The organism is Streptomyces sp. NPDC036813, assembly GCF_055609245.1.
On the sequence record NZ_JBVJPV010000022.1, the window covers coordinates 57672 to 114221 of the forward strand.

50 protein-coding genes (2 of these 50 running past the window's edge) are annotated in these 56550 nt (G+C 72.7%); 35 read left to right on the forward strand and 15 right to left on the reverse strand.

The window, feature by feature from the left end; genetic code table 11:
* On the forward strand, positions 1-187 hold the final stretch of the coding sequence (locus ACZ67Q_RS34605; RefSeq protein WP_471190302.1) for an amino acid permease. The gene continues 1313 nt to the left of window position 1, outside the view; 187 of the gene's 1500 nt are visible here — the last part of the coding sequence; its start codon lies off the left edge, out of view; its stop codon occupies positions 185-187.
* A gap of 40 nt (positions 188-227) precedes the next feature.
* Complete coding sequence (locus ACZ67Q_RS34610; protein WP_471190304.1) at positions 228-1541, forward strand: FAD-binding oxidoreductase; 1314 nt, start codon at positions 228-230, stop codon at positions 1539-1541.
* Between the two features lie 135 nt (positions 1542-1676).
* On the opposite strand, the gene ACZ67Q_RS34615 is transcribed toward ACZ67Q_RS34610, so the two are convergent.
* Positions 1677-2261, reverse strand: a complete 585-nt coding sequence (locus ACZ67Q_RS34615) for a biotin transporter BioY (RefSeq protein WP_471190306.1) — start codon at positions 2259-2261, stop codon at positions 1677-1679.
* 272 nt (positions 2262-2533) lie between these two features.
* Between ACZ67Q_RS34615 and ACZ67Q_RS34620 the strand changes: the two genes are divergently transcribed.
* The 9 genes from ACZ67Q_RS34620 to ACZ67Q_RS34660 all read left to right on the forward strand — a co-directional run bounded on the left by ACZ67Q_RS34620 (position 2534) and on the right by ACZ67Q_RS34660 (position 11226).
* Positions 2534-2620 carry a putative leader peptide gene (locus tag ACZ67Q_RS34620; RefSeq protein ID WP_471190429.1) on the forward strand — a complete coding sequence of 29 codons (87 nt, stop codon included), beginning with the start codon at positions 2534-2536 and terminating at the stop codon, positions 2618-2620.
* A gap of 78 nt (positions 2621-2698) precedes the next feature.
* Complete coding sequence (locus tag ACZ67Q_RS34625; RefSeq protein ID WP_471190308.1) at positions 2699-3910, forward strand: ROK family protein; 1212 nt, start codon at positions 2699-2701, stop codon at positions 3908-3910.
* A gap of 197 nt (positions 3911-4107) precedes the next feature.
* Positions 4108-5151, forward strand: coding sequence for an ABC transporter substrate-binding protein (locus tag ACZ67Q_RS34630; RefSeq protein ID WP_471190310.1), 1044 nt, complete (start codon positions 4108-4110; stop codon positions 5149-5151).
* Entirely contained in the window at positions 5148-5990 is an 843-nt protein-coding gene (locus ACZ67Q_RS34635) for an ABC transporter permease (RefSeq protein WP_471190312.1), read from the forward strand. Before ACZ67Q_RS34630 ends, ACZ67Q_RS34635 begins: the two co-directional genes overlap by 4 nt.
* A complete protein-coding gene (locus ACZ67Q_RS34640; RefSeq protein WP_471190314.1) occupies positions 5966-6700 on the forward strand; it encodes an ABC transporter ATP-binding protein in 735 nt (244 codons plus the stop codon). The genes ACZ67Q_RS34635 and ACZ67Q_RS34640 overlap by 25 nt, the downstream gene beginning before the upstream one ends.
* Positions 6697-8046 (forward strand): LLM class flavin-dependent oxidoreductase, encoded by a 1350-nt coding sequence (locus ACZ67Q_RS34645; RefSeq protein ID WP_471190316.1) that lies wholly within the window; start codon positions 6697-6699, stop codon positions 8044-8046. The genes ACZ67Q_RS34640 and ACZ67Q_RS34645 overlap by 4 nt, the downstream gene beginning before the upstream one ends.
* A gap of 12 nt (positions 8047-8058) precedes the next feature.
* The gene (locus tag ACZ67Q_RS34650) at positions 8059-8949 is read left to right on the forward strand and encodes a TauD/TfdA dioxygenase family protein (protein WP_471190318.1); all 891 of its coding nucleotides are present in this window, start codon (positions 8059-8061) and stop codon (positions 8947-8949) included.
* 124 nt (positions 8950-9073) lie between these two features.
* Positions 9074-10462 (forward strand): amino acid permease, encoded by a 1389-nt coding sequence (locus tag ACZ67Q_RS34655; RefSeq protein WP_471190320.1) that lies wholly within the window; start codon positions 9074-9076, stop codon positions 10460-10462.
* Between the two features lie 116 nt (positions 10463-10578).
* On the forward strand, positions 10579-11226 hold the full coding sequence (locus ACZ67Q_RS34660; RefSeq protein ID WP_471190322.1) for a superoxide dismutase: 648 nt from the start codon (positions 10579-10581) through the stop codon (positions 11224-11226).
* 116 nt (positions 11227-11342) lie between these two features.
* Here the strand turns inward: ACZ67Q_RS34660 and ACZ67Q_RS34665 are convergent, their stop codons facing one another.
* A complete protein-coding gene (locus ACZ67Q_RS34665) occupies positions 11343-12119 on the reverse strand; it encodes an SAM-dependent methyltransferase (protein ID WP_471190324.1) in 777 nt (258 codons plus the stop codon).
* Positions 12120-12237: 118 nt separating this feature from the next.
* Between ACZ67Q_RS34665 and ACZ67Q_RS34670 the strand changes: the two genes are divergently transcribed.
* The gene (locus ACZ67Q_RS34670; protein WP_471190325.1) at positions 12238-12504 is read left to right on the forward strand and encodes a hypothetical protein; all 267 of its coding nucleotides are present in this window, start codon (positions 12238-12240) and stop codon (positions 12502-12504) included.
* On the opposite strand, the gene ACZ67Q_RS34675 is transcribed toward ACZ67Q_RS34670, so the two are convergent.
* Positions 12491-13135, reverse strand: a complete 645-nt coding sequence (locus tag ACZ67Q_RS34675; RefSeq protein WP_471190327.1) for a mycothiol-dependent nitroreductase Rv2466c family protein — start codon at positions 13133-13135, stop codon at positions 12491-12493. The genes ACZ67Q_RS34670 and ACZ67Q_RS34675 overlap by 14 nt on opposite strands.
* Before the next feature lie 156 nt (positions 13136-13291).
* On the opposite strand from ACZ67Q_RS34675, the gene pepN (ACZ67Q_RS34680) reads away from it, so the two are divergent.
* Complete coding sequence (gene pepN / locus ACZ67Q_RS34680; protein ID WP_471190329.1) at positions 13292-15871, forward strand: aminopeptidase N; 2580 nt, start codon at positions 13292-13294, stop codon at positions 15869-15871.
* A 435-nt stretch (positions 15872-16306) separates the two neighbouring features.
* On the forward strand, positions 16307-17374 hold the full coding sequence (locus tag ACZ67Q_RS34685) for a hypothetical protein (RefSeq protein ID WP_471190331.1): 1068 nt from the start codon (positions 16307-16309) through the stop codon (positions 17372-17374).
* 79 nt (positions 17375-17453) lie between these two features.
* Here the strand turns inward: ACZ67Q_RS34685 and ACZ67Q_RS34690 are convergent, their stop codons facing one another.
* Both ACZ67Q_RS34690 and ACZ67Q_RS34695 read right to left on the reverse strand, forming a co-directional pair.
* The gene (locus ACZ67Q_RS34690; RefSeq protein ID WP_471190333.1) at positions 17454-18596 is read right to left on the reverse strand and encodes a serine hydrolase domain-containing protein; all 1143 of its coding nucleotides are present in this window, start codon (positions 18594-18596) and stop codon (positions 17454-17456) included.
* Between the two features lie 108 nt (positions 18597-18704).
* A complete protein-coding gene (locus ACZ67Q_RS34695) occupies positions 18705-19175 on the reverse strand; it encodes an NUDIX hydrolase (protein ID WP_471190335.1) in 471 nt (156 codons plus the stop codon).
* Between the two features lie 181 nt (positions 19176-19356).
* On the opposite strand from ACZ67Q_RS34695, the gene ACZ67Q_RS34700 reads away from it, so the two are divergent.
* Entirely contained in the window at positions 19357-22647 is a 3291-nt protein-coding gene (locus ACZ67Q_RS34700) for a S8 family serine peptidase (protein ID WP_471190337.1), read from the forward strand.
* 71 nt (positions 22648-22718) lie between these two features.
* Here ACZ67Q_RS34700 and ACZ67Q_RS34705 read toward each other — a convergent pair whose 3' ends face one another.
* Positions 22719-23642 (reverse strand): hypothetical protein, encoded by a 924-nt coding sequence (locus tag ACZ67Q_RS34705; RefSeq protein ID WP_471190339.1) that lies wholly within the window; start codon positions 23640-23642, stop codon positions 22719-22721.
* A gap of 1 nt (position 23643) precedes the next feature.
* Positions 23644-24171, reverse strand: coding sequence for a sigma-70 family RNA polymerase sigma factor (locus ACZ67Q_RS34710; RefSeq protein ID WP_471190431.1), 528 nt, complete (start codon positions 24169-24171; stop codon positions 23644-23646).
* A gap of 331 nt (positions 24172-24502) precedes the next feature.
* Here ACZ67Q_RS34710 and ACZ67Q_RS34715 point away from each other — a divergent pair, with 331 nt between their 5' ends.
* A complete protein-coding gene (locus ACZ67Q_RS34715; RefSeq protein WP_471190341.1) occupies positions 24503-25519 on the forward strand; it encodes an aspartate-semialdehyde dehydrogenase in 1017 nt (338 codons plus the stop codon).
* Here the strand turns inward: ACZ67Q_RS34715 and ACZ67Q_RS34720 are convergent.
* Positions 25516-25989 carry a DUF1203 domain-containing protein gene (locus tag ACZ67Q_RS34720; RefSeq protein ID WP_471190343.1) on the reverse strand — a complete coding sequence of 158 codons (474 nt, stop codon included), beginning with the start codon at positions 25987-25989 and terminating at the stop codon, positions 25516-25518. The two genes, ACZ67Q_RS34715 and ACZ67Q_RS34720, sit on opposite strands and share 4 nt — an antisense overlap.
* 154 nt (positions 25990-26143) lie before the next feature.
* Here ACZ67Q_RS34720 and pepN (ACZ67Q_RS34725) point away from each other — a divergent pair, with 154 nt between their 5' ends.
* Positions 26144-28711, forward strand: coding sequence for an aminopeptidase N (gene pepN, locus ACZ67Q_RS34725; RefSeq protein WP_471190345.1), 2568 nt, complete (start codon positions 26144-26146; stop codon positions 28709-28711).
* A gap of 300 nt (positions 28712-29011) precedes the next feature.
* On the opposite strand, the gene ACZ67Q_RS34730 is transcribed toward pepN (ACZ67Q_RS34725), so the two are convergent.
* The 5 genes from ACZ67Q_RS34730 to ACZ67Q_RS34750 form a co-directional block, all read right to left on the reverse strand.
* On the reverse strand, positions 29012-29908 hold the full coding sequence (locus tag ACZ67Q_RS34730; RefSeq protein WP_471190347.1) for a LysR family transcriptional regulator: 897 nt from the start codon (positions 29906-29908) through the stop codon (positions 29012-29014).
* A 10-nt stretch (positions 29909-29918) separates the two neighbouring features.
* Complete coding sequence (locus tag ACZ67Q_RS34735) at positions 29919-30770, reverse strand: NAD(P)-dependent oxidoreductase (RefSeq protein ID WP_471190349.1); 852 nt, start codon at positions 30768-30770, stop codon at positions 29919-29921.
* Between the two features lie 83 nt (positions 30771-30853).
* On the reverse strand, positions 30854-31774 hold the full coding sequence (locus ACZ67Q_RS34740) for a DMT family transporter (RefSeq protein WP_471190351.1): 921 nt from the start codon (positions 31772-31774) through the stop codon (positions 30854-30856).
* Between the two features lie 25 nt (positions 31775-31799).
* Complete coding sequence (locus tag ACZ67Q_RS34745) at positions 31800-32738, reverse strand: EamA family transporter (RefSeq protein WP_471190353.1); 939 nt, start codon at positions 32736-32738, stop codon at positions 31800-31802.
* Between the two features lie 19 nt (positions 32739-32757).
* On the reverse strand, positions 32758-34026 hold the full coding sequence (locus tag ACZ67Q_RS34750) for an MFS transporter (RefSeq protein WP_471190355.1): 1269 nt from the start codon (positions 34024-34026) through the stop codon (positions 32758-32760).
* 123 nt (positions 34027-34149) lie between these two features.
* On the opposite strand from ACZ67Q_RS34750, the gene ACZ67Q_RS34755 reads away from it, so the two are divergent.
* Complete coding sequence (locus tag ACZ67Q_RS34755; protein ID WP_471190357.1) at positions 34150-34686, forward strand: MarR family winged helix-turn-helix transcriptional regulator; 537 nt, start codon at positions 34150-34152, stop codon at positions 34684-34686.
* A gap of 10 nt (positions 34687-34696) precedes the next feature.
* Here the strand turns inward: ACZ67Q_RS34755 and ACZ67Q_RS34760 are convergent, their stop codons facing one another.
* Positions 34697-36166, reverse strand: a complete 1470-nt coding sequence (locus ACZ67Q_RS34760; RefSeq protein ID WP_471190359.1) for an FAD-dependent monooxygenase — start codon at positions 36164-36166, stop codon at positions 34697-34699.
* Positions 36167-36308: 142 nt separating this feature from the next.
* Here ACZ67Q_RS34760 and ACZ67Q_RS34765 point away from each other — a divergent pair, with 142 nt between their 5' ends.
* From ACZ67Q_RS34765 to ACZ67Q_RS34795, 7 genes are all read left to right on the forward strand, one after another.
* On the forward strand, positions 36309-36941 hold the full coding sequence (locus tag ACZ67Q_RS34765) for a TetR/AcrR family transcriptional regulator (RefSeq protein ID WP_471190361.1): 633 nt from the start codon (positions 36309-36311) through the stop codon (positions 36939-36941).
* Positions 36942-37260: 319 nt separating this feature from the next.
* Complete coding sequence (locus ACZ67Q_RS34770; protein ID WP_471190363.1) at positions 37261-37533, forward strand: hypothetical protein; 273 nt, start codon at positions 37261-37263, stop codon at positions 37531-37533.
* On the forward strand, positions 37534-39615 hold the full coding sequence (gene malQ / locus ACZ67Q_RS34775) for a 4-alpha-glucanotransferase (protein ID WP_471190365.1): 2082 nt from the start codon (positions 37534-37536) through the stop codon (positions 39613-39615).
* A 56-nt stretch (positions 39616-39671) separates the two neighbouring features.
* Positions 39672-39923 carry a hypothetical protein gene (locus ACZ67Q_RS34780; RefSeq protein ID WP_471190367.1) on the forward strand — a complete coding sequence of 84 codons (252 nt, stop codon included), beginning with the start codon at positions 39672-39674 and terminating at the stop codon, positions 39921-39923.
* A 177-nt stretch (positions 39924-40100) separates the two neighbouring features.
* Positions 40101-40634 (forward strand): PadR family transcriptional regulator, encoded by a 534-nt coding sequence (locus tag ACZ67Q_RS34785; RefSeq protein WP_471190369.1) that lies wholly within the window; start codon positions 40101-40103, stop codon positions 40632-40634.
* Positions 40631-41329, forward strand: coding sequence for an ABC transporter ATP-binding protein (locus ACZ67Q_RS34790; RefSeq protein ID WP_471190371.1), 699 nt, complete (start codon positions 40631-40633; stop codon positions 41327-41329). Before ACZ67Q_RS34785 ends, ACZ67Q_RS34790 begins: the two co-directional genes overlap by 4 nt.
* A 161-nt stretch (positions 41330-41490) precedes the next feature.
* On the forward strand, positions 41491-42846 hold the full coding sequence (locus ACZ67Q_RS34795; protein WP_471190433.1) for an ABC transporter permease: 1356 nt from the start codon (positions 41491-41493) through the stop codon (positions 42844-42846).
* A gap of 536 nt (positions 42847-43382) precedes the next feature.
* Here ACZ67Q_RS34795 and ACZ67Q_RS34800 read toward each other — a convergent pair.
* Entirely contained in the window at positions 43383-43919 is a 537-nt protein-coding gene (locus ACZ67Q_RS34800; protein WP_361623206.1) for an HNH endonuclease, read from the reverse strand.
* A gap of 318 nt (positions 43920-44237) precedes the next feature.
* Here ACZ67Q_RS34800 and ACZ67Q_RS34805 point away from each other — a divergent pair, with 318 nt between their 5' ends.
* From ACZ67Q_RS34805 to ACZ67Q_RS34850, 10 genes are all read left to right on the forward strand, one after another.
* Entirely contained in the window at positions 44238-45332 is a 1095-nt protein-coding gene (locus ACZ67Q_RS34805; protein ID WP_471190373.1) for a mechanosensitive ion channel family protein, read from the forward strand.
* Between the two features lie 365 nt (positions 45333-45697).
* Positions 45698-46909 (forward strand): ROK family transcriptional regulator, encoded by a 1212-nt coding sequence (locus ACZ67Q_RS34810; RefSeq protein ID WP_471190374.1) that lies wholly within the window; start codon positions 45698-45700, stop codon positions 46907-46909.
* Between the two features lie 87 nt (positions 46910-46996).
* On the forward strand, positions 46997-48340 hold the full coding sequence (locus tag ACZ67Q_RS34815; RefSeq protein WP_471190376.1) for an ABC transporter substrate-binding protein: 1344 nt from the start codon (positions 46997-46999) through the stop codon (positions 48338-48340).
* A gap of 2 nt (positions 48341-48342) precedes the next feature.
* The gene (locus ACZ67Q_RS34820) at positions 48343-49284 is read left to right on the forward strand and encodes a carbohydrate ABC transporter permease (protein WP_471190378.1); all 942 of its coding nucleotides are present in this window, start codon (positions 48343-48345) and stop codon (positions 49282-49284) included.
* A 3-nt stretch (positions 49285-49287) separates the two neighbouring features.
* Positions 49288-50178: a carbohydrate ABC transporter permease gene (locus tag ACZ67Q_RS34825; RefSeq protein ID WP_471190380.1), complete on the forward strand. Its 891-nt coding sequence runs from the start codon at positions 49288-49290 to the stop codon at positions 50176-50178.
* A gap of 6 nt (positions 50179-50184) precedes the next feature.
* Entirely contained in the window at positions 50185-51450 is a 1266-nt protein-coding gene (locus ACZ67Q_RS34830) for a 6-phospho-beta-glucosidase (RefSeq protein WP_471190382.1), read from the forward strand.
* Complete coding sequence (locus ACZ67Q_RS34835; RefSeq protein ID WP_471190384.1) at positions 51441-52421, forward strand: N-acetylglucosamine kinase; 981 nt, start codon at positions 51441-51443, stop codon at positions 52419-52421. Before ACZ67Q_RS34830 ends, ACZ67Q_RS34835 begins: the two co-directional genes overlap by 10 nt.
* Positions 52422-52779: 358 nt before the next feature.
* Positions 52780-54174, forward strand: a complete 1395-nt coding sequence (locus ACZ67Q_RS34840) for a hypothetical protein (protein WP_471190435.1) — start codon at positions 52780-52782, stop codon at positions 54172-54174.
* A gap of 29 nt (positions 54175-54203) precedes the next feature.
* On the forward strand, positions 54204-55223 hold the full coding sequence (locus tag ACZ67Q_RS34845) for a glutamate ABC transporter substrate-binding protein (RefSeq protein ID WP_471190386.1): 1020 nt from the start codon (positions 54204-54206) through the stop codon (positions 55221-55223).
* A 52-nt stretch (positions 55224-55275) separates the two neighbouring features.
* A protein-coding gene (locus ACZ67Q_RS34850) for a hypothetical protein (RefSeq protein ID WP_471190388.1) crosses the window boundary here: on the forward strand, positions 55276-56550 show its 5' portion. 48 nt of this gene lie beyond the right edge of the window; 1275 of the gene's 1323 nt are visible here — the first part of the coding sequence; the start codon lies at positions 55276-55278; its stop codon lies beyond the right edge, outside the window.

Here is a 56550-nt window from a genome sequence, read left to right on the forward strand (position 1 = left end):
GGGCTACATGCTCACCGACACCGAGCACGACGGTCGCGAGACCGTGCTGCTGTCGCTGGGCGTCGCGGCGGTCGTCCTCGTCATCGCCTTCGTCAAGCAGAAGGTGGCGGGCGACCGGCGGAACGCCGTGACCGCGCCGGTCACGACCGAGGCGGCCGAGCCGGTCTCCTCCGACACGCACGGATAACCTGACGGCAGCTGTCAGGTTGTGCGGCCAGCATGGCCGCATGGACTTCACGGACCTCGACACCGATCCGACGCAGCTGCCCGTCCTCGAGCCCGGCGACCCCGCCTACGACGCGGAGGTCGCCGGGTTCCAGACCGGATTCAGCCAACGGCCGGACCTTGTCGTCGCCGCCTCGAGCGCCGACGACGTGGTCGCGGCCGTTCGGCATGCCACCGACCGGAACCTGCCGGTGCGGGTGCAGACGACCGGGCACGGGCTGCCCGGCGCCGTGGAGGGCGGGGTGCTTCTCACGACCTCGCGGATGGACCGGGTGGAGATCGACGCGGAAGCCCGCAGCGTGCGGGTGCATGCGGGGGTGCGGTGGGGGCAGGTCGTCGCGGCCGCCGCGCCGTACGGGCTGGCCCCGCTGAACGGCTCGGCCCCGTCCGTCGGCGTCGTCGGCTACACCCTGGGCGGTGGACTGGGCATCCTGGCCCGGCAGTTCGGGTACGCCGCCGACCATGTCCGCTCCCTCGACGTCGTCACCGGCGACGGCATCCCGCGGCACGTCACGTCCGGGGACGAGCTGTACTGGGCTCTGCTCGGCGGCGGGCACGGCCTGGGCGTCGTCACCGGGATGGAGATCGGCCTCGTCCCCGTACGCACCCTGTACGGCGGCGCGCTCGCCTTCGACGGGCGCCAGGTGGACCCGGCGGCGGTGCTGCGTGCGTACGAGGCGTGGACGCGGACCGTGCCCTCCACGCTGACCTCGTCCTTCGCCGCCGTACCGTATCCGGATCTGCCGGCGCTGCCGCCGCACATGCGCGGGCGGTACGTCGTGTCGGTGCGGGTGGCGTACACCGGCGACCACGGGGACCGGCTCGTCGCGCCGCTGCGGGAGATCGGGCCGGTGCTGTCCGACTCGCTGCGCGTGATGCCGTACGCCGACAGCCACACCATCCACAGCGATCCCGATTTTCCGCACGCCTACTACGGGGACAGCGCGGTGCTGCGCGAGCTGGACCTGACGGCGGCCGCCGAGGTGCTCGCGCGTACGGGTCCGGACGCCGGCGGGCCCATGAGCGTCGTGCAGATCAACCACCTCGGCGGCGCGCTCGCCGCGCCCGCGCCGAACGCCGTCCCGTGGCGCGAAGGGCGTTTCCTGCTACGGCTGTTGTCCGTCGGCGAGCGTGAGACCGCCCGCGCGGTGCTCGACCCGGCCTTCGCCCTGCTCGCACGGCACACCCTCGGCCGCTCGGCGAGCTTCGCCTTCGGCGCCGGGGACCGCACGCGCGGCCTGCACGACGCGGAGACGACGAAGAGGCTCGCCGTACTGCGGTCGGCGTACGACCCGGCGAGCCTCTTGCGGAGCTAGAAGAATGTGGCGCCCACTGCTGCGGACCCGGCGGGACCGGCGTCCGCTCGTGCGGAGCCGGCCGAACCGGTGCCCGCCGCTGTGGAGCCGGCGAACCGGCGCCCGCCGCTGTGGACCGGCCGAACCGGCGTCCGGTCAGTCGCGGTTGGCGAACTTCCAGGCGGTGGGCAGGACGCCCATTGCCAGGGCCGCCTTCAGGGCGTCGCCGAGCAGGAACGGGGTGAGACCCGCCGCGATCGCCTGGGTCAGGGACATGTGGACGGCCAGGGCCAGGTAGGGCACGCCGACGGCGTAGATGATCGCCTCGCCCAGGATCATCGTGCCGGCCGTGCGCCAGACGTTCCGGTCGGCGCCGCGGCGGGCCAGCGCACCGACCACGGTGGAGGCGAGCAGCATGCCGAGGACGTACCCGAAGGAGGGCATGCTCGCGCCCGAGGCGCCCCCGGCGAACCACGGCACGCCCGCCATGCCGGCCAGCGCGTACAGCGCGAGCGCGAGGAAGCCGCGGCCGGCGCCGAGCGCGGTGCCGACGAGCAGGGCGGCGAAGGTCTGGCCGGTCACGGGGACCGGGGAGCCGGGCACCGGGACGGAGAGCTGGGCCGCGAGGCCGGTGAGCGCGGCGCCACCGAGCACGAGGGCCGCGTCGCGGACGCGGGAGGCCGGCAGCAGGTCGGCGAGGACCTGCCCGGTACGGGCGGGAGTGGCGGCAGCGGTGCTCATGGGGACTCCGCGGAGGTCGGGACGGCTTGGGACACCGTGACGCTATCCCAGCGCGCTCGAGCCGATCACCATCAGCGCTCGACAAAGGCCGGGACGGCGGCTTGGTGGGCTTCGGACAACACACGGGCAGGACACCCCTGCTGACGTGACACCCATCACGCAGGCCGTGACGTCTTCCTCACCCCGGCCCGGCCGCACCCTCCTGTGGGATACCGCCAAACGCGGCCGGGCGCCCTGGCCGGAACGCGCCGTCAGGGCCTACCCTTCCAGCCATGGTTGCCCAGGCCCGGTACTTCTCCTCGCGTCGCCATGTCGACCTGCGGCGCGTGGGCACGGCCATGTGTCACCGCGCGGTGTGAGGCGGCGGGAGCGGTGGCTCCGGCGCGCCTCCTGACGAGGACACCCGACGGCCCCCTCCCCCGAGGAAGCGCATCGCCATGCCCCGTACCGCGGCACCTCCCTTCGCCCTGTCCACCTCGCCGGTCCCCCGGGTCGCCGACCGCGACCGGCGTCGCACGAACGCCAGCGTCGTCCTGCGGTCCGTGCTGGAGCACGGGCCGGTAGCCCGCAGCGCCATCGCCCGGCTGACCGGGCTGTCCCCGGCGTCGGTGACGGACCACTGCGCCCGGCTGGCCGGGGCGGGCCTGGTCCGGGAGGCGGCCGTGCCCCGGCGCTCCGGCGGGGTCGGGCGCCCGCACCTGCCGGTCGATCTGGACACCGAGCACCTCTTCGTGGCCGCAGTGCACATCGCGGTGCCGTACACGACGGTCGCGCTGCTGGATCTGCGCGGGCGGGTGGTGCTCCGGCGGGAGCTGAAGCACGAGGACACCGATCCGCACCGGGTGCTTCAGCGGGCCGCCGACGGGCTCGCGGCGCTGTGCGCGTCGGTGCCGGGGCGGCGTCCGCTGGGCGTCGGGGTGGCCGTCGGCGGCTGGGTGGACCGGGAGACGGGCACCGTCGTGGAGCACGAGCTGCTGGGCTGGCGGGAGGTTCCGGTGCGGGAACTGCTCGGCGCGCGGACGGGTCTGCCGGTCCGGGTGGACTCCCATGCGCGGGCGTTGGTCCACGGCGAGCGGCTGTTCGGGCGGGCCCGGGGGGCCGGCAGCGTGCTGCACCTGTTCGTGGGCAACGTGGTCGACGCGGCGTTCGCCTCGAACGACGAGGTGCTGCACGGTCCGCGCTCGGCGGCCGGCGCGATCGCCCATCTGCCGGTGCCGGGCGGCAGCGAGCTTTGCGGATGCGGCCGTACCGGCTGCCTGCAGGCCGAGTTGAGCGAGCGGACGCTGTGCCGGCGGGCGCGGGCGGCCGGGGTGACGGACTCGGCGAACCCGATGCACGTGGTGGCCGCGGCGGCGGACGGGGAGGCGGTGGCCCGGCGGCTGCTGGTGGAGCGGGCCCGGGCCACGGGACGGGCGGCCGCGCTGCTGCTGGACGTGCTGAACCCGGAGGCGGTCGTGGTGACCGAGGTGGGGGTCCTGCACTTCGAGGACTGCTTGACCGCGCTGCGTGAAGCCGTCGGTCCGGCCCGGGCGGCGGATGTGCTGCCGACGAGTTTCCCCATCGATTCCGTGTTGGCGGTGGCGGGTGGTTCGGTGGTGCTGGACGCGTTGTTCCGGGACCCTTTGGGCGTCTGGCCTGAGGTTATTTAATTCAGAAACTCCGAATGTTGACAGGGGTCGCGCATGACCGGGAACATCCTGGTCATGAGCCCTCTCACCAGCTGTCGCACCGTCTGTTGCTGACATATTGCCGCGCATGAAGCGCGTGTTTCCCGCTGTGTGAGTTCTTCTTTCCCGGGCCTTCTTTCCCGGAGATTCTGCTGTCATTTCTTCCTGGGAGTCCTCCCATGCACCGTCGTACCTTTCTCTCTTCCGTGCTGGGCGCGTCCGCCGCCGTGGCGGGCCTCAGCGGCTGCGCGGACGGGCAGGCCGCCGCCGACACCGCGAAGGCCGCCACCCGGCCGCTCGCCGACCGCGTCCCCGCCGGGACGAGCCTGAAGATCGCCTCCTATCTGGGCCAGCAGCAGCTCCAGTTCAAGCTGGCGAGGCTGCCGGCGCTGCCGTTCACCGTCTCGAACTGGCTGAACATCGGTGCGGGCCCCGATGTCATCAACGCCTTCCGTGCCAAGTCCCTCGACCTCGCCAACAACGCGGGCATCCCACCGATCCAGGCCCACTACCAGGGGTTCGCCGCGAAGATCGTGGCGATCGACATCACCCGCAAGCCCAACTACCTCTTCGCCACCAAGCCCGGCAGCGACATCCGTACGGTCGCGGACTTCAAGGGCAGGCAGCTCGCCTTCTCCCAGGGCCAGGCCCAGGGCGTCGTCCTGCTGCGGGCGCTGAAGAAGGCGGGCCTGTCCTACGACGACGTGAAGCTGGTGCCGCTGACCAGCAACCAGTTCCTGACCGCGCTGCAGTCCGGGCAGGTCGACATCGCCCCGCTCGGCATCAGCCAGGCGCCCGCCTATCTGAAGCAGTACGGAGCCAAGGGCGCCCGCACCATCGCCACCGACGTCGTCGACCTGCTCAACCTGCTGTGGGCGCCGCAGTCCGTGCTGAACGACCCGGCGAAGGCCGCCGCGATCGCCGCCTACATCCCGCACTGGGCCAAGGGCCAGGTCTGGGCGTACGAGCACCCGGACGTGTGGAACGAGGAGTTCTACGTCAAGACGCAGAACCTGAGCCTTCAGCAGGCGAGGTCCATCACCGCGCTCGCGAACAAGCCGCTGTTCCCGCCGAGCTGGGACGAGGCGATCCGGTGGGAGCAGGAGACCGCCGACCTGCTCGCCGAGGGCGGCTTCGTGAAGAAGTTCGACGTCTCCTCCCTCTTCGACCACCGCTTCGAGGCGATCGCCGCCCGGGCCGTACCCGAGGAGTACCGGAAATGACCACCCTCACGACGACCGCCGTCGTGGCGCCGGAGGCCGGGGAGCTCCCCCAGGTCCGCAGGCGCCGCCGCCTCTCCCCCGGCCGCCGGCTGCCCGCCGCCCGGCTGGCCGGCCCGCTGGCCGTGCTCGCGCTGTGGACGGCCGCCTCGGCCGCCGGAACCCTGGACCCCGGCGCGATCCCCGCGCCCTGGACGGTGCTGAGGACCGCCGGGCATCTGTGGACCGACGGCACCCTGCCCACGGACATCGTGACCTCCCTGAAGCGGGCCGGCTCCGGCTTCGCGATCGGTCTGACGGCCGGGGTGCTGCTCGCGCTCGCCGCCGGGCTCAGCCGGGCCGGGGAGGCGCTGATCGACGGGACCGTGCAGCTCAACCGGGCGATCCCGACCCTCGGGCTGATCCCGCTGTTCATCCTCTGGCTGGGCATCGGCGAGACCTTCAAGATCGCCATCATCGCGATCGTCGTCTACATCCCGATCTATCTGAACACGCACGCCGCGCTGTCCGGCATCGACAGCCGTTTCGTCGAACTGGCCGAGGTGCAGGGCCTGTCGCGACTCACCTTCGTACGGCAGGTCGTGATCCCCGGCGCGCTGCCCGGGTTCTTCGTCGGGCTGCGGCTCGGGGTCACCGGCTCCTGGCTGGGCCTGGTGGTGCTGGAACAGATCAACGCCACGTCCGGCCTCGGCTATCTGATGTTCCAGGCGCAGAACTACGGCCAGAGCGACGTCATCCTGGTCGGCCTGCTGATCTACGGCGTCTTCGGCCTGGTCTCCGACAGCGCGGTCCGGCTCGTCGAACGGAGGGTGCTGTCATGGCGCCGCACACTGAGCAACTGACCCGGCCGGCCGTGCGGTTGCGCGGCCTGACCCGGTCCTTCGCGGGCCGCACGGTCCTGGACGGCGTCGATCTCGAGCTGCCCGCCGGGCAGTTCACGGCCCTGCTCGGGCACAGCGGTTCGGGCAAGTCCACGCTGCTGCGGGCGATCGCCGGCCTGGACCACGGGGTAGGCGGCAGCGGGCAGCTGACCGCGCCGGAGCGGGTGTCGGTCGTCTTCCAGGACTCCCGGCTGCTGCCCTGGCGGCGGGTGCTGGAGAACGTCCTCCTCGGCCTGGACGGCAGGGACGCCGAGGAACGCGGCCGGGCCGCCCTGGCCGAGGTGGGGCTGACGCACCGCGAGCGGGCCTGGCCGGGCGAGCTGTCCGGCGGCGAGGCACAGCGCGCCGCGCTGGCCCGCTCCCTGGTCCGCGAGCCCGAACTGCTGCTGGCGGACGAGCCGTTCGGCGCACTGGACGCGCTGACCCGGATCAGGATGCACGCGCTCCTGCGGGACCTGTGGCAGCGCCACCGGCCGTCCGTGCTGCTGGTCACCCACGACGTGGACGAGGCGATCGTGCTCGCCGACCGGGTCCTCGTCCTCGACCAGGGCCGCATCGGCCTCGACCTGACCATCGACCGCCCCCACCCGCGCTCCTACCGCGAACCGGTACTCGGCGAGTACCGCGAGCGCCTGCTGACCGCGCTGGGTGTCACGGAGGACCATCAGTGACCCGCAGAGAGCTCCACCTCAACGCGTTCTTGATGAACACCGGCCACCACGAGGCCTCGTGGCGGCTCCCGGAGAGCGACCCGTACGCACACGTCGATCTCCAGCACTACGTCCGGCTCGCGCGGAGCGCCGAGCGCGGCACCTTCGACTCGCTGTTCCTCGCCGACGGCCCGCAGCTGTGGAGCAACCTCGCCCAGCGCCCGGCCGGGGCCCTGGAGCCGCTCACCCTGCTGACCGCGCTGGCGACGGCGACCGAGCACATCGGGCTGATCGCCACCGCGTCCACGTCGTACAACTCGCCCTACAACCTGGCCCGCAAGCTGGCCTCCCTGGACATCATCAGCGGCGGCCGGGCCGGCTGGAACGTCGTCACCACGGCCGGCGCCGAGGCCGCCCGCAACTTCGGACTGGACGCGGAGCCCGCGCACGCCGAGCGGTACGCCCGCGCCGCCGAGTTCCTGGACGTGGCGCTGAAGCTGTGGGACAGCTGGGAGGACGACGCGGTCGTCGCCGACAAGGCGGCCGGGGTGTGGGGCGACGACCACAAGATCCATCCCCCCCGCCACCAGGGGAGGTACTTCGGCGTCGCGGGCGCCCTGAACGTGCCGCGCACCCCGCAGGGCTACCCGCTGCTGGTGCAGGCGGGCTCCAGCGAGGACGGCAAGGCGTTCGCCGCCCGGTACGCGGAGGCGGTGTTCACCGCGCAGCAGACCCTCGCCGACGCGCAGTCCTTCTACGCCGACCTCAAGTCCCGCATCGCGCGGGCCGGACGGGACCCCGACCTGCTGAAGGTGCTGCCGGGCATCGTCCCCGTCCTCGGCTCGACCGAGGCCGAGGCGCGGGCGGCGGAGCGGCTGCTGGAGGACCACATCGTGCCGGGCCACGGGGCGGCCCGGCTGGAGAGCCTGCTGCACCTGTCGCCCGGCACGCTGGAACTGGACGCGCCGCTGCCCGCGGACCTGCCGCCGGAGGACGCCATCGAGGGCGCCAAGAGCCGCTACACGCTCGTGGTGGAGCTGGCCCGGCGCGAGAAGCTCACCGTGCGGCAGCTCATCGGGCGGCTCGGCGGCGGGCGCGGGCACTTCACCGTCGCCGGTACGCCGGAGCAGGTCGCCGACGTGATCGAGACCTGGTTCAGCCGGGGTGCCGCCGACGGCTTCAACGTCATGCCGCCCGTGCTGCCCTCGGGCCTCGACGCCTTCGTCGACCACGTGGTCCCCATCCTGCGGGCCCGCGGCCTGTTCCGCACCGCATACGGCCCGCGCCGCACGCTGCGCGAGCGCTACGGCCTGCCCCGCCCCGCCAACCAGTACCTGATTCCCGCGTCCGCGCCCGCCCTCGCCTGAGAGGACCCCGCCATGTCCCTGAAGATCACCAAGGTCACCGCCCGCATCGGCGCCCGCGTCACCGGCGTCGACATCACCGCCCCGCTCGCCCCCGAGGAGGTCGCCGCGGTCCGCGAGGCGCTGAACGTGCACAAGGCGCTCGTGTTCGACGCGGGCGACCTGGACGACGCCGGCCAGCAGGCCTTCCTGCGCCATTTCGGCGACCTGACCACCGCCCATCCCACGGTCGGCGCCGTGGAGGACGCCCCGAACGTGCTGCCGGTGGACAGCGAACGGGGCCGGGCCAACCACTGGCACACGGACGTCACCTTCGTGCTGAACCCGCCGCAGGCCACCAGCCTGCGCTCACTCACCGTCCCGGCGTACGGCGGCGAGACGCTGATCGCCAACGCGGCCGCCGCCTACCGCGACCTGCCCGAGCCGCTGCGCCGCTTCGCCGACGGTCTGTGGGCCGAACACACCAACGACTACGACTACGCCGTACCGGAGGAGGACGTGGACGAGGAGCAGGCCGCGCAGCGCGCCCGCTTCACGTCGATCAAGTACCGCACCGCGCACCCCGTGGTCCGCGTCCACCCGCTGACCGGGGAGCGCGGGCTGTTCATCGGCGGGTTCGCGCAGCGGATCGTGGGCCTGTCGGCCGGCGAGTCCCGCAAGGTGCTGGAGCTGCTCCAGGCGTACGTCACGCGACCCGAGAACGTCCTGCGGCACCGGTGGGCGGAGCGGGAGCTGGTCCTGTTCGACAACCGGATCACCCAGCACTACGCCATCGACAACTACGACGGGCAGCCGCGCCGGCTGCACCGGGTGACCGTCGCCGGTGACGTGCCGGTCGGCATCGAGGGCAAGGAGAGCTGGTCGATCGAGGGCGACGCCGCGCACTACACCCCCGTTGCGGTGTAGTCGGAGTCTCACACTCCGCACCGCAGGTGTCCGGATACTGGGCGGTCCCTTCGCGTGAGCGGACGGGCCGCCCAGACTGGCGGGGTTTTTGCCCACCCCTTGCCTTCGTGGAGAGCCGCGCCCCATGCCCAGCCGCACGACCACGGACACACCGCCGCAGCAACAGGAGGGCGCCGCCCTCTCCCATGGCCTCAAGCAGCGCCATCTGTCGATGATCGCCCTCGGCGGCGTCATCGGCGCCGGGCTGTTCGTCGGCTCCGGCGCGGGCATCGCCGCCGCCGGCCCGTCGATCGTGATCGCCTACACGATCTCCGGCCTGCTGGTGATGCTGGTGATGCGGATGCTCGGTGAGATGTCCGCCGCCTACCCGTCCTCCGGTTCCTTCTCGGCGCACGCCGAGCGGGCGATCGGCCCCTGGGCCGGCTTCACCGCCGGCTGGTCGTTCTGGGTGCTGCTGTGCACGGCGGTCGGGCTGGAGGGCATGGGCGCCGCGAGCATCGCCCAGGGCTGGTTCCCCGGCACCCCGCAGTGGATGTGGGTCGCCCTGTTCATGGTGGTCTTCTGCGGCGCGAACCTGGCCGCCGTGCGGAACTTCGGCGAGTTCGAGTTCTGGTTCGCCCTGCTGAAGGTCGTGGCGATCAGCCTCTTCCTGATCCTCGGCGTACTGGCCATCGCGGGCGTGCTGCCGGACGTCGACGCGCCCGGCACGTCCAACCTGACGGACTTCATGCCGCACGGCAGCGAGGGCCTGCTCGTCGGCCTGCTCGCCTCGGTGTTCGCCTACGGCGGTCTGGAGACGGTCACCATCGCGGCAGCCGAGTCCCAGGACCCGGTCCGCGGTGTCGCGTCCGCCGTCCGCACGGCGATGTGGCGCATCGCCGTCTTCTACATCGGCTCCATGGCGGTCGCGGTCACCCTGGTCCCGTGGGACTCCAAGGAGGTCGTCGAGAAGGGCCCGTACGTCGCCACGCTCGACCACCTGGGCATCCCGCACGCGGGCCAGCTCATGAACGTCGTCATCTTCGTGGCCCTGCTGTCCGCGATGAACGCCAACATCTACGGCTCCTCGCGCATCGCCTACTCGCTGGTGCAGCGCGGCCAGGGCCCGAAGGCGCTGGCGAAGCTGTCCGGCGGGGTGCCGCGGATCGCGGTCCTCACCTCCTGCGTCATCGGGTTCGTCTGCGTGCTGCTCAACTACTGGCGCCCCGACGACATCTTCAAGTGGCTGCTGAACATGATCGGCGCGGTCATCCTGGTCGTCTGGATCTTCATCGCGGTCTCCCAGCTGCTGCTGCGCCGCCGCATGGAGCGCGAGGCCCCGGACAAGCTGGTCGTACGCATGTGGGCCTTCCCGTGGCTGACCTGGATCGCGCTGGCCGGCATGGCCGCGATCTTCGTGCTGATGGCCCGCGACCCGGCCAACCGCGTGCAGCTGTACTCGACCGGCGCGATGACGCTGGTCCTGGCGGCCGTCGGGTACGCCTGGCAGAAGGCGCGGGCCTCCCGCGGCTGACGCCAACGCCTCGCGACCCTCGCGCAGAACGCCCCCGTGTGATCCACACGGGGGCTTTTTGCTGCTAGCTTGTTATTGCGACTTACTTGCAATAAGAGCTCGGAGGTTCCTTGCGCATGCCCGTCTACACGTTGCCCGACCTGCCGTACGACTACTCCGCGCTCGCTCCCGTGATCAGCCCGGAGATCATCGAGCTGCACCACGACAAGCACCACGCGGCCTATGTGAAGGGCGCCAACGACACGCTGGAGCAGCTGGCCGAGGCACGCGACAAGGGGAGCTGGGGCTCGGTCAACGGCCTGCAGAAGAACCTCGCCTTCCATCTGTCCGGGCACATCCTGCACTCGATCTACTGGCAGAACATGACCGGACCGAAGGAGGGCGGCGGCGAACCTCTGGCCGCCGACGGGGTGGGCGAGCTGGCGGAGGCGATCAAGGAGTCCTTCGGTTCCTTCGCCGGCTTCAAGGCACAGCTGTCCAAGGCCGCCGCGACCACCCAGGGCTCCGGCTGGGGCGTCCTCGCGTACGAGCCGCTCAGCGGCCGGCTGATCGTCGAGCAGGTCTACGACCACCAGGGCAACGTCGGCCAGGGCGCCACCCCGATCCTGGTCTTCGACGCCTGGGAGCACGCCTTCTACCTGCAGTACCGCAACCAGAAGGCGGACTTCGTCGAGGCGATGTGGCAGGTCGTCGACTGGCAGGACGTCGCCCGCCGGTACGCCGCCGCCAAGGCCCGCACGGACGTGCTGCTGCTCGCGCCGTGACGTGAGCCCGGATGCTCCTGCCTCGTGATCGTCTTCTCACCCTTCACGTGGCAGGCGGAAAAGGGGAGGCCCTTGCGAGGACAGGACTCGCAAGGGCCTCCTGCACTGCCCGGGTCTCAGGGCTTGCGGCCCACTCCGCCGTGCTGGCCGATCGCCGTGGCCTCGGCGCCCGGCTCGGGCCGCCACAGCGGCACCGACACCACACCGGGCTCGATCATCTCCAGCCCCTCGAAGTACGCCTCGATCTGCTCGACGGGACGCAGGAAGTACGGCACCGCACCGGTCTCGTTGTAGCCGTCCTGGGCCGCCTCGTAGGCGGGGTCGGTGCCGCGCGAGCCGTCGTTGACACACAGGAAGCTGCCCGAGGGCAGGCCCGCCAGCAGACGCCGGACCAGGTCGCAGGCCACCTCGTGATCGGCGACGTGGCCGAGCAGACCGCTGAGGATCAGTGCCGTGGGCCGGGTCAGGTCGAGGGTGCGCCCCGCGGCCTCGATGATCTTCTCCGGGTCGTACAGACTCAGGTCCTCGTACGCCGTGGCGCCCTCGGGCGTGGACGTGAGCAGGGCGCGGGCGTGGGCGAGCACGAGCGGGTCGTTGTCGACGTAGACGATCCGGGACTCGGGGGCGAGCCGCTGGGCGACCTCATGGGTGTTGTCCACCGTCGGGAGCCCGGTCCCGACGTCCAGGAACTGGCGGATGCCGGCCTCGCGCACCAGGTACCGGATGGCGCGCCCGAGGAAGGCGCGGCTGCTGCGGGCGACGGTGACGATGCCGGGGAAGACGGCCGTGTAGGCGTCACCGGCCGCCTCGTCCACCGGGTAGTTGTCCTTGCCGCCCAGCCAGTAGTTCCAGATCCGGGCCGAGTGCGGCACCGAGGTGTCGATCTCCGTCATGGGGTGTTGCTCGCCTCCAACAGTGGGTTTGCCCGCTCATGGTGCTACGAAATGACCGACGGACAGGGCACATTGGGAGACTACGGCGGAGGCGTCCGCCTGTCCTGAGGAGCCGCTCATGGCGTTCGTGCGATGTCCCAGCCCCACCTGCAAGGACCGGATCCAGACCTTCCGCGAGCTGCGCCGGGAGGAGGCCGCGGCGGCCGGCGAGGCACTCGCCGCGCAGCTGGACGGGGAGACCTTCGTCGCCCGGGCCTTCCACCGCTGTACGGCCGAGGGGTGCCGGCGGGTGCAGCGCAAGACGAAGTACTGGGTGGGCGGCTATCTGCCGGAGGAGTTCGCGCACCCCTCCGGCAGCAGCACGGCCGGCACTACAGGTTGCTGAAGTCCGGACCCTTGGTCCGGGTGCGCTTGATCTCGTAGAAGCCGGGCACCGAGGCCACGGCGAGGGTGCCGTCCCACAGCTTGGCGGCGTCCTCGCCCTTCGGGGCGGGGGTGACGACCGGGCCGAAGAAGGCGATCTGCTCGCCGTCGGCGCCCGGCACGGCGATCACCGGGGTGCCGACGTCCTGGCCGACCAGTTCGATGCCCTCCTTGTGGGAGGCGCGCAGCTCGGCGTCGAACTCGAAGTCCTCCTGCTCGGCGTACTCGATCAGGTCGGCCGGCAGCCCGGCGTCGGCCAGCGCGCCGGCGATCGCCTCCAGGGTGACGCCCTCGCCCTGGTTGTGGAAGCGGGTGCCGAGCGCGGTGTACAGCGGGCCGAGGACCTGCTCCCCGTGGATCTGCCAGGCGGCGGTGACCACGCGCACCGGCTGCCACGCCTTGGTGGCGAGCATGTTCCGGTACTCCTCCGGCAGCTCGTCCAGCCTGTCCTCGTTGAGGACGGCGAGGCTCATCACATGCCAGCGGACCTCGATGTCCCGGACCTTCTCCACCTCCAGCACCCAGCGCGAGGTCATCCACGCCCAGGGGCACAGCGGGTCGAACCAGAAGTCGACGGGGGTCTTCTGCGACATGTCTCTCCTCAGGCGGACGTCTTTCCCCCGACAACGCCGTCGCACGCCCCGGCCATTCCCGCGTGCCCCGGCCGTTCCCGGCGGCGCCGCGTCAGGTGCGCATGGCAGGATCGGTCCTGTCCTGCCGTAGTCACGACACACGAGGGAGTGCCGCCCGTGCCCGGTGAGAATCTGTCCCGCGACGAGGCCCGGGAGCGGGCCGCGCTGCTGTCCGTCGACGGGTACGAGGTGTCCCTCGACGTCCGCTCCGCGGTCGGCGACCACGAGGGTGACGGTCCGCGCACCTTCCGCTCGGTCACCACGATCCGCTTCCGCTGCAACGAGCCGGGTGCGTCGAGCTTCGCGGACCTGATCGCGCCGAGCGTGACGGCCCTCTCGCTCAACGGCCGCGACCTGGACCCGAGCGAGGTCTTCGACGGCTCCCGCATCTTGCTGGAGGACCTGGCGGAGGAGAACGAGCTGGTCGTGGACGCGCAGTGCGCCTACTCCCGCACGGGTGAGGGCCTGCACCGCTTCGTCGACCCGGAGGACGGCGAGGTCTACCTCTACACGCAGTACGAACCGGCCGACTCCCGCCGGGTGTTCGCGAACTTCGAGCAGCCCGACCTCAAGGCGCCGTTCCGCTTCGAGGTGCGGGCGCCGCAGGAGTGGACGGTGTGGAGCAACGGCGCCGGGGAGCGCGCCGCAGGCGTGTGGCGGTTCGCGGAGACCAAGCCGATCTCGACGTACATCACGTGTGTCGTCGCCGGCCCGTACCACTACGTCACCGACTCCTACGAGCGCACCCTCGCCGACGGCAGCACGCTGCGCATCCCGCTGGGGGCGCTGTGCCGCAAGGGGCTGGCGAAGCACTTCGACGCCGACGACGTGTTCCTGGTGACCAAGCAGGGCCTGGACTTCTTCCACGAGCACTTCGACTACCCGTACCCGTTCGGCAAGTACGACCAGGCGTTCGTGCCGGAGTACAACCTCGGCGCGATGGAGAACCCGGGCCTGGTGACCTTCCGCGAGGAGTACATCTTCCGCGGCAAGGTGACGCAGGCGTCGTACGAGGCGCGGGCCAACGTCATCCTGCACGAGATGGCGCACATGTGGTTCGGCGATCTGGTCACCATGGTGTGGTGGGACGACCTGTGGCTGAAGGAGTCCTTCGCGGACTTCATGGGCACCTTCGGGAACGTGGGCGCGACCCGTTTCGAGAACGCCTGGATCACCTTCGCCAATCGCCGCAAGGCCTGGGCGTACCGCGCGGACCAGCTGCCCTCCACGCACCCGATCACCGCGGACATCCGCGACCTGCAGGACGCCAAGCTCAACTTCGACGGCATCACCTACGCCAAGGGCGCCTCGGTGCTCAAGCAACTGGTGGCGTACGTCGGCCAGGACGCGTTCCTGGAGGGCTCCCGGCGCTACTTCAAGCGGCACGCGTACGGCAACACGCGCCTCGGCGACCTGCTGTCGGTGCTCGAGGAGACCTCCGGCCGGGACATGGGCGCCTGGGCGCGCTCCTGGCTGCAGACGGCCGGGGTGAACGCGCTGACCCCGCAGGTGCTGCTGGACCCGGAGGGGCGGATCGAGGAGCTGGCGGTGGTGCAGGAGGCCGCCGAGTCGCACCCCGAGCTGCGTCCGCACCGGGTCGCGGTGGGCCTGTATCGCCGTGAGGGTGACGCTCTCGTGCGCTACGCCCGGACGGAGACGGACGTCGAGGGCGCGCGCACGGTCGTCGCGGAACTGGCCGGGGAAGAGGCGCCGGAACTGGTGCTGGTCAACGACGACGACCTGACCTACTGCAAGATCCGCTTCGACGCGACCTCGCTGGAGACGCTGAAGGGCCACCTGGGCGCGATCACCGACCCTCTCGCGCGTGCCCTGTGCTGGTCGGCGCTGTGGAACATGACCCGGGACGCGCTGCTGCCGGCCCGTGAGTTCGCGGACCTCGTGCTGCGGTTCGCGGGCCGCGAGTCGGAGATCGGCGTGGTGCAGATGCTGCACGCGTGGGCCGGCTCGGCGCTGACGCACTACGCGGCGCCGGCCTGGCGGGAGACCGGGGCCGCGCTGCTCGCCGACGGCGCCCTGCGTGAGCTGCGGGCGGCGGGGCCGGGCAGCGAGCACCAGCTGGCCTGGGCGCGGTTCTTCGCGACGGTCGCCTCGCGGGAGGCGGACCTTCAGCTGCTGAAGGCGCTGCTGGACGGCACCGAGAAGATCGACGGGCTGGAGGTGGACCAGGAGCTGCGCTGGGCGTTCCTGGAGCCGCTGGCCACGCACGGGGTGGCCGACGAGGACGTACTGGCCGCCGAGCTGGCGCGCGACGACACGGCCTCCGGCAAGCGGCACCAGGTGCGCTGCCTCGCCTCCCGGCCGTCGGCCGCGGTCAAGGCGCAGGCGTGGGCGCAGGTCGTGGAGTCGGACGCGCTGTCCAACGCGCTGACCGAGGCGACCATCGCGGGCTTCGGCCGGCCGTCACAGCGCGAGCTCCTCGCGCCGTACGCGGACAAGTACTTCGCGGCGATCGAGCGGGTGTGGGCCGAGCGGTCGATCCAGATCGGCATGCACGTGGTGTCGGGCCTGTTCCCGATGCTGCAGGACTCGCAGGAGACGCTGGACGCGGCCGACGCGTGGCTCACCGCCCACGAGAACGCCGCCCCGGCACTGCGCCGCCTGGTCCTGGAGTCCCGCGACGACCTGGCCCGGGCCTTGCGCGGCCAGGTCTGCGACGCGGCTGCCGCCGGGAGCTGAGGAGAGCACCGCGCCCGGCGTTTCCATGCACCGGGCGCGGTGACCGACCGGAGCGGGACGAGCGGCCCGGCGCCGGCCGGCTCGGGGGAGGCGCGACTGCCCGCGGCTGGGCGGACCGCCCGCCGCGGCGGCGCGGTTCGGGCCGACGGCAGGGCAGCCCACCCAAGGGGCGCGGGGAACTGCGCGACCAGCCATGACGAGACCCGCACTGGCCGCCTCAGGCACCCAAGCTTTGGCCAGCGCCCAGCGTCCCGTAGCCGTTACGGAATTCAGGCAATCGGAACCGTAACCCCCCACGCGCACCCGATCGGACCAGGGCTTTTCCGCCCCTACTCGGCATCCGAACACCCGTCCTTTAGTGCAGGGTCGTCCGGATTTGTCGACGGCCGTGTAACAGCGGTTAAGGGACGGATCGGACGCGGGAATCTCCGGGACATGAACCACAACACCCCGCTCCCCCCGGCCACCCCCCACCCCCCGCGTCACCTGCGCCACCTTCCCGACGCCCACCGCCGGGTGCTGACGGTCGCCCAGCTGCGCGCCCACGGCGTGACCACCGCCGACCTGAACGAGCAGTGCCGCTCCGGCGGTTCCTGGCAGCAGCTGCTGCCCGGCGTGGTCCTGCTGCACCCCGGCCCGCCGACCACCGACGAGCGGCTGCACGCGGTGCTGATGTACGCGGCCCGGGAGTCGGGCCCGGCCGCCCCCGGGGTGCCCGTGCAGCCCGGCGCCGGGGACGCGCACCGCCCGCCCGCCTACCGGGAGGCGATGATCACCGGGCTCGCCGCCCTCACCCTGCACGGCTTCGCCGCCACTCCCCCGCTGCTGTCCCTGGACACGATCGACGTCCTGGTCCCGCGGCTGCGCCGGCTGCGCTCCACCGGCTGCGCCCGGATCGTGCGCACCGCCGTGCTGCCGGAGGCGGAGGTGGTCACCGGGGTGCCGGTCGCCCCGGTGCCACGCGCCGTGGCCGACGCGGTGGCCGGGCTGTCGGACGCCCCCACGGTGCGCCGGCTGCTCACCGAGGCGGTCCGCGCCGGGCACTGCGACCCGGCCTCGCTGGTGCGCGAGCTGCACGAGGCGCGGCTGCTGACCCGCCCGCACGTGGTGGACGCCGTCGACCTGCTGCTGGCCGAGGGCCGCGCGATCGCCGAGGACCGTCTCTACGCGATGGTCCGCGACCACGGCCTGCCCGACCCGGTGTGGAACGTCGACCTGCGGCTGCCGGGGGGCCCGCACATCGGCGGTGTCGACGCCTACTGGCCGGAGCAGGCCGTGGCGGTGGAACTGGACACCCGGGCGCCCCGCCAGGAGGACGACGCGCTGTGGTCGGAGTACGTCCGCACACGGGAGACGCTGGAGCGGCTCGGCATCACGGTCGTCCATGTGACGCCGAAGAAGCTGCGGGAGTCTCCGGAGCAGCAGGCCACGGTGGTCCGCACGGCGCTGATGGCGGCCGCGGACCGCGATCCGGCCGCCTATGTGGTGGTACTGCCGCGGTAGTTGGGAACCAGTACAGGGGGTCAGGAGGGGACGGGAGGGGCCGCCGACGGGGAATCGGCGGCCCCTCCCGCTGGGTGCGTCAGCCGCAGAACTCGGCCTCGACCACCGCGTCGGTGTCGCCGGTCCAGTCGGAGTTGAGGTTGAACGCCAGCGAGTGACGGCCGTCGGCGGTGGTGACGGCCACGGAGGCGGAACCGTGGATGCCGCCGTCGTGGCCCCAGACGTGGACGCCGCAGCTCAGCTTGCGGTCCATGAGGCCGAGGCCGTAGCCCGCGTCGGGGATGTCCCCCGCCTTCACCGTCGTCTTCATCTCCTTCAGCTGTCGCGGCGGGAGCAGGGTCCCGCCCAGCAGGGCCCGGTAGAAGCGGTTCAGGTCGGCGGAGTCGGAGACCATCTCGCCCGAGCCGTAGGCCAGCGCCGGATTCAGCTCCGTGACGTCGTACGTCGGGCCGGTGGTCACCTTGGCCAGCTTGCCGTAGGCGCGGCTGCTGGGCCGGGGCAGCGTCGGGCGGGTGCCGGGCACCGAGGTGCCGGTCAGGTGCAGCGGGGCGATGACGCGGCGGCGGATCTCCTCGCCGTAGGGGCGGCCGGTGACCTTCTCGACGACCTGCGCGGCCAGCAGGTAGTTGGTGTTGGAGTAGTGCCAGGAGGCACCCGGCGCGAAGTACGGCTCGTGGGCGACCGCGATCGCCAGGAGCCGCTGCGGTGTCACGGGGTCGAAACGGTGGGCGTAGAAGCCGCCCTTGGTGAAGTAGGTCGCGGCGACGGCCTTGTCCTCGGTGTAGTTGAACACGCCGCTGGTGTGGTCGAGCAGCATCCGCAGGGTGATCTTCGAGCCGTCGTAGCCGTTCGTGCCGAGCACGCCCGGCAGCCAGTGCTCGAGGCTGTCGTCGAGCGACAGCCGGCCCTCCGCCTCCAGTTGCAGCAGCACGGTTGCGACGAACGTCTTGGTGATGGAACCGACGCGGTAGCGGTCGGCCGTCGAGCGCGGCGCGCCGGTGCGCAGGTCGCCGACGCCCGCCGTGGTCCGCCAGGTGTGCCGCCCGTCCTGTGCCGTGAGGGTGACGCCCGGGACGCCGGCCGCCACCTGGGCCCGGGCGGCCTTGCGGGTGGCGTCGTGCCGGTGGTCGCCGCCGGCGGGCGCCGCCGCCGTCGCGGGCGCGGCGAGCGCCAGGGACAGCAGGGCGGCCGCGGTACCCGCCGGCACGGAACGTGCTCTCATGTCTTCCCCCTTCGTGGTGGCCGGGTCACCCCCGTGATGACCCCGGCCGGAGGGAGGGACCGGCCGCCGCGCCACAGGGTTGAGCGACCCGCCGGGGTTGATCGTTTTTCAGCCGTGATCCCGCGCGGGCACGAACACCCGCCCTGTGGCGGGCCGTTCGTGCCACAGCCGCAGGCCGACCTCGACCATCCGGGCCCGGGGCAGGCCGGCCACCGCGTCGAGGTCGTGCCAGGCGGCCATGTCCGTGGAGCCGTTCACCTCGAACCGCAGCTCGCCGCCGGTCACCCGGGCCTCGTAGACCAGGCGCAGCCCGTGGTGGTCGACGGGGCGGCGCAGGCCGTGGCGGCGGAAGACACGGCGGGAGGAGTGCACGCCGAGCAGTGCGGTCGGCTCGACGTCGTAGCCGGTCTCCTCGGCGAGTTCACGCACCACGGCGTCCGCCGGGTCCTCGCCGTGCTCCACCCCGCCGCCGGGCAGCACCCATTCGGGGCTGCCGTCCAGGCCCGGTGAACGGGCCAGCAGCAGCTGCCCGTCGCGCACGCACACGGCGTAGGCCGCCACCCTCGATTTCCGACGCACGTCTGCCCCTCCATAGCGGGTTTTCCCCATACATCCATTTCGATTCGGTCAACTCTCCCCAAACAATCGGACCTTGCGTAAAGCTGTCCGATCATCCGGGATCGCTCTCCGGACGACCCTCGACCTGGACTGATCGGTCCCGGTCGGTCCTCGCACGCTCCTTTACCGACAAGGGATGCCGATGACCCTCATCCCCCAGCGCGACCCCATACCGGCCGGCAGACGCGTGGCCCGCATCGCCGTGGCCGCGGGTGTGGTGGCCGCGCTCTGCGCCGCCGGGCCGATACCCCTGGCGCTCGCCGCGGACGGCGCTCCCGCCGCGGTCCCCGCCGCAGACCCGGGCGTGAAGCCCGCGCACGACAAGCTCGGCGCCGACGACGCCGACCGGCTCGCCGAGGCCAAGGCCGACGGCGACAAGACGGTCACGATGATGATCGCGACCGCTCCGGGCCAGACCGAGCAGGTCGCCGACCAGCTGGACGACCAGGGCGGTCTCGTCGGCCGCACCTACGACAAGCTGGGCTACGTCCGCGCCACCGTCCCGACCGGCAAGGCGGACGCGGCCATCGCCGCCGCCGCGAAGCTGTCGTCGGTGCACGCGATCGACCTCAAGCAGGAGATCCCGCTCGACGACCCCGCGCCGAACGCGCAGTCCGCCAAGGACGCCGCGGGCACCGCGAAGTACCCGGGGCCGGGCAAGGACACTCCCGCCGAGAACCCGTACAACCCGTCCTTCGAGACGGGCGCCGTCGACTTCGTCAAGGACCACCCGAAGGCGGACGGCCGCGGCATCACCATCGGCATCCTCGACTCCGGCGTCGACCTCGGCCACCCGGCGCTGCAGAAGACCACCACCGGCGAGCGCAAGATCGTCGACTGGGTCACCGCGACCGACCCGGTCGCGGACGGCGACGGCACCTGGCGGCGGATGAGCACCAAGGTCGGCGGTCCCACCTTCACGGCGGCCGGCCAGACCTGGACCGCGCCCGCCGGGACCTACGGCTTCAACCTGTTCAGCGAGGCGGCGACCGCCGGCGGCGACGCCAAGGGCGACGCGAACCGCGACGGCGACACCACCGACACCTGGGGTCTGCTGTACGACGCGGCGGCCGGCACGGTCCGCGTCGACCTGAACAACAACCACGACTTCACCGACGACACCCCGATGAAGCCGTACAAGGACGGCTTCCAGATCGGGTACTTCGGCACCGACAACCCGGCGACGGACGTCGTCGAGCGGCAGCCGTTCGTGGTGGAGATCCGCAAGGACGTCACCTACAACTCCTCCGGTGCCAAGGCCGACTACGTCAACATCGGCGTGATCGAGTCCGAGCACGGCACGCACGTCGCCGGCATCACCGCCGCCAACGGCCTGTTCGGCGGGAAGATGAACGGCGCCGCACCCGGCGCCAAGATCGTCTCCTCGCGCGCCTGCACCTGGAGCGGCGGCTGCACCAACGTCGCGCTCACCGAGGGCATGATCGACCTCGTCGCCAACCGCGGCGTCGACATCGTCAACATGTCCATCGGTGGTCTGCCGGCGCTCAACGACGGCAACAACGCGCGCGCCGAGCTGTACACCCGTCTCATCGACACCTACGGCGTGCAGCTGGTGATCTCCGCGGGCAACTCCGGCCCCGGCGCGAACACGATCGGCGACCCGGGTCTGGCCGACAAGGTCATCTCGGTCGGCGCGGCCATCTCCAAGGAGACCTGGGCCGCCAACTACGGCTCCGTCGTGGAGAAGAAGTACGCGATGATGCCGTTCTCCTCGCGCGGCCCGCGTGAGGACGGCGGGTTCACGCCGACCCTGACCGCGCCCGGCGCGGCCATCAACACCACCCAGACCTGGCTGCCGGGCTCCCCGGTCGCCGAGGCGGGCTACTCGCTGCCGGCCGGCTACTCCATGCTGCAGGGCACCTCGATGGCCTCCCCGCAGGCCGCGGGCGCGAGCGCGCTGCTGCTGAGCGCCGCCAAGCAGAAGGGCATCGACCTCACCCCGGCGACCCTGCGCACGGCGCTCACCTCGACCGCCGACCACATCAAGGGCACGCAGGCGTACGAGGAGGGCGCGGGCCTGATCAACATCGTGGACGCCTGGGACGCCATCAAGGACGGCGCCACCTCCCACGACTACACGGTGAAGGCCCCCGTCGACACGGCGATCGACTCCGCGCTGAAGACCCCGGGCTTCGGCACCGGCCTGTACGACCGCGAGGGCGGTCTGAAGGCCGGCCAGAAGAAGACGTACGACATCACCATCACCCGTACGTCCGGCCCGGACAAGGCGCTCCGGCACGAGCTGCACTTCGAGAACAACGCCGACCACACCTTCAGGATCGTGGGCGACGACGAGGTGAAGCTGCCGCTGAACCAGCCGGTGACCGTGAAGGTCGAGGCGGCGCCGAGGTCCGCGGGCATCAAGAGCGCGATCCTCGAGGTCGACGACCCGAAGACGGAGGGCATCGACAAGCAGATCCTGTCGACGGTCGTCGTCTCCACGCCGGTCGCCTACACGTTCGACCGGTCCTCCTCGGTGCAGCGCAACAGCACCCAGTCGTACTTCGTGACCGTGCCCGAGGGCGCCAAGTCGCTGGAGGTGGCGATCGGCGGGCTGAAGGACAAGAGCCAGACCCGGTTCATCGCGATCCACCCCTACGGCACACCCGTGGACAACACCTCCACGCCGTACTGCTACAACAACTACCTCGACGGCAACGGCTGCAAGCCGGACGTGCGCTCCTACGCCGACCCGCAGCCGGGCGTGTGGGAGATCGAGGTCGAGGCGCGCCGCACCTCGCCGCTGCTCGACAACCCCTACACCCTGGACGTCGCCGTCCTCGGCGCCGCGTTCGACCCGGAGACGGTCACCGTGCCCGAGGCCAAGGTCGGCACGCCGGTCGCCGCGTCCTGGAAGGTGACCAACAAGTTCGCCGCGCTGGAGGGCAAGCTCGTCGGCGGGCCGCTCGGCTCCGCCAAGAGCGCCCGCCCGTCGATCAAGCAGGGTGAGACGCAGACCAGCACGGTCGTGGTCCCGGAGGGCGCGAAGTCGCTGGACGTCGCCATCGGCTCGGTCTCCGACGCGTCGGCCGACCTGGACCTGACGGTCAAGGACGCCTCCGGCAAGGTCGTCGGCCAGTCCGCCGACGGCGACTCGGAGGAGGCGGTCTCCATCGCCTCGCCGGCCGCCGGTACCTACACGATCGAGGTCGCGGGCTACTCGGTGCCGGCCGGCACCACCGCCTACGACTACCGTGACGTGTTCTTCGCCGCCTCCCTCGGCACCGTCTCGGTGGACGGGGCGGCACCGGTGAAGCTCGGCACGGGCGACAGCGCCTCGGTGTCCGCCACGGTCACCGCCGCGGCGGCCGCGCCGGAGGGCCGCGAGTTCTTCGGCCAGGTCCAGCTGGTCGACGCGCGCGGCACGGCCGCGGGCACCGGCAGCGTGAAGATCGAGAAGGTCACGTCGTAGCCTTTCGTACGACGGTGGGGCGGGCGTCCGGGAACGGGCGCCCGCCCTTTGCCGTGCCGTCCGCCGCGCCGTCACGGGCAGGCCGTGGTGGTGGCCCCGGACAGCCCCGCGCCGAGCCAGTCCCGCTCCTGGACCAGCTGCTGCGGGTCGACGACCCATGTGTCGGGCACGTCGGCGTTGCGCGGGATGCCGACGAGCGCGTGATCGCCTTTGGCGGGCCGTGGGTCGAGGAACTCCTCCCAGGTGAAGGTGACGGCCGCGGGCGCCTTGGCGGGCTTGTAGGAGCGGGTGACGCGCAGTGTGACCCGCTGCTGCCCGGCCCTGCCCCCCGGCTGTACGGCGGTGACCGTGCCCTCGACGACGAGCCGGGCGCAGGCCAGGTACGCGGCGGCACTGTCCCGCGCCGCCCCGGCACCGGCGTCCGCCTTGGACGAGGCCCCGTCCGCGACGACGTCCCCGTCCGGCGCGTGGGCGACCAGCCAGCTCGCGCCGAGAGCCCCGGAGACGACGACGGCCGTGGCCAGCGTGCCGAGAGCCACGGCGCGCCGGCGCCGCCGCGCACGGCCGGGGCCGCGGTTCCCCGCGGCGGTGGGCGGCGTGCCGCCGTGCCGGGCCAGATCTTCGTCTGCGGGCCCGTCGTGGCCGGTCGCGCAGTTCCCCGCGCCCCTGGGTGGGCTGCCGTGGCCGTCGGCCGAAGCCGTGCGTGGCGTGCCGCCGTGCCGGGCGCGATCTCCGTCTGCGGGCCCGTCGTGGCCGGTCGCGCAGTTCCCCGCGCCCCTGGGCGGGCTGCCGTGGCCGTCGGCCGAAGCCGTGCGTGGCGCGTCGTCGGCGAGGGTGTCGCCGAGCAGGGTCAGCTGGGCGCGCAGCAGGGTCACGTCGGCCTCGGCGGCGCGGTAGGCGGCCAGGCGGGCCGGGTCGGCCCGGGCCTCCTCGGGCAGCGGTTCGCCGGTGAGGACCGCCATCAGGGGATCGGGGCCGTCGTGTTCGGCGGACATGTCACACCACCTCGTCCTCGTGCAGGCGCGTCCGCAGCGCGCGTACCGCCGTGTGCAGGCGGCTCTTGACGGTGCCCTCCGGGATGCCGAGCTGCTCGGCGATGGTGCGCACCGGCAGGTCGCCGTAGAAGCGCAGGACGAGGACCTGCCGTTGGGCGTCGGGCAGCTCGTCCAGGCCGCGGGCTACGGCGAGGGAGAGCACATGGGACTCCTCGCCGCCGCCGGAGGGCTCCCGCAGCGCGGCCAGGCGCTCGCCGAGGCGTTCCTGGCGGCGGCGGGCGCGGTGCCAGTCCATGGCCAGGTTCGAGGCGACGACCGCCGCCCACGCGGAGACGTCCCGTGGGCTCTCCTCGCCCTTGGCGGCGCGTTCCAGCAGCCGCAGGCGTACCTGCTGCACCCCGTCCGGCAGGTCCGCCTGCGGCACTCCCCCGAGCGCGAGCACCGCCCGCACCCGGCGTTCCTGGGCCGCGTCCAGCGGGTCGTCCCCGGCGTTCGTCCCCCGGCCGCGCCGGGCCCTTCTGCGCAGCACAAGCCACCCCCTCACCATGTCGCTCCTACGACGCCGCTCCGGCCCGGAACGTTCGGCCCCCGTCCCACGGCATCGGCGAGGCGTACGTCACACTCCGTGTGGGCGAGGGCGCGATGGGCAGGCGAGCTTGCGGTGCGGGAAGCCCGCGGAATGAATTTCTCCAGCTCAGCCGGGGTGGACGCCGAATGTCCGGAACCTTTCAGGGGTCCGGGGCGTCCCATTCCGCGGGCACACCGCGCAAAGAATTGGACAGGCGGACCGGGGTCGGCCGCATGATGGAAAGGCCTCGGCCACATGAGCCTCGGCCAAGTGTGAGAGACAGGGAGTCGCCGTGAGGGTCGGAATCGTCGGAGCCACCGGACAGGTCGGCACGGTCATGCGCAGGATCCTCAAGGAGCGGAACTTCCCCCTCACCGAGCTGCGCCTGTTCGCCTCGGCCCGCTCGGCCGGCTCGGTCGTCGACGGCATCACGGTCGAGGACGCCTCCACCGCCGACTACAGCGGCCTGGACATCGTGCTCTTCTCGGCGGGCGGCGCGACCTCCAAGGCGCTGGCCGAGAAGGTCGCCTCCCAGGGCGCCGTCGTGATCGACAACTCCTCCGCCTGGCGCAAGGACCCCGAGGTCCCGCTGGTCGTCGCCGAGGTCAACCCGCACGCGCTGAAGAACCGCCCCAAGGGCATCATCGCCAACCCGAACTGCACCACCATGGCCGCCATGCCGGTGCTGCGTCCGCTGCACGCCGAGGCCGGCCTCGAGGCGCTGATCGTCGCCACCTACCAGGCGGTGTCCGGTTCCGGTCTCGCCGGTGTGGCCGAGCTGCACGGCCAGGCGCAGAAGGTGATCTCCGACGCCGACAAGCTCACCCACGACGGCGCGGCCGTCGACTTCCCCGAGCCCGGTGTCTACAAGCGCCCCATCGCGTTCAACGTGCTGCCCCTCGCCGGCAACCTCGTCGACGACGGTCTGAACGAGACCGACGAGGAGCAGAAGCTGCGCAACGAGTCGCGCAAGATCCTGGAGATCCCCGGGCTGAAGGTCTCCGGCACCTGTGTGCGCGTCCCCGTCTTCTCCGGCCACTCCCTCCAGGTCAACGCCCGCTTCGCCCGTCCGATCAGCCCGGAGCGCGCGGTCGAGCTGCTCGAGGACGCCCCCGGTGTGGAGCTCTCCGACATCCCGACCCCGCTGCAGGCGGCCGGCAAGGACCCCTCCTACGTGGGCCGCATCCGCAAGGACGAGACCGTCGACAACGGCCTCGCCCTGTTCATCTCCAACGACAACCTCCGCAAGGGCGCCGCGCTGAACGCGGTACAGATCGCGGAGCTGGTGGCGGCCGAGCTGAAGGGCTAAGCCCTGCGGACCTCGTAGTAGAAGCAGCCGTACTCGACGGCCCGGACGTGGACGAGTGCCACGGACGGGTCGTCGAATGCTTTTGCGAGGTCCTCGTCGCCGAAGCCCTCCTCGACGAGCGCTCCGCCGAGGATGCGCCCCTCGGCGGAGTAGCGGCGCAGGACGCGGTGGGCGTTCGTGAACGCCAGGCCGTCGCCCTGCGGGCCCGCGCAGTCCTCGGCGTGGACGAAGACGGGGCCCTGCTCGTCGTACGGCCCCGGCTCGGCGCCGGTCTCGGCCGCCCAGCGGCGCAGCGGCGCGTAGGAGACCAGGGCGATCCGCTCGCCGGGCCGGCTGTGGCGCAGACAGCAGCGCAGCGGGGCGCCGCCCTCGTCGTCGGTGATCGCGGACACGGGACGGCCCGCGTCGTCGGTGGTGCGCAGGTCCTTCAGGACCTCGGGTGCGATGGGTTGTGCGGTGTACGTCGTCATGTCCTCAGGCTCGGTCGTGCGGGCGCACGGCACCGGCGGGATCCGGACATCGTGTCTGGGCCCGGACGTGGCGGCGAGGGTCGTCGGATCATCGCCGAAGCCGGAGCTGACGTGGAAGGATGGCGCAACCGACACATCACGAGGAGATGACCGCGTGCCTGGCACAAACCTGACTCGCGAAGAGGCGCAGCAGCGGGCGAAGCTGCTCACCGTTGACTCGTACGAGATCGATCTCGACCTCTCCGGCGCGCAGGAGGGCGGCACCTACCGGTCCGTGACCACGGTGCGCTTCGACGTCGCCGAGAACGGGGCGGAGTCGTTCATCGACCTGGTGGCGCCGACCGTCCACGAGGTGGTCCTGAACGGCGACCGGCTCGACCCCGCCGAGGTCTTCGCGGACTCGCGGATCGCACTGTCCGGCCTGCTCGAGGGCCGCAACGTCCTGCGCGTCGTCGCCGACTGCGCCTACACCAACACCGGTGAGGGCCTGCACCGGTTCGTCGACCCGGTCGACCAGCAGGCCTATCTGTACACGCAGTTCGAGGTGCCGGACGCGCGGCGCGTGTTCGCCTCCTTCGAGCAGCCCGACCTGAAGGCGACCTTCCAGTTCACCGTGAAGGCGCCCGAGGGCTGGACCGTCGTCTCGAACTCCCCGACGCCGGAGCCCAAGGACAACGTGTGGGTCTTCGAGCCGACCCCGCGTATCTCCAGCTACATCACCGCGCTGATCGTCGGCCCGTACCACGCGGTGCACAGCGTGTACGAGAAGGACGGGCAGTCCGTGCCGCTCGGCATCTACTGCCGGCCCTCGCTCGCCGAGTACCTCGACGCGGACGCGATCTTCGAGGTCACCCGGCAGGGCTTCGACTGGTTCCAGGAGAAGTTCGACTACGCCTACCCGTTCGCCAAGTACGACCAGCTCTTCGTGCCGGAGTTCAACGCGGGCGCGATGGAGAACGCCGGTGCGGTCACCATCCGCGACCAGTACGTCTTCCGGTCCAAGGTGACCGACGCGGCGTACGAGGTGCGCGCGGAGACGATCCTGCACGAGCTGGCCCACATGTGGTTCGGCGACCTGGTCACCATGGAGTGGTGGAACGACCTGTGGCTGAACGAGTCGTTCGCCACGTACACGTCGATCGCCTGCCAGGCGGCCGCGCCGGGCTCGCGGTGGCCGCACTCGTGGACCACGTTCGCCAACTCCATGAAGACCTGGGCCTACCGGCAGGACCAACTGCCGTCCACCCACCCGATCATGGCGGACATCCGCGACCTGGACGACGTGCTCGTCAACTTCGACGGCATCACCTACGCCAAGGGCGCGTCCGTGCTGAAGCAGCTCGTCGCGTACGTCGGTGAGGACGAGTTCTTCCGTGGCGTGCAGGCGTACTTCAAGCGGCACGCGTTCGGCAACACGCGGCTGTCGGACCTGCTGGGAGCGCTGGAGGAGACCTCCGGGCGCGACCTGAAGACCTGGTCGCAGAAGTGGCTGCAGACCGCAGGCATCAATGTGCTGCGGCCCGAGATCGAGACGGACGGCGAGGGCGTCGTCACGTCCTTCGCCGTCCGGCAGGAGGCGCCCGCGCTGCCCGCCGGGGCCAAGGGCGAGCCCGTGCTGCGGCCGCACCGGATCGCCGTCGGGTTCTACGACCTCGACGACGCGGGAAAGCTGGTACGGGTGGAGCGCGTCGAGCTGGACGTCGACGGTGAGCTGACGGCCGTGCCGCAGCTCGTCGGCAAGCGGCGTCCGGCGGTCGTGCTGCTGAACGACGACGACCTGTCCTACGCCAAGGTGCGCCTCGACGAGCAGTCGCTGGCCGTGGTCACCGAGCACCTCGGGGACTTCACGGAGTCCCTGCCGCGTGCGCTGTGCTGGGCGTCGGCGTGGGACATGACGCGGGACGCGGAGCTGGCGACCCGGGACTATCTGTCGCTGGTGCTGTCCGGCATCGGCAAGGAGTCCGACATCGGTGTGGTGCAGTCGCTGCAGCGGCAGGTGAAGCTGGCGATCGACCTGTACGCCGACCCGGCCGGGCGGGACGCGCTGCTGACCCGCTGGACCGACGCGACGCTCGCCCACCTGCGGTCCGCCGCGCCGGGCAGCGACCACCAGCTGGCGTGGGCGCGGGCGTTCGCCGCGACGGCCCGTACGCCGGAGCAGCTGGATCTGCTGGAGGGGCTGCTGGACGGCTCGCAGTCGGTCGAGGGGCTCGTCGTGGACACCGAGCTGCGCTGGGCGTTCGTGGAGCGGCTCGCCGCGGTGGGGCGCTTCGACGAGGCGGAGATCGCGGGCGAGTACGAGCGGGACAAGACGGCCGCGGGTGAGCGCCACGCGGCGACCGCGCGGGCGGCGCGTCCGACGGCCGAGGCCAAGGCCGAGGCGTGGGCGTCCGTCGTGGAGTCCGACAAGCTGCCGAACGCCGTGCAGGAGGCGGTGATCGGCGGGTTCGTGCAGACGGATCAGCGGGAACTGCTCGCGCCGTACACCGAGAAGTACTTCGCGGCCGTCAAGGGCGTGTGGGAGTCGCGGTCGCACGAGATGGCGCAGCAGATCGCGGTGGGGCTGTATCCGGCGCTGCAGGTGTCGGAGGAGACGCTGCGGGCGACGGACGAGTGGCTCTCCTCCGCGTCGCCGAACGCGGCGCTGCGGCGGTTGGTGTCGGAGTCGCGGTCGGGTGTCGAGCGGGCGCTGCGGGCCCAGGTCGCTGACGCGGGTCGCTGACGCGGTCCGAGCGGGTCGGGTCGTCGTTCGGCTGCGGGTGTGCGGGGGGCTGGTCGCGCAGTTCCCCGCGCCCCTGAAATGCCTGCGGCGGCCCGTTGCTGTCCGGCGGGTGGTTGCTGTAGCGCCTGCGGGTCGGTGGTCAGGGCGGGGCCGGGGGGGGGGGTGTCCGTCCTCGGTCCGGCCGCCCGTCCCCTGATACGGCGCCCTGTGCCGGTGCCGGACGCTGCGGGCGGACACCCCCCACCCCGGCCCCTTCCCGCCGTACGCGGGTGCCGGCCGTCGCCCCTTCCGCCGCGGGGTCTACGCGTGGGACGCCTCGCGTAGGGCCTCGAGCACTCGGGACACCGCGGGCGCCTCCGTCGTGCCTCGGCGGGTCGCCGCGAGGACGTGGCGGACCGGGCTGTCGGAGGAGAGGTGGCGCATGGCCACGCCGGCTCTCGGGACCGCTGCCATCCGGGGGACCAGGGCCACCCCCATGCCCGCCTCCACCATCGCCAGGATCGCCGTCCAGCCGGACGCCGCGTGGCCCTGGACGGGGCTGAAGCCGGCCGCCTCGCAGGCGGCGCGGGTGATGTCCGACCAGGGGCCGCTGCCGCCGAAGATCCACGGCTCGGCCGCCAGGTCGGCCAGGCGGAGGGCCGGGGAGGAGGCGAGCGGGTGGTCTTCGGGCAGGGCCACGTCCAAGGGGTCGGCCAGCAGGGGGACCAGGTGGAAGCGGGCGTCGCGCGCGGTGGGGGCGTGGGCCGCCAGGGAGAGGGCCAGGTCGACCTCGCCGGCCGCCAGGAGGTCGTACGCCTCCGCCGCCTCGGCTTCCCGGACGCGTACGGTCACCCCCGGCGCCGACACCTTCAGGCTGCGCACGGCGGGTACGACGAGCGCCGGTACGGCCGTGCTGAAGGCGCCCACGCGCACCTCCCCGGCCTCCCCCTGGACGTAGGCCGTCAGTTCGCTCTCGGCGCGCCGCAGTTGTTCGAAGACCGCTTCCGTGTGGTGCAGGACCAGCCGGGCCGCCGCCGTCAGCCGTACCCGGCGCCCGTGGGCCTCCAGGAGGGGTACACCGAGCTGCCGGGCGAGGTTGGTCAGCTGCTGGGAGACGGCCGACGGGGTCATCCGCAGGGCCTCGGCGGTCGCTGTGACCGTGCCCTCCTCCCGCAGCGTGCGCAGGATCTGCAGTTTCCGGATGTCCCAGTCGACCATGAGCGGCAACCTATCCGGCCACCGGGTTGATCGTGCTCCAGTCCTCCTTGCCGCGGCCGTCCGCGAGCGCGGCGGAGAAGAGGGACAGCACACCGTCGAGGAGGGGGTGGTCGACCTCGTCCGCCATGCGGGACGCGTAGGTGAGATCCTTGTGGGCCCAGTCGGCGGAGAAGTTGGCCTGCTGCGGCGGGGTCACGTAGTTGTCCCAGGCCATCTCGGTGACCACGCCGCCGGGCCGGTCCAGCAGGGCGGTGCCCACCTGGTGCGGGTCGAGCCCGGCGGCCCGGGCGATGCGCAGCGCCTCGCCGAAACCGGCCAGGTGGATCGCCTGGAGCGCGTTGAGGACCAGTTTGAAACGGGTGCCGGCGCCGGCCGGGCCGAAGTGGCGGACCTCGCGGGAGATCGCGTCGGTCACCGGGCGCAGTGCGGGCAGCCGGTCGGGGTCCCCGCCGGTCAGCAGGACCAGTTGGCCGGAACGGGCGCCGGCCGCGCCTCCGGTGAGCGGCATGTCGTAGAAGGACGCCTTGTGTTCGGCGCAGAGGGCGGCCAGTTCCTCGACCCAGGCCACGGAGAGGGTCGCGGAGGCGATGAGGGTCGTGTCGGGGCGGGCGCCGGCGAGGATGCCGTCGGAGCCCTGCCAGACCGCGCGGGAGGAGGCGTCGTCGGCGGTCACCTCGAAGACGACGTCCGCCCGGGCGGCGGCCCGCGCGGGGCTGCCGGCCACCAGGGCGCCGGACGCGGCGAGTTCGGCGGCGGGTTGCGGGCTGCGGTTCCAGACGGTCACCGTGTGCCCGTTGCGCAGCAGGTTCTCCGCCATGCCCCGGCCCATGATTCCCAGCCCCACCACGGCGACGTGCGTCATTGTCGGTTCCCTTCCGCTGGTCGGTGTCCCGTGCAGTCTGCCTGGTCGGGCGGCGGCCGGGACGCCCGGCCGAGGGGGAGCAGTCAGCGGCGGGACGCCGCGCCCAGCATGACCCCGCCGAGGATCAGCGCCGTGCACAGCACCTGCCAGGGGCCGATCGCCTCGCCGAGCAGTGCCCAGGACAGCAGGGCCACGCACACCGGCTGGAGGTAGTAGACGACGCCGGCTCGGCTCGGGCCGACCAGCAGGACCGCCTTGTTCCAGGCGAAGAAGGCGACGGCGGAGGACGCCACGCCGACGTAGAGGAGGGGCAGGACGGTGCCGGGGGTCAGGTCGAAGCCGCCCTGCAGGGTCACGCTCGCCGCCTGGGCCGGGAGCAGTATCACCGTGCCGAGGAGGAACGTGGTGAACAGGAACGCCCTCCCTTCGATGCCGGCCGGGCGGCGGCGCAGCAGGGCGCTGTAGGAGCCGAAGCAGCAGGCGGCGGCGATCATCCACAGGTCGCCGGTGGAGAAGGCGGCCGTGCCGCCCCGGCCGACGAGCAGCAGGACGCCCCCGCAGGCCAGGAGCAGCCCGGCGACGCGGCGCCCGCCGAGCCGTACGCCGCCCGCCCGTTCCCAGACCGTCATCAGGACCGGTGAAGCGGCCATGATCATGCCCATGTTGGCGGCCGGGGTGGTCACGGCGGCCTGGTTGACGAGGGTGTTGTAGACAGTGATGCCGAGGAAGGAGGCGAGCGTGACGTAGCCGAGGTGGCGGCGGATCAGGTGCCGTTGCCGCCAGGCGTCGCGGGCGCCGAAGGGGGCGACCGCCACGAGTGCGATCACCCAGCGCCAGAACGCCTGCTGCACCGGCGGCACGGTCTCGCCGAGGGCGCGTGAGGCGACGAAGCTGCCGGACCAGACGACGGTGGCCACGGCGGCAAGGGCGATCCCCAGGGCGGCGGCCCTGGGGACGGGGGTGGTGATGCGGGGTGAGTCGGTGCGGGTGACGGCGACGGTCACGAAGCTCCCTTCTTGGGTGGTGCCTCTACCGTCGCAGCGGTTCGACTGTCAGGTCCATCGAAAGTTTTTGATCCTTTTGTTCAGTTGAGCTGAACGGTCGGACGGGTGCGGGGGTCCGGTGTCCCAGCTGGCCTGCCAGGGTCGCGGTGAAGGCCAGGGCCATGCCCGCCAGTTGCAGGGGTGTGAGGCTCTGACCCAGCGCGGCCCAGCCGACGATCGCGGCGGTCAGCGGGGAGAGCGGACCGAGGAAGGTGACCTGGGTGGCGCTGAGGCGGCCGATGCCGCGGAACCAGAGCCAGTAGCCGACGGCGGTGTTGGCGAGCGCCAGGTAGAGGTAGCCGCCGATCGCCGGGGCGTCCAGGGCGGGCGGGGCCCCCTCGACGAGGAGGGCGAGCGGGGCGATCAGCAGTCCGCCGGCCGTCAGCTGCCAGCCGGTCAGCGCCAGCGGGCCGACGCCCTCGGGGCGGCCCCACTTCTTCGTCAGGACGGTGCCGGCCGACATCGACGCGGTGGAGGCGAGCGCGGCGAGCACGCCCAGGGTGTCGAGCGCGCCGGCCGCCTTCAGGACGACCAGGCTCACCCCGAACGCGGCGGTGACGCCGGTGACGACGGCCCGGGCCGTGGGCCGCTGCCCGAGCAGCAGCGCCGACAGGCCGACCACGAACAGCGGGCCGATCGAGCCGACGACCGCGGCCATGCCGCCGGGCAGCCGGTAGGCGGACAGGAACAGCAGCGGGAAGAAGGCGCCGATGTTCAGCGCGCCGAGCACGGCCGCCTTGCCCCACCAGGCGCCGCGCGGCAGCACCCGGGTGAGGGCGAGCAGCAGCAGACCGGCCGGCAGGGCCCGCATCAGGCCGGTGAACAGCGGCCGGTCGGGCGGCAGGAACTCGCTGGTGACGGCGTAGGTGGTGCCCCAGGAGACCGGGGCGAGGGCGGTGAGCAGGACGGTGGCGGTGCGGGACATCGCTGTGTCTCCTTCGGGGTTACGCCGCGACCGGCGCGGTGGCGGTGGCGGTGCTGTGGGCGACGGTGACCGGGCGGGGCCGGACGGCCTCGGCGGGCAGGCGGCGCTCCACGCGGATCAGCAGGGCCGCGGCGACCGCGGAGGTGGCGATCAGGACCGCCCAGGGCAGCCGGCCGTCCGCGGCGAACAGGGTGGTGAACAAGGAGGGCGCGACGGCCTTCGCCAGCGACCAGGAGACCTGGTAGGCGGCCATGTAGCGGCCGCGCGCCTCCTCGGGCGCCGCCGACACGGCGAGCACCTCGGCGGCGGGGCTGTGGATCAGTTCGCCGAGCGTGTAGACGACGACCACAGCGGTGAGGGCGGTGCCGAGCACCGGGCCGGAGGTGGGCCGCAGGGTGCCGAGCACGATCTGCGCGGCGAACGCGGCCGAGAACAGCGTGCCGCCGAGGGCCGCGGCCCGGGTGCGCCGGGCGCCCGCCCGCCGTACCCGGCTGCCGACGTACACGCCGGCCAGCGCGCACAGCACGGTGTTGACGGTGAACGCGGATCCGGTGAGCGCGCCGGGCGCGTGCAGCCACTCCAGCAGGAACAGCGGGAAGAGGACCGAGAGGGCCGAGTAGCTGAGCGCGTTGAGGAAGTTGGCGCCGGTGACGACCAGGAAGGGCCGGTCGGCGAGGACCAGCCGGTAGCCGGCGGGGCGCCGGGCGGCGGCTGTGGACCGTACGGGCTTCAGCGGGCGCAGCAGCAGCGCGGCCAGCGCGAAGGAAAGGGCGTTGCCCCAGGCGGTGTAGGTGTAGCCGGTGGGACCGGCGAAGGCGATGACCAGGGAGGCGAGGAGGGCGCCGGCGCCGTTGCCGCCGTTCTGCAGGGCGCGGGTGGCCGCCTGGAGCCGGTCGCGCTCCGCACCGCGGGCCACCTCGCCGATCAGGGACTGCTGCGCGGCGGGGAAGGCGCGGTCGGCCGCCGCGGTGACCAGGGCGACCGCGGCGAACGCGGGCAGGGCGTGGGCGAAGGGGTACAGCGCGAACCCGGCGACCCGCACGCCGTACAGCACGTAACTCACGCGCTTGGCCCCGTACCGGTCGACGGCCGCGCCGGCGAGCGGGAGCGCGGTGAGGCCGATGAGTCCGGTGACGGTGAGGACGGCACCGACGACGGTGAACGACAGCCCGGTCACGCTGTGGAAGAACACCAGCGTGAACGGCACGTACAGACCGGTGCCGACGCCGTTGACCGCGGCGGCGACGGGCAGGGCCCACTGGCCCGGTTGGCGATCCGGCTTCTTCACGGCGACATCCCCCTCGGCGGTTGCTTGGTAGGAAGTAGCTTAGTCGTAAGCTACTTATAGTCAAGCCACTTAGCGAGAAGCCACTTTCTTGCAACCCATCGACGTGATGCGGATACTCGCCCCATGACTGCGAAGCCTCAGCCCGACCCCAGCCCCCAGGCCTCCCGGGACCCGGTCGACACGATCATCGAGCAGTGGGCCGCCGTGCGCCCCGACCTCGACACCCGGGCGATGGAGGTCTTCGGCCGCATCTACCGGCTCGCGCGCACCATGGGCGACCGCATGGAGAAGGCGTACGCCCGCTTCGGCATCTCCCGTGGCGAGTTCGACGTGCTGGCCACGCTGCGCCGCGCGGGCGAGCCGTACACCCTCTCGCCGCGCCAGCTCTCTGCGACGCTGATGCTCACCACCGGCGGCATGACGGGACGTCTCGACAAGCTGGAGCGGGCCGGCCTGCTGCGCCGCTCGCCCGACCCGCACGACCGCCGGGGACTCCAGGTGACGCTGACCGACGAGGGTCTGCGTCTGATCGACGAGGCGGTCGGCGCGGGCCTCGCCGTACAGACGCAGGCCGTGTCGGCGGCCCTCGACGAGGAACAGGCCGGCCAGCTGGCCGACCTGTTGCGGGAGCTGCTGGCGGGGACGCAGGCGGGGAGCTGACCGCCGGGGTTCAGCCGACGTGCGCCGCGAGGGCGGCGTCGATCGCCTCCGGTCCCGGCTCGTCGCAGGCCCAGGCCGCGTACCCGTCGGGGCGGACCAGGAGGGCGGTGCGGCGGGCGCTCGCCCAGTGGGTGATCGTCAGACGGTCCTTGCGGGTGGCGCCGGCGTCGTACGCGTCCGGGGTGATCAGGACGAAGCGGCCGTCGCGCAGGGCCTCGTAGAGGCGGCCGCCGCCGGTCAGCGCGACGTCGGGGACCCGCGTACCGGTCAGGGGGTGGGCGCCGCGCGGTGCCGGGTAGCGGTAGCCGATGCCGGTGATCTGGCCGACGGCGCGGCGGCGGGCGGGTGCGGCGTGATCGAGGACCGTGGTCAGGGCGGCGCGCAGCGCGAGGGTCCAGGGGCGCTTGGCCATCGCGAGGCGGACGATGCCGCCGCTGCTGCGCAGCACCGACCTGCCGACGGGGTGGCGTTCGGCCTGGTAGGTGTCCAGCAGAGCGTCCGGCGCGTGACCGTGCAGCACCTGGGCGAGCTTCCAGCCGAGGTTGGCCGCGTCCTGCAGTCCGGTGTTCATGCCCTGGCCGCCGGCCGGGGTGTGGACGTGCGCGGCGTCCCCGGCGAGGAAGACCCGGCCCACCCGGTAGGCGGGCGCCTGGCGCTCGTCGCTGTGGAAGCGGGACATCCAGCGGGCGTCGTGCATCCCGTAGTCCCGGCCGAGGGCGAGCCGGGTGATCTCCTTGACCTCCGCCAGGTCGAGGGGCGTGTCGTCGGGGACGTTGCGGCCGCGGTGCCAGCCGATGACCCGGTGGTAGCCGTCACCGAACGGCGCCAGGAAGGCGAACGCGTCGCCGACGGCGTTGACCGTCAGCACGTTCGCCGGCTCCTCGGCCAGCCGTACGTCCGCCAGCACGACCGAGCGGATCGCACTGCGGCCGGGGAAGGGCAGACCGAGCGCCGCGCGTACGGCACTGCGCATGCCGTCGGTGCCGACGACGTACGCCGCCCGGAGTTCCTCGGTGGCGCCGCTCGCCGTGCGGACCTGGGCCGTCACACCGTCCGCGTCCTGCGTGAGGCCGGTCAGCTCCGTCTCGTACCGGAAGTCCACGCCCGCCGCGACGGCCCGCTCCTGAAGCGCCTTCTCCACCTCGTACTGCGGGATGACCAGCAGGTGGTTGAAGCGGGAGGGGAGGCCGGCGAGGTCGACGGCGAGGCGGCCGAAGAGGCGGAGGCGGTCCAGGGGGCGGCCGACGGCCTCGAGGCCGTCGGCGAGTCGGCGGGCGTCGAGCTGTTCCAGTGTGCGGGCGTGCAGGACAAAGGCGCGGGAGAGGTTGCTGACCTTGCGCGGGCGCTTCTCGACGAGGGTGACGGGGACTCCCGCGGCGGCCAGGTCACCGGCCAGGAGCAGACCGGTGGGGCCGGAGCCCACGACGATGACCTCCGCGGTGTGTCCCGTGTTTCCCGTGTTTGTCGTGGTGCCGTTCATGGGGGCCTCCTGGGGCGCCGACGCTCACTCACCAACGCTTGTTTGCCAACAGCTGTTGACCAACGCTTGTTGACAACATAGGGGCGGGGTCAGCCGGCGTCAACGCTTGTTGGCCAACGAGTGTTGACCTACGCTCGTCGGCATGCAAGCAAGCACGTCCGGCACGGCCGGCTCCAGCCCGTCCGGCTCCGCCCCCTCCCCCACCAGCTCCTCCCGCACCAGTTCCTCCCGCTCCGACGCCACCCGCGCCGCCATCCTCGCCGCCGCCCGTGAGCGCTTCGCCGCCGACGGATACGAACGGGCCACCATCCGGGCCATCGCCAAGGACGCCCGTATCGACCCGTCGATGGTGATGCGCTACTTCGGCAGCAAGGACGGCCTTTTCGCGGCGGCCGTGGCGATCGATCTGCGGCTGCCCGACCTGTCCCAAGTGCCGCGCGACGAGGTCGGGCGGGCTTTGGTGCTCCACTTCCTCGGTCTGTGGGAGCAGAAGGAGGAGCTCACCGCCATGCTGCGGGTCGGCGTCACCAACCCGGCAGGGGCCGAGCGGATGCAGGGCATCTTCCGCGACCAGATGCTCCCCGTCGCCCGGCAGATCTGCCCCGACCCCGAGCAGACCCCGGCCCGCGCAGCGCTGGTCGCCACCCAGCTGCTCGGCCTGGCGCTCACCCGCTTCGTCCTGCGCCTGGAGCCGGCCGTCGCGCTCGCCCGCGAGGAGGTCGTGGCCTGGCTGGCACCGACGGTGCAGCGGTACCTCACCGCGCCGCACCCGTGACCCGCCGCGCCACGGGGCGCACGCACCCCAGGCCGGCTTGAGCGCGCCGCCCCACCCGCCCGCCGGAGACGCGGCCGTGCTCCACCGCGGCGGTGCCGGCGATGTGACCGTGCGACACCGACAATCGGCGATGTGACCCGCGCGATACCGACAAGAGGCGCACTGCCCCGTATGCCCGGGTCTGTGGCGTATACATAGGCGGGGAAGCCATCGATGTCGGCGTCCTTCCATTTGGGGACGTCTGCCGTCGCGCCCGCTGGGTAGGGCTGCGGTAACCCGTTCCGACGCCGCACCCGGCGCACGCGACAAGGAGGCCCCCGTGGCCGCATCGGCACACCTTCTGCTGTCAGCCCTGTCCAAACCCGAGCCGGAGGCCGCCCTGCCCCGCCAGGCCGCGGCCCCGGACATCGAGTACGACACCGCCCTGGCCTGCGTCTTCAGCGCCGAGAGCGCCTGCGTCGAGGCCCCGCTGACCAGCGAACCTCCCCTGCCCGACGCCGAGCCCCTGACCAGCGAGCCGCCCCTGTCCGACGCGGCCCCGCTCACCAGCGAGTCCGACGCGTTCCTGGACTCCGGCACCACGAGGCCGTAGATGACCGCACCCGCGCCGCACGCCGCCACCCCGGACCCCGACCTGGCGCGCCTCGCCGAACTGCACGGCGTGACGCCCTCCTACCAGCCCTCCCCGGACCGCACGGTGGCCGCGTCGCCGGCCGCGCTGGTCCGCGTGCTCGGCGCCCTCGGCGTGGACGCGAGCAGCCCCGCGGCCGTGGCCGCCGCGCTCGCCGCGCGAGAGCGGGAACTGGCCGGACAACTGCTGCCGCCGACGCTGGTGAGCTGGGACGGCGCCGTCCCCGAGACGCTGGCCGCGCTGCCGCCCGGCACCCGGCTGGAACTCGTCACCGAACAGGGCGAGACACGCCCCGACCTGCATGTACTGCCGCACGGCGTGCACCGGCTCACCGCCACCGCGCCCGACGGCCGCCAGGCGCGGTCGCACCTGGTCGTGGCCCCGCCCCGGCTGCCCACGCCCACCGACCGCTCGTACGGCCTGCTGGTGCAGCTGTACTCGCTGCTGTCCCGGCGCTCGTGGGGCATGGGCGACCTCGGTGACCTCGGCGAGCTGGCGGCCTGGGCCGGGCGGGCGCTGGGCGCCGGGTTCGTGCAGGTCAACCCGTTGCACGCGGCGGTACCGGGTGCGCCGACGGATCCCTCGCCGTACCGGCCGTCCTCCCGCCGCTTCCCCGACCCGGTGCATCTGCGGGTGGAGGACGTCCCGGAGTACGCCTACGCCGACGACCACGCCGCTCTCCACGATCTGCTGCAGCGGGCGGCGGGACTGCGCGAGGCGGTGCTGGACAAGGGCGCGCTGATCGACCGGGACGCGGTGTGGGAGCTGAAGCGCGCGGCCCTGGAGACGGTGCGGCAGGTCCCGCTCGGTCCGGGCCGGCGGGCCGCCTACGCCGACTTCCTCGCCGAGCAGGGTCAGGCCCTGGAGGACCACGCGACGTGGTGCGCGCTGGCGGAGGTGCACGGCTCGGACTGGAGCCGCTGGCCGGAGGGGCTGCGCGATCCCCGGTCGGCCGAGACGGCACACGCGCGTGCGGAGCTGATGGACCGGGTGGACTTCCACAGCCATCTCGCCTGGCTGACCGACGCCCAGCTGCGGGCCGCGCAGCGGGCGGCGCGGGACGCCGGGATGGACGTGGGCGTGGTGCACGACCTGGCGGTCGGGGTGCATCCACAGGGCGCGGACGCATGGGCGCAGCAGGAGTTCTTCGCCGCCGGGATGTCGGTGGGGGCGCCGCCGGACGCGTTCAACGCGCGCGGGCAGGACTGGGGGCTGCCGCCGTGGCGGCCGGACCGGCTGGCCGCGTCGGGGTACGCGCCGTACCGGGATCTGCTGCGGACGCTCTTCCGGTACGCGGGCGCGTTGCGCATCGACCATGTGATGGGACTGTTCCGGCTGTGGTGGGTGCCGCAGGGCGATCCACCCACCGAGGGCGCGTACGTCCGCTACGACGCGGAGGCGATGCTGGCGGTGCTCGTGCTGGAGGCGTCGCGGGCCGGCGCGGTGGTGGTCGGCGAGGACCTCGGCACGGTGGAGCCCGGGGTGCGGGAGGCGCTGCGCGAGCGCGGGGTGCTGGGCACGTCGGTGCTGTGGTTCGAACGGGACTGGACGGGCGACGGGCGTCCGCTGGCACCGGAGCGCTGGCGCGCGGACTGCCTGGCGACGGCGACGACGCACGATCTGCCGCCGACCGCGGCCCGGCTCACCGGTGAGCACGTGGACCTGCGCGAACGTCTTGGGCTGCTGACGCGTCCGCTGGAGGTGGAGCGGGAGGAGGCGTCCGCGGACACCGGGGAGTGGCTGGCGCTGCTGACCCGGCTGGGGTTGCTGCGCGGGGCGGGCGGTTCGGACGGGTCGTCGGAGGAGGCGGAGATCCGGGCGGTGCACCGGTTCCTGCGGCGTACGCCGGCGCGGCTGGTCGGGGTGTGGCTGCCGGACGGCGTCGGTGACCGGCGGCCGCAGAACCTGCCGGGGACCTGGGACCAGTACCCGAACTGGCGGCTGCCCATCGCGGACGCGGCGGGCCGCCCGGTGACGCTGGAGGAACTGGCCGCCTCGCCACGGCTGCACGCGCTGATCGAGGCGGTGCGGGAAGAGCCGTGAGCCCCGTACGGCACCCCGGGCGCGCGGCCCGCGGAGGCGTTCGCTACTTTGGCACCGTGGACAAGAAGAACGCCCTGCGCGCCGGCGCCCTGGCCGCCGGTACGACGCTGATGATGCTGCTCATGTCGTCTCCCGCGCTCGCGCTGACGCGCGACGACGGTGACGACCCCGGCAAGGGCCTCAGTGTCGGCGAGACGCTGGGCCTGTACGTGTTCGCCCCGCTGGTGATCTTCGCGGTGATCACGGGCCTGGTGATGGTCCTGGACCGCTCCAAGGTCCGCGTGACGAAGCCGAAGGCGCGCGCCTGACGCACGGAACCGTGCACAGACCCGGCCGCGACCCCGCGGCCGGGTTTTCGCCGTCCCCGGGTTTCTCCGTCCCCGGGTTCTTGATGTCCCCCGGGTTTTCGTTGGGCTCGTCCGCCGGGGGGCTTTTTTTCTGGCCACTATTCACTCAGTACATGTAGTGAGTACATACTGATCTCCATGAGCACCCGCCACGTCCTGCTGGGGCTGCTCGCTTCCGGGCCGAGCCACGGCTACGACCTCAAGCGACGCCACGACGAGCGCTTCCCGCAGGCCCGCCCCCTCGCCTACGGGCAGGTCTACACGACCCTGCAACGCCTGGTCCGTGACGGGCTCGCGGCCGTGGAGGGCACCGACTCCGACGGCGGTCCCGAGCGCACCACCTACCGGGCGACGCCGGACGGCGAGGCCGAGCTGGCCCGCTGGGCGGCCGAAGTCGCGCCGCCGGCGCCGTTCGTCGCGAACGAGATCTTCGCCAAGGTGGTCGTGGCGATCCTGTCCGGTGGCGACCCGGCGGCCTATCTGCGGGCGCAGCGCGCAGCACACATGGCCCGGATGCGGGAGCTGACGGCCGTGAAGACCGCGCCGGGCGCCGACCTGGCGAGCGTGCTCTCGGCGGACTACGCCCTCAACCACCTCGACGCCGACCTCCGCTGGATGACCGCCACAGCGGACCGGCTCACCCATCTGACCGCGGAGGTCGACACGGCATGAACACCAAGGGGGAGGACGCCGCGGTGCTGCTCGCGGCCCGTGGCCTGGTGAAGGCCTACGGCAGGACACCGGCCCTGCGCGGCGCGGGGCTGGAACTGCGCGCCGGGGAGATCCTCGCGGTGACCGGGGCGAGCGGCAGTGGCAAGTCCACGCTGCTGCACTGCCTGGCCGGGATCGTCCGGCCCGACGAGGGGTCGGTGGTCTATGCCGGCGAGCATCTGGAGCGGCAGCCGGAGCGCCGGCTCGGCGAGTTGCGCCGTACGGAGTTCGGCGTGGTCTTCCAGTTCGGGCAGCTGATCCCGGAGCTGACGGTGCTGGACAACGTGGCGCTGCCGCTGCTGCTGGGCAGCCTTGCGCGGACGGCGGCCCGGGAGCGGGCGGACGCGTGGCTGGAGCGGTTCGGGGTGCGCGGGCAGGCCGAGCTGCGCCCCGGTGAGCTGAGCGGCGGGCAGGCGCAACGGGCGGCGCTGGCGCGGGCGCTGGTGACGGGGCCGCGGATCGTGTTCGCGGACGAACCGACGGGGGCGCTGGACTCGCTGGCGAGCGAGCAGGTGATGACGGCGCTGGTGCACACCGCGCGGGAGACGGGCGCGGCGGTGCTGCTGATCACGCACGACGCGCAGACGGCGGCCTACGCGGACCGCGAGGTGAGGCTGAGCGACGGCGCCGTCGCGGAGCTGGGGGTGAAGGCGTGAGGGACCACGGACGCCCGGTGGGGCCGGGCGAGGATCCGCGGCGGGACGGCGGGGACGCGGCGGGGCTGTGTGCCGAACCGCGGCCGGACCGCGGAGGTGCGGCGGGACCGGGTGCCGAACCGCGGCGGGAACACGGGGGCTCCGCCGGGCCGGGTGCCGATCTGCGGCTGGCCTGGGCGCTGACGCGCGGGTCGGACCGGCGGGAGTGGTGGCGGGTGGGGCTGACCGCGGCGGGGGCGGTGCCCGCGACGGCGTTCGCCATGGCGGCGGCCGTCCTGGGCGTGCTGCGCGGGGGTCACTCCGTGCCCGTGGGCGGCGGGTTGCTCAACCAGCCGGGCACGCGTTCGGGGGTGATCGTCGCCCTGCTCCTGCTGCTGGTGCCGGTGCTGGGTTTCCTCGGGCAGTGCGCCCGGATCGGCGCCGTGCACCGCGACCGGCGGCTGGCAGGGCTGCGGCTGGCCGGTGCGACGCCGGGGCAGGTGCGCCGGATCGCGGCGCTGGAGACGGGGCTCGCCTGTCTGCTCGGGTCGGCGCTGACGACGGCCGCCGCCGTGCCGGTGCTGGCGGCGGGGTGGACGCAGGCACCCGTCCGGGCCTGGCTCGCCCTCGCCGTGGTCGCGGCCGTGGTGCCGCTGCTGGGCGCGGCGGCCGGGGCGCTGGCGCTGCGCCGGGTGGTGGCCTCGCCGCTGGGCCGGGTGCGGCGGGTGCGGTCGCGTACCGGACGCGGTCCGGTCCGGGCGTTCCTGGCCGGGCTGGCGCTGGTGGCGCTGATGGCCGTCGCGACGGTGACGGGGACGGGCGGCGTGTCGCCGCGGCGGGCGTACGCCGAGGGGCCGTTGCTGGTGTCCGGGCTGCTCCTCGCGGTGGGCGCGGTGGCGGTGTGGCTGAGCGGGGCCACGGCCCGGCTGACGGGGCGGCTGGTGGCACCGCGCGCGAGATCGGCGGCGGTGCTGATCGCGGCGGAACGGCTGCGGGACGACCCGTGGGCGGCGGCCCGTACCCATGCGGCGGTACTGCTGGTGACGGTGGCCGGCACCGGCTTCGTCGGCGTCCGGCAGGCGCTGCTGACCACGCTGCGCCGGATGAGCCGGGACGGCACCCTGGGGTCGGACATCGGGTACTACACCGGCGGCCTGAACCTCACCGCCGCCGCGCTCGCCGTCGCCCTCGTGATCACCCTGTCCGGCCTGGCCGTCGGCACCGCCGAGTCGGTGGCCACCCGGCGCCGGAGTCTGGCCGCGCAGACGGCGGCCGGTGTGCCGCGGGCGGTGCTCGGGCGGGCGCTGCTGCTGGAGACGGCGCTGCCGCTCGCGCCGGCGGTGCTGCTGGCGGGGGCGGGCGGTATGGCGGTCGGCACCTGGTACGCCGCGCTCACCACCGGCCCGGGCGCCCCCGTGGTGCCGTACGCGGCGCTGCTGGTGCCGGTGGCCGTCTACACCGTATGCCTGTCGGCGGCGGCCACGGCCCTGCCCCTGCTACGCCGCACGGTCGGCCCGGGCCAGCTGAGGTACGTATGAGCACCGGGGCGCGCGGGGTCTGCCGGAAGGCGTGAGCGGGGCCGGCGTCGGGGCGGCCGGCACGCGGAGTCGCCGGGGCGGGCCGAACGCGTGATCGCCGGGGCGCGGCGGGGGCGGGCCGTACGCGTGATCGCCGGGGCGCGCGGGGGCGGGCGTTGCCGCCGGACCGCCCGGGCGCCGCTGTGTCCCGCCGCTTGCAGGACCGCCGCCCGAACACCCCCGTGCCCCGCCGCATGCAGGACCGCCGTCCGAGCACCGTGGTCCGGCAGCACGTGGAGCCCCCGGGCATCGCGGCGTCGGGCGCGCGGCGACCGGCGGGCGCGCCGCAGGGCCGGGCGGAACCACGACCCGCGGGCTCGCAGGACTCGGCGGTCACCACCGACCGCCGCGCGCGGGTGGACCGCGCTGGAGCCGCCGTCCCGGGAGCACAGGGGACTCCCGGGGCGGCCCGGCCCAGCTGGGCCCGGCCGAAAACCGGCCCTGCCCGGGCCCCGCGACCGCTTCGGCCCGTGGACACGCGGCGGCCCGGATCGGAGTCAGGCGGAGATGCCGTCGATCCGGGCCAGGGCGTCGTCCGCGCCGAACGGCTGCAGGTAGGGCAGCCAGCGCGGATCCCTATGGCCCGTGCCGATGATGCGCCAGGCCAGCCCGGTCGGCGGAGCCGGTTTGTGCCGCAGCCGCCAGCCCAGTTCGATCAGGTGGCGGTCGGCCTTGATGTGGTTGCAGCGGCGGCATGAGGCCACCACGTTGTCCCAGACGTGCTTGCCCCCGCGTGAGCGCGGGATGACGTGGTCGACGCTGGTTGCGACGCCACCGCAGTACATGCACCGGCCCCCGTCCCGGGCGAACAGCGCCCGACGGGTCAGAGGAACGGGCCCCCGGTAGGGAACCCGAACGAATCGCTTGAGCCGGACCACGCTGGGTGCGGGGACGGTGACGGTTGCGCTGTGCAGAAAGGCGCCGGACTCCTCGAGGCAGACAGCCTTGTTCTCGAGGACGAGGACGAGCGCGCGGCGGAGCGGTACGACGCCGAGCGGCTCGTACGACGCGTTGAGGACCAGGACATGCGGCACGGATGCCTCCTTGTACGCCGGCGGCGCGTGGCTCGCGCCGGGACGATCCGTAGTCAGTCTCCCCTCATGCCTGGTGGCGGCGCCACCATGTCCCGGTAACGGGCTGGGAGTGTTTTCGACCACATCTGCTTCATCCCCAGCCGTGCGACCGGTTCAAGCCCAGGTGAGCACGGTCTCTCCTTACCGCATCCGGCGGATGCACACACCGTGCCCCGTTAGTGTGGTGCTCCTGCCCTCCGGTGACCTTTCCGTGACCTTGACGACCGGGGCCGCCGTCCCGTGCCCGGGGGCAGACCGCTGCGCCTGGAGGTATCCGCCGTGTCCTTGCCCGCCGTCCTGTCGGCCGCCGGTCCCTCGCCGTCACCGTCCGGTTCCGAGACGCCGTCGGTGACCGTACCCACGCTCCAGGACGCGCAGGAGAGCGCGACCAACGCGGCGAGCTGGATCGAGCAGAACTGGTCGACGTGGCTCGCGATCGGTCTGCGCGTGCTGCTGATCCTGGTGATCGCGACGGTGCTGCGGGTGGCGGTGCGGCGGGCGATCACCAAGCTGATAGACCGGATGACCCGCACGGTCCAGGCGGTGGACGGCACCGCGCTCGGCGGCCTGCTGGTGAACGCCGAGCGCCGCCGCCAGCGCTCGCAGGCGATCGGCTCGGTACTGAGGTCGGTGGCGTCGTTCCTGATCCTCGGCACCGCCGCACTGATGGTGCTGGCCACCTTCGACATCAACCTCGCCCCGCTGCTGGCCTCCGCCGGTGTCGCGGGCGTCGCGATCGGTTTCGGCGCGCGCAACCTGGTCACGGACTTCCTGTCCGGGGTGTTCATGATCCTGGAGGACCAGTACGGCGTCGGCGACACGATCGACGCGGGTGTCGCGTCGGGCGAGGTGATCGAGGTCGGGCTGCGCGTGACGAAGCTGCGCGGCGACAACGGCGAGATCTGGTACGTCCGCAACGGCGAGGTCAAGCGCATCGGCAACCTCTCGCAGGGCTGGGCGACGGCCGGGGTGGACGTCACGGTGAAGACGTCGGAGGACCTGGACCGGGTGAAGGCCACGCTCGACGAGGTCGCCGAGACGATGGGCAAGGAAGAGCCCTGGAACGAGCTGCTGTGGAGCCCGATCCAGGTGCTCGGTCTGGACAGCGTGCTGATCGACTCCATGGTCGTCCGGGTCTCCGCCCGGACCATGCCGGGCAAGTCCCTCTCGGTGGAGCGGGAGCTGCGCTGGCGCATCAAGCGCGCCTTCGACGCCGCCGACATCCGCATCGTCGGCGGGGCGACCGCGCCCGCCGAGGACGAGGTCCCGGACCCGTCGGCCTCGGTCGCGGCCCCGTCCGCGTTCGCCAGCTCCACCTCTCCGCAGGCCCAGGCGGCCACGCCGCTCATCCCGCCGCCGAGCACGACCAAGTAACCGCCCGGCCGCCGAGCACGATCAAGTAACCGCCCACGCCGCCGAGCATGACCAAGTAACCGCCCGGCCGCCGGGCACGGGCGAGTAACCACCCAAGCCGCCGGGCACGGCCGAGTGACCGCCCACGCGCCCCTCCGCCCACGCCCCACCCACGGCTCTTCGCCGGCACCACGCGAGCGTCCTCCGACGCCCCCGCAGGTAACGACTCCGTTGCCGCGGGGGCGTCGTGTCTTGACGGCCCCTTCCTGGCGGGCTTACGTTCCTGCTCGGCGATAGGAAACTTTCCTAACAGTGTCGAGGCGGGGTGGACAGCCCAACCCGCGCACTGGAAGGCTGTCCCGCTGGAAAGGCAGGTGTCGCACCCCATGGCAGGAACCGCCGGTACGCCGGGCACCCCGCGCGTGCTGCGCGCCATGAACGACCGTGCCGCACTGGACCTGCTGCTGGAGCACGGCCCGCTCTCCCGCACCCGCATCGGCAAGCTCACCGGCCTGTCCAAGCCGACCGCCTCGCAACTGCTGGCCCGGCTGGAGGCGGCCGGCCTGGTGCTGGCCACCGGCAGGGCCGAGGGCCGCCCGGGCCCCAACGCCCAGCTGTACGAGGTCAACCCCTCCGCCGCCCACGCCGCCGGCCTCGACGTCGCCCCCGGCCGCATCCGGGCCGCCGTCGCCGACATCACCGGGCGCACCGTCGGCCAGTACGAGCTGCCCACCCCCGGCCGGCGCCCCGCGCAGCCCGTCGCCCAGCAGGTCACCGACGCCCTCGACGGCGCCGTCAAGGCCGCCGGGCTGGCCCGCGCCGACGTCCACCGGCTCGTCATCGGCACCCCCGGCGCCTTCGACCCGGGCACCGGCCGGCTGCGGTACGCCTCCCACCTGCCCGGCTGGCACTCCCCGACCCTGCTGGACGAACTGGCCGCCGCGCTGCCGATGCCGGTGGAGTACGAGAACGACGTCAACCTCGTCGCGCTCGCCGAGCAGCGGCTCGGCGCCGCCCGCGGGCACGAGGACTTCGTGCTGCTGTGGAACCAGGAGGGTCTGGGGGCCGCGCTGGTCCTCGGCGGCCGGCTGCACCGGGGCTTCACCGGCGGCGCCGGAGAGGTGGGTTTCCTTCCGGTCCCCGGCACCCCGCTGGTGCGCGGGGTGAGGAAAGCCAACAGTGGCGGCTACCAGGAGCTGGCCGGATCCCAGGCCGTCCCCCAGCTCGCCCGCGAGCTCGGCATGAGCGACGTCCCGTCCGGGCCGTACGACGAGGCCGCGGCGGCGCTCCTCGCCCGGGCCGCCGCCGAGGAGACCGTGCTGGGCCGGCTGCTGCTGCAGACGTACGCCACCCGGCTCGCCACCGGTCTCGCCTCGCTCGTCTCCGTGCTCGACCCCGAGCTGGTCGTGCTGTCCGGTGCCTCGCTCACCAGCGGCGGCGAGGTGCTGCGCGCCCTGATCCAGGACGAGTTGCAGGAGCTGGCCGCCTCCCGGCCCCGGCTGGTGGTCGGTGAGGTCACCGACCATCCGGTCCTGCGCGGTGCGCTGGAGCGCGCGCTGACCGTCACCCGCGACGAGGTCTTCGACACCTCGCGCTAGCCCGCCGCACTTCCTCCTTCTCTCCCGACCCCGCCCGCCTCAGAGCACCTCCTCCTTTCCCGACCCCGCCCCCTGGGAGGCCTCGCCATGCCCGAAGTCATACCCTCGTTCGCCCGAAAGACGGCTTTTGCCCTGACTGCGTCGCTGGCCCTGCTCGCCACCGCCTGCACCGGCCAGTCCGGCGCCGGGGCGAGCGACGACCCGTCGAAGGAGACGACGATCACCTTCTGGCACGCCTGGAGCGCGCCGAACGAGGTGAAGGCCGTCAAGGAGCTGATCGACGGCTTCGAGAAGGCGCACCCCAACATCCACGTCGACGTCGTCGGCAACATGACCGACGACAAGATCAACCAGGCGCTGCGCGCGGGCGGCACCAAGGCGCCCGACGTGATCTCCTCCTTCACCACCAACAACGTGGGCAAGTTCTGCTCCTCGGGCGCCCTGGTCGATCTGAACCCCTTCTTCAAGAAGGCGGGGATCGACCCGCAGCAGATCTTCCCGAAGGCGATGAACGAGTACACGCAGTTCGAGGGCGACCGCTGCGCGGTCCCGCTGCTCGGCGACGCCTACGGCCTGTACTACAACAAGACGGCGTTCGCGAAGGCCGGCATCAAGAGCCCGCCGAGGACCTGGTCGCAGTTCGAGGCCGACGCCAGGAAGCTGACCGTCCCGCAGGGCGACTCCTTCCGGCAGCTCGGCTTCATGCCGGACTACCACGGCTGGGAGTCCACCACCGAGCACTACCTCGGCCAGTTCTCCCCGACGTACTTCGACCGGGACGGCAAGTCGAACCTGGCGAAGGACCCGGCGTTCGAGAAGGGCTTCACGCTGCAGAAGCGGCTGGTCGACGCGCTCGGCGGCTTCGAGAAGCTGGAGCGCTACCGGGCGGAGCTGGGTGACGAGTGGGGCCCCAAGCACCCCTTCCACACCGGCCAGGTCGCCATGCAGCTCGACGGCGAGTGGCGGCTCGGCATGGCCCTGGACGCGAAGCCCGGCTTCGACATCGGCGTGGCCCCGCTGCCCGTCCCGGACGACCAGGCCGACCAGTACGGCAAGGGCTACATCACCGGCACCATCGCCGGGATCGCCGCCACCAGCACGAAGCAGAACGCCGCGTGGGAGCTGGTGAAGTACATGACCACCGACACCGACGCGGTGGTGGGCTTCTCCAACGCGATCCACAACGTTCCCTCCACCCTGGCCGCCCTTAAGTCGCCGAAGCTGCACTACGACCCGCGCTTCCGCACGTTCCTGGACATCGCCGCGAACCCGCACTCCACGTCCACGCCCGCGTCCCTCAACGGCGGCCAGTACCTGGTGACGATCCAGCAGCTCGGCTACGACTACGAGAGCGGCAAGGTCACCGATCTGAAGGCCGGCCTGAAGAAGGCGGCCGCGCAGATCGACACGGACATCGCGCAGGCGAAGTAGCGATGAGCACGATCACCCTGGCGTCCAAGCACCGCCGCGCGGCGCTGCGCAACCTCGCCTTCCTGTCGCCCTGGCTGATCGGGTTCGCGGTCTTCTTCGCCTACCCGCTGCTGTCCACGGTCTACTTCTCGTTCATGCACTACGACGGCTTCCGGCCGCCGACGTGGAGCGGGACGAAGAACTGGTCCTACGTCTTCTCGCACTACCCGCTGTTCTGGCCCGCCCTGCGCAACACGCTGTGGCTGGTCCTCGTCATGGTGACCCTGCGGGTGCTCTTCGGACTGGGCGTCGGCCTGCTCATCACGAAGATCAAGACGGGCACGGGCGTCTTCCGCACCCTGTTCTACCTGCCCTACCTCGCCCCGCCCGTGGCCGCCACGATGGCCTTCGCGTTCCTGCTCAACCCCGGCACGGGCCCGGTGAACTCGATCCTGGAGAAGGCGGGCGTCCCTGCACCCGGCTGGTTCAACGACCCCACCTGGTCCAAGCCGGCGCTCACCCTGCTCGCGCTGTGGGGCATCGGCGACCTGATGGTGATCTTCATGGCGGCCCTGCTCGACGTGCCCACCGAGCAGTACGAGGCGGCCGAGCTGGACGGGGCGTCGGCCTGGCAGCGGTTCCGCTTCGTGACCCTGCCGAACATCTCCCCCATCGTGATGTTCGCCGTGGTCACCGGCGTCATCCAGACGATGCAGTACTACACGCAGCCGCTGATCGCCGGGAAGGTCGCCTCCGGTGTGATCCAGGGCGCGGGCACCCAGTTCGAGCCCGGCTACCCGGACAAGTCCACGCTCACCCTTCCGCAACTCGTCTACAACCTCGGCTTCCAGCGTTTCGACTACGGCTCCGCCTGTGTCGTCGCCCTGGTGCTGTTCGCGCTGTCGATGGTGTTCACCGCGTTCCTGATGCGGCGCCGCGGCGGTCTGATCCAGGCAGGTGACTGACCCATGACCCAAGTGCTGGACCGGCCGGTGCAGGTCACCGTGCGTCCCGCGGCCGAGCGCACCGCCCGCCGCCGGGCCCTGCTGGAGTGGATCGCGGTGCACTCCCTCGGCGTCGCCGCCGCGCTGTTCTTCGTCCTGCCGTTCGTGTTCGTGTTCCTCACCTCGCTGATGAGCGACAGCCAGGCCCTCAGCCGGGACCTGATCCCGCACACCTGGGAATGGGGCAACTACCGGAAGGTCTTCGACACCCCCGGCTTCCTCACCTGGTGGAAGAACACGCTGCTGTACGCGGGAGGGGGAACAGTCCTCACCGTCGTCTCCTCGATCCCCGTGGCGTACGCGCTCGCCAAGTTCCGCTTCCGCGGCCGCAATCTGGCGCTGATGCTGGTGATCTCGATGATGATGCTGCCGCCGCAGGTCGTCGTCATCCCGATGTACCTGTTCTGGGCCAAGCAGCTGGACCTGTCCGGTTCACTGTGGCCGCTGATCGTCCCGATGGCGTTCGGTGACGCGTTCTCCATCTTCCTGCTGCGGCAGTTCCTGACCACGATCCCGAACGAGTACCTGGACGCGGCGAAGGTCGACGGCTGCGGCGACCTCAGGACCCTGCTGCGGGTCGTCCTGCCGATGGCGCGGCCCGGCATCGCCGCCGTCGCCCTGTTCCAGTTCTTCTACGCCTGGAACGACTACTTCGGCCCGCAGATCTACGCCTCCGAAAACCCCGGCGCGTGGACGCTGAGTTACGGCCTGGAGTCCTTCAAGGGCGCGCACCACACCGACTGGAACCTCACCATGGCCGCCACCGTGCTGGTCATGGCCCCCGTGATCCTCGTGTTCTTCTTCGCGCAGAAGGCGTTCGTCGAGGGCGTCACGCTCACCGGAGTGAAGGGTTAACCACATATGAAACTCACCGTGGTAGGGGGCGGCTCGACCTACACCCCCGAACTCGTCGACGGCTTCGCACGCCTGCGGGACACCCTCCCCGTCGAGGAACTCGTCCTCGTCGACCCGGCCGCCGAACGGCTGGAACTGGTGGGCGGCCTGGCCCGCCGCATCCTCGCCAAGCAGGGCCACCCGGGCCGTGTCGTCACCACCGCCGACCTCGACGCCGGTGTGGACGGCGCCGACGCCGTGCTGCTCCAGCTGCGCGTGGGCGGGCAGGCGGCCCGCGAGCAGGACGAGACGTGGCCGCTGGAGTGCGGCTGCGTCGGCCAGGAGACCACCGGCGCGGGCGGCCTCGCCAAGGCGCTGCGCACCGTCCCCGTCGTCCTGGACATCGCCGAACGGGTCCGGCGCGCCAACCCGCACGCCTGGATCATCGACTTCACCAATCCGGTCGGCATCGTCACCCGCGCCCTGCTCCAGGCCGGCCACAAGGCGGTCGGGCTGTGCAACGTGGCGATCGGACTGCAACGCAAGTTCGCCGCCCACCTCGGCCTCTCCCCCGCCGAGGTGCACCTGGACCACGTGGGCCTGAACCACCTCACCTGGGAGACCGGCGTGCGCCTGGGCGGCCCCGAGGGCGAGGACGTGCTGCCCCGGCTGCTCGCCGAGCACGGTGACGCCGTCGCCGCCGACCTGCGCCTTCCCCGCCCGCTGCTGGACCGCCTCGGCGTCGTCCCGTCGTACTACCTGCGCTACTACTACGCCCACGACGAGGTCGTCGGCGAACTGCGTACCAAGCCGTCCCGGGCCGCCGAGGTCGCCGCGATGGAGAAGCAACTGCTGGAGATGTACGGCGATCCGGCGCTGGATGTGAAGCCGGAGCTGCTGGCCAAGCGGGGCGGAGCCTACTACTCGGAGGCCGCCGTCGACCTCGCGGCGGCGCTGCTGGGCGGTACGGGCAGCCCGTACCAGGTGGTGAACACCCTCAACAACGGCACGCTGCCCTTCCTGCCCGACGACGCGGTGGTCGAGGTGCAGGCCGCGGTGGGCGTCAAGGGCGCCGCCCCGCTGCCCGTGCCGCGCCTGGACCCGCTGTACGCGGGCCTGATCGCGAACGTCACCGCGTACGAGGACCTGGCCCTGCAGGCGGCCCTGAAGGGCGGCCGCGACCGTGTCTTCCGGGCGCTGCTCGCGCACCCGCTGATCGGGCAGTACGCCTCCGCCGACGCCCTCACCGACCGGCTGATCGCGCACAACCGGGAGCACCTTTCGTGGGCCTGACCGGGGGCGTCCTCGCCATCGACGCCGGCAACAGCAAGACCGACGTGGCGGTCGTGGCCGCGGACGGCACCGTCCTCGCCACGGCCCGCGGCGGCCCGTTCCGGCCACCGGCGGTCGGCGTCCGGGCCGCGGTGGACACGCTCGCGCGGGCGGTCGCGGAGGCGTACGCGCGTGCCGGTGTGACCGCCGTCGGGCATGTGGCCGCGTGCCTGGCCAACGCCGATCTGCCGGTGGAGGAGGAGCAGTTGGCGGCGGCCCTGCACGCGCGCGCGTGGGGCTCGTCCGTCGAGGTGCGCAACGACACCTTCGCGATCCTGCGGGCCGGCGTCGCCGAGCCGCGGGGGGTGGCCGTGGTGTGCGGGGCGGGGATCAACTGCGTCGGCATGCGCCCCGACGGCCGCACCGCACGCTTCCCGGCGATCGGCCGCATCTCCGGGGACTGGGGCGGGGGTTGGTTCCTGGCAGAGGAGGCGCTGTGGCACGCGGCGCGCGCGGAGGACGGGCGCGGCGGCCCCACCGAGCTGGCCCGCGCCCTGCCCGCGCACTTCGGTCTGGACTCGATGTACACGCTGATCGAGGCCCTGCACCTGGGGCGCGTCGAGCAGACCCGCCGGCACGAGCTGACGCCGGTGCTGTTCGCCACAGCGGCGGCCGGAGACCCGGTGGCCCGGCGGATCGTCGACCGGCTCGCCGAGGAGGTCACCACCATGGCGGTGGTCGCGCTGACCCGCCTGGACCTGCTGACGGAGGAGACCCCGGTGCTGCTCGGCGGCGGGGTCCTCACCGCCGGGCACACCCGGCTCGACGACGGTGTACGGCAGTTGCTGGCCGAACGCGCGCCCAAGGCCGCACCGCGCGTGGTGCGGGAGCGGCCGGTGATGGGGGCGGCGCTGCTGGGCCTGGACCGGCTGGGAGCGGCGAGAGCGGCGCAGGAGCGGCTGCGGGCGCACTTCGCGGCCCGCGCGAGCTGAGCGGCGACGCGCACCGGGTGTCGCGGCCAGCGGCCGTACGCACCGCGCGACGCGGGCCGACGGCGCCGCGCGCCGCGCGTCACGGGTGACAGGCCGTCACCCGTGAGTGACGTCGGGGGAACCGATCCGGTTCCCCCGACGTATTCATGGGCAGGGCAGTTTCACGACGGGCACGGGCGGGACATCCGGCGTCGGGCCGCGCACCACACTGCGATCCGATCAAGATCGGGTGACGGCCGGTGCGGATACGGGCCCCGGCAGCGATACTTGCGGCGACGGATGACCATGGGGGAGGTCAGCAGTGACACACCCGCAGCGAAGCAGCGCGGTGCCACCGCCGGGCCCCGGCGCGCCCACGATGCCGGCGATCCCCCCGCAGCCCGCCGTCCGTCCCCCCGCCCCAGCGGCCGTCGCGGGCACCGGCTCCCCCACGCCGGGCCGCGCCCCGCGCCGTACGGCGTTCGCCGAGGGCGTGGAGCGGCTGCGCGCCGCCGCCGTCACGGAACCGGGCCGGCTGCGCACGATCGGAGCCGTCCTCGCGCTGCTCGTCGTCGCGTTCGGCGCGGTCACCGCCTGGCAGGTCTCCGAGCGGGCGGCCGCCGCCGACGACGTCCTGCACAAGAGCCGGCCGCTGAGCGCGGCCGCGGCCGACATCTACCGCTCGCTCGCCGACGCCAACACCGCGGCCTCCAGCGGCTTCCTGGCCGGCGGCCAGGAGACCAAGGCCTCCCGCGACCGTTACGAGCGGGACATCCGCACCGCCGCCACCGGCCTGGTCACCGCCGCCGGCAGCTCGGACCCCGGCTCCCCGGCCGCCGCCACGATCACGAAATTGAACCGGCTGCTGCCGGAGTACAAGGGCCTGGTGGAGCGCGCCCGCGCCTACAACCGGCAGGGCTTCCCGGTGGGCGGCGCCTACCTCCGGTACGCCAACGAGAAGATGCAGCAGCAGATGCTCCCGGCGGCCGAGGACCTGTACACCAACGAGAACGAGCGTCTGAACGCCGACTACGCGGACGCCACGCCCTACCCCTGGGCGGCGATCGCGCTCGGAGTGCTGGCGCTGGCGGCCCTCGGCTGGGCCCAGCACCGGCACTACCGGCGCACGCACCGCGTCCTCAACCAGGGCCTGGTCGCCGCCACCACGGCGGCCGCCGTGGTGCTGCTGTGGCTGGTCGTCGGCCACAGCGTCGCCCGCGCGGACCTGAACGACTCCCGTCAGAACGGCGTGCGCTCCCTCAACGTCCTGCAGGACGCGCGCATCGCCTCCCTGAAGGCCCGCAGCAACGAGAACCTCACCCTGGTGGCGCGCGGCGCGGAGACGACCAAGGACGGCAAGGACCTGTACGACACCTCCTTCCGGACGGACATGGCCGCCCTGGACAAGAGCCTGGCCGAGGCCGGCCGGCTCGCCGACGACACCGCCGGCGCGAAGCCGGTCACCGCGGCCGTCGGCAACATGAAGGAGTGGAACCGGCGCCATGACGCGGCCCGCGGCGAGGACGAGTCCGGCGAGTACGAGAAGGCGCTGGACGGCGTGATCGGCGCCAGGGGAGCCACCGGCGAGTGCTTCGACAGCGTCGACGCCAACCTGGCCGCGGCGCTGGAGCACGAGGAGAAGGAGTTCCGGCAGGCGGCCGGCGACGGCCTGGACGCGCTGGGCGGCCTGGCGTGGGGCGCCGCCGTCCTCGCCGTGCTGGGCGCGGCGGGCGCGGTCCTCGGCATCGGCCGCAGGCTGTCGGAGTACCGATGAGGAGCGCACGGGTGGAAGGGGGCGTGACGATGAGGCTGCGACACCTGCGGGCCCGGCTCAGGGGCTGGGGCGGAGTCGGCGCGATGGCGGTCGTGTGCGCCCTGGCGCTGGCGTGCGCGCTGCTGCTGCCCCTGACCCAGCGCGGCGGCGGGAGCGCCGCGGCGACGGACGGCGCCTCCCGGGTCGCCGTCGGCACCCAGGCGAGCGCAGAGACCTGCACGGCCCCCGAGAAGCAGACGCTGGCGCCCTCGGCGGCCGACGGGCCCACCATCGCCCGCATCAAGGCCAAGGGGAAGCTGGTCGTCGGCGTCGACCAGAACAGCTACCGCTGGGGCTACCGCGACCCGAACAAGAAGGGCGCGCAGCTGGAGGGTTTCGACATCGACCTGGTGCACGCGATCGCCCGGGACGTCCTCGGCGACCCGAACGCGGTGCAGTTCAAGGCCATCCCCACCAACCAGCGCATCCAGGCGATCCAGAGCGGCGGCGTCGACATGGTCGTCCGCACGATGACGATCACCTGCAAGCGGCTGCGGGACGTGGCGTTCTCCGCCCCGTACTTCAAGACCGGCCAGCAGGTCCTCGCCCCCAAGGACTCGCCGGTCACGGGCTACGACGGCACGCTCGCCGGCAAGAAGATCTGCACGGCGGCCGGTTCGACGGCGTACACGACGCTCGCGGACGACAAGAAGGCTGGCCGGCTGCCCGCCTCCGCGGACATCTCCACCACCGTGCCCAACCAGCTGGACTGCCTGGTCCGCCTCCAGCTCGGTGAGGTGGACGCGGTGGTCACCGACGGCGCGCTCGCCGCGAGCCAGGCCGCCCAGGACCCGACGGTCGAACTGAAGGGAAGTGCCTTCACCACCGAGTACTACGGCGTGGCGATGAAGAAGGACGCGGACGATCTGGTACGCCGGGTCAATCGCATCCTGGTCGCCTACAGCGCGAGCGGCTGGCAGACGTCGTACGGCACCTGGTTGTCGGCGACACTGGGGAGGGACGCGGCGACGTCCAGACCGCCTGCGCCGCAGTACCTGCGCACGAGCTGACGAGAGCGCCGACACGAGCGGCAACGACCCACACAGCAGCGAGAGGTGATCGATGGGCGTCACGGACCCCGCCGGGCCGGTGATGGACCGGGACGAGGTGGACCGTGCGCTGGCGCGGCTCGGCCAGGAGCACGAGGCGATCGAGACGTCGCTGCTGGCCTTGCAGGACCACGCGGGCCGCAGGCTCCTGGAGGGCGCCGAACTGACCGGCGTCACCCACGAGCGCTGGATCGCCACGGAGGCGTCGATCACGCTGCTGTGGACGTACTTCGACGCCTACACGGCCACGCTGCGCACCGCCCGCGAGATCCGCTCGCGGCGCCGCTGGTCCAGCCGCGAGGACCTGGTGGAGCTGACCGGACTGCTGCGCGGCGAGTGCGTCACCGTGCCGGGAAGCGCGCACGCGGTGAACGGCCAGGGCGGTCCGGGCAAGCTGAGCGAGCACTACTCGCTGGTCGCGCTGGTGGACCGGATGAACGAGCTGTATGCGAGCAGCCTGGACATGGTGGTCGCCGCCGACGCGGTCTGGTCGGCGCTGCCCGCCCGCATCGATTTACTCGCCGCCGAACTCCAGCGCACCCGGCAGCTCGCCCACTCCGTCGGGGTGCGCCCCGGCGAGCACCCGGCCGGCGACGACCTGGAGCGCATCACGCGCACCCTGACGAAGCTGCGTGAGCAGGTGATCTCCGATCCGCTCGCGTTCTGGGTTCCCGCACAGGGCAGTTCGGCGCCCGGCGGCGGCCGCCCGGACACCACGGTCTACGACCGTGAGGCGCGCGCCCTGGACGAGGTGCGCCGGGAGATCGAGGCCGTGCTCACCGTCCGCCAGGACGCCGAGAAGCGGCTGGTGCGGCTGCGGGACGTGCTCTCCCGCGCCGACCGCACCCTCGCGGAGGCCCGCACGGCGCGCGGCGAGGTGCTGGCGAAGATCGCGGCCACCGAGGTGCCGGTGGTCAGCGGCCCGCCGACCGTGCTGCAGGAGCAGCTGGCCACGGCCGCCGAGTACCGGCGCCAGGCGCAGTGGCACCGGCTGTCGCCGCTGCTGGAGTCGCTGGAGCAGCGGGCCGAGGACGAACTGCTGCGCGCCCGCGAGTCGTTGACCGCGGTCACCGCGCCGCTCGCCGTGCGCGCCGAGCTGCGCGGCCGTCTGGACGCGTACAAGGCGAAGGTGGCCCGGCACGGGCTGGCGGAGGACCCGCTGCTGATCGAGCGGTACGAGAGGGCCCGCCGCATGCTGTGGAGCGCGCCGTGCGATCTGCGCGTCGCCGAACAGGCCGTGCTGCGCTACCAGCAGGCGGCCGCCGAGGCGCTCGCCGCACCGCGGGTG

Bases quoted from the DNA above. Each gene is read 5' to 3' on its own strand.
- ACZ67Q_RS34610 (WP_471190304.1), top strand. From the start codon at position 228: ATGGACTTCACGGACCTCGACACCGATCCGACGCAGCTGCCCGTCCTC.
- ACZ67Q_RS34615 (WP_471190306.1), bottom strand. From the start codon at position 2,261: ATGAGCACCGCTGCCGCCACTCCCGCCCGTACCGGGCAGGTCCTCGCC.
- ACZ67Q_RS34620 (WP_471190429.1), top strand. From the start codon at position 2,534: ATGGTTGCCCAGGCCCGGTACTTCTCCTCGCGTCGCCATGTCGACCTG.
- ACZ67Q_RS34625 (WP_471190308.1), top strand. From the start codon at position 2,699: ATGCCCCGTACCGCGGCACCTCCCTTCGCCCTGTCCACCTCGCCGGTC.
- ACZ67Q_RS34630 (WP_471190310.1), top strand. From the start codon at position 4,108: ATGCACCGTCGTACCTTTCTCTCTTCCGTGCTGGGCGCGTCCGCCGCC.
- ACZ67Q_RS34635 (WP_471190312.1), top strand. From the start codon at position 5,148: ATGACCACCCTCACGACGACCGCCGTCGTGGCGCCGGAGGCCGGGGAG.
- ACZ67Q_RS34640 (WP_471190314.1), top strand. From the start codon at position 5,966: ATGGCGCCGCACACTGAGCAACTGACCCGGCCGGCCGTGCGGTTGCGC.
- ACZ67Q_RS34650 (WP_471190318.1), top strand. From the start codon at position 8,059: ATGTCCCTGAAGATCACCAAGGTCACCGCCCGCATCGGCGCCCGCGTC.
- ACZ67Q_RS34655 (WP_471190320.1), top strand. From the start codon at position 9,074: ATGCCCAGCCGCACGACCACGGACACACCGCCGCAGCAACAGGAGGGC.
- ACZ67Q_RS34660 (WP_471190322.1), top strand. From the start codon at position 10,579: ATGCCCGTCTACACGTTGCCCGACCTGCCGTACGACTACTCCGCGCTC.
- ACZ67Q_RS34665 (WP_471190324.1), bottom strand. From the start codon at position 12,119: ATGACGGAGATCGACACCTCGGTGCCGCACTCGGCCCGGATCTGGAAC.
- ACZ67Q_RS34670 (WP_471190325.1), top strand. From the start codon at position 12,238: ATGGCGTTCGTGCGATGTCCCAGCCCCACCTGCAAGGACCGGATCCAG.
- ACZ67Q_RS34675 (WP_471190327.1), bottom strand. From the start codon at position 13,135: ATGTCGCAGAAGACCCCCGTCGACTTCTGGTTCGACCCGCTGTGCCCC.
- ACZ67Q_RS34685 (WP_471190331.1), top strand. From the start codon at position 16,307: ATGAACCACAACACCCCGCTCCCCCCGGCCACCCCCCACCCCCCGCGT.
- ACZ67Q_RS34690 (WP_471190333.1), bottom strand. From the start codon at position 18,596: ATGAGAGCACGTTCCGTGCCGGCGGGTACCGCGGCCGCCCTGCTGTCC.
- ACZ67Q_RS34700 (WP_471190337.1), top strand. From the start codon at position 19,357: ATGACCCTCATCCCCCAGCGCGACCCCATACCGGCCGGCAGACGCGTG.
- ACZ67Q_RS34705 (WP_471190339.1), bottom strand. From the start codon at position 23,642: ATGTCCGCCGAACACGACGGCCCCGATCCCCTGATGGCGGTCCTCACC.
- ACZ67Q_RS34720 (WP_471190343.1), bottom strand. From the start codon at position 25,989: ATGACGACGTACACCGCACAACCCATCGCACCCGAGGTCCTGAAGGAC.
- ACZ67Q_RS34730 (WP_471190347.1), bottom strand. From the start codon at position 29,908: ATGGTCGACTGGGACATCCGGAAACTGCAGATCCTGCGCACGCTGCGG.
- ACZ67Q_RS34735 (WP_471190349.1), bottom strand. From the start codon at position 30,770: ATGACGCACGTCGCCGTGGTGGGGCTGGGAATCATGGGCCGGGGCATG.
- ACZ67Q_RS34745 (WP_471190353.1), bottom strand. From the start codon at position 32,738: ATGTCCCGCACCGCCACCGTCCTGCTCACCGCCCTCGCCCCGGTCTCC.
- ACZ67Q_RS34755 (WP_471190357.1), top strand. From the start codon at position 34,150: ATGACTGCGAAGCCTCAGCCCGACCCCAGCCCCCAGGCCTCCCGGGAC.
- ACZ67Q_RS34760 (WP_471190359.1), bottom strand. From the start codon at position 36,166: ATGAACGGCACCACGACAAACACGGGAAACACGGGACACACCGCGGAG.
- ACZ67Q_RS34765 (WP_471190361.1), top strand. From the start codon at position 36,309: ATGCAAGCAAGCACGTCCGGCACGGCCGGCTCCAGCCCGTCCGGCTCC.
- malQ (WP_471190365.1), top strand. From the start codon at position 37,534: ATGACCGCACCCGCGCCGCACGCCGCCACCCCGGACCCCGACCTGGCG.
- ACZ67Q_RS34785 (WP_471190369.1), top strand. From the start codon at position 40,101: ATGAGCACCCGCCACGTCCTGCTGGGGCTGCTCGCTTCCGGGCCGAGC.
- ACZ67Q_RS34790 (WP_471190371.1), top strand. From the start codon at position 40,631: ATGAACACCAAGGGGGAGGACGCCGCGGTGCTGCTCGCGGCCCGTGGC.
- ACZ67Q_RS34810 (WP_471190374.1), top strand. From the start codon at position 45,698: ATGGCAGGAACCGCCGGTACGCCGGGCACCCCGCGCGTGCTGCGCGCC.
- ACZ67Q_RS34815 (WP_471190376.1), top strand. From the start codon at position 46,997: ATGCCCGAAGTCATACCCTCGTTCGCCCGAAAGACGGCTTTTGCCCTG.
- ACZ67Q_RS34820 (WP_471190378.1), top strand. From the start codon at position 48,343: ATGAGCACGATCACCCTGGCGTCCAAGCACCGCCGCGCGGCGCTGCGC.
- ACZ67Q_RS34825 (WP_471190380.1), top strand. From the start codon at position 49,288: ATGACCCAAGTGCTGGACCGGCCGGTGCAGGTCACCGTGCGTCCCGCG.
- ACZ67Q_RS34830 (WP_471190382.1), top strand. From the start codon at position 50,185: ATGAAACTCACCGTGGTAGGGGGCGGCTCGACCTACACCCCCGAACTC.
- ACZ67Q_RS34840 (WP_471190435.1), top strand. From the start codon at position 52,780: ATGCCGGCGATCCCCCCGCAGCCCGCCGTCCGTCCCCCCGCCCCAGCG.
- ACZ67Q_RS34845 (WP_471190386.1), top strand. From the start codon at position 54,204: ATGAGGCTGCGACACCTGCGGGCCCGGCTCAGGGGCTGGGGCGGAGTC.